The sequence below is a fragment of the Pyxidicoccus sp. M15 genome (assembly GCF_056858435.1).
This window is the reverse complement of sequence record NZ_CM166495.1, coordinates 915,693-971,641: the sequence shown is the minus strand read 5'-3', so window position 1 is coordinate 971,641 and position 55,949 is coordinate 915,693. Positions and strand designations below refer to the sequence as shown.

At 71.3% G+C, this 55,949-nt stretch carries 50 protein-coding genes (2 of these 50 cut by a window edge); 20 read left to right on the top strand and 30 right to left on the bottom strand.

Going from position 1 to position 55,949, the window contains the following annotated elements; genetic code table 11:
- On the top strand, positions 1–446 hold the 3' portion of the coding sequence (locus ACX9TP_RS03895; protein ID WP_482978352.1) for an Imm49 family immunity protein. The gene continues 271 nt to the left of window position 1, outside the view; only the last 446 of its 717 coding nucleotides appear in the window; its start codon lies beyond the left edge, outside the window; its stop codon occupies positions 444–446.
- Between the two features lie 10 nt (positions 447–456).
- On the opposite strand, the gene ACX9TP_RS03890 is transcribed toward ACX9TP_RS03895, so the two are convergent.
- From ACX9TP_RS03890 to ACX9TP_RS03870, 5 genes are read right to left on the bottom strand one after another with little or no spacing between them, the layout of a single operon-like run.
- Positions 457–2,694, bottom strand: coding sequence for a SpoIID/LytB domain-containing protein (locus ACX9TP_RS03890; protein WP_482978351.1), 2,238 nt, complete (start codon positions 2,692–2,694; stop codon positions 457–459).
- A 3-nt stretch (positions 2,695–2,697) separates the two neighbouring features.
- Complete coding sequence (locus tag ACX9TP_RS03885) at positions 2,698–7,416, bottom strand: alpha-2-macroglobulin family protein (RefSeq protein WP_482978350.1); 4,719 nt, start codon at positions 7,414–7,416, stop codon at positions 2,698–2,700.
- A complete protein-coding gene (locus tag ACX9TP_RS03880; protein ID WP_482978349.1) occupies positions 7,413–9,020 on the bottom strand; it encodes a hypothetical protein in 1,608 nt (535 codons plus the stop codon). The genes ACX9TP_RS03885 and ACX9TP_RS03880 overlap by 4 nt, the downstream gene beginning before the upstream one ends.
- Positions 9,017–9,604, bottom strand: a complete 588-nt coding sequence (locus ACX9TP_RS03875) for a DUF1175 family protein (RefSeq protein ID WP_482978348.1) — start codon at positions 9,602–9,604, stop codon at positions 9,017–9,019. Before ACX9TP_RS03875 ends, ACX9TP_RS03880 begins: the two co-directional genes overlap by 4 nt.
- A 21-nt stretch (positions 9,605–9,625) precedes the next feature.
- The gene (locus ACX9TP_RS03870) at positions 9,626–10,540 is read right to left on the bottom strand and encodes a DUF2135 domain-containing protein (protein WP_482978347.1); all 915 of its coding nucleotides are present in this window, start codon (positions 10,538–10,540) and stop codon (positions 9,626–9,628) included.
- A 449-nt stretch (positions 10,541–10,989) separates the two neighbouring features.
- Between ACX9TP_RS03870 and ACX9TP_RS03865 the strand changes: the two genes are divergently transcribed.
- Positions 10,990–11,532: a cupin domain-containing protein gene (locus ACX9TP_RS03865; RefSeq protein WP_482978346.1), complete on the top strand. Its 543-nt coding sequence runs from the start codon at positions 10,990–10,992 to the stop codon at positions 11,530–11,532.
- Between the two features lie 72 nt (positions 11,533–11,604).
- On the opposite strand, the gene infC is transcribed toward ACX9TP_RS03865, so the two are convergent.
- From infC to ACX9TP_RS03850, 3 genes are all read right to left on the bottom strand, one after another.
- Positions 11,605–12,381, bottom strand: coding sequence for a translation initiation factor IF-3 (gene infC / locus ACX9TP_RS03860; RefSeq protein WP_482982363.1), 777 nt, complete (start codon positions 12,379–12,381; stop codon positions 11,605–11,607).
- Between the two features lie 578 nt (positions 12,382–12,959).
- The gene (locus ACX9TP_RS03855) at positions 12,960–13,880 is read right to left on the bottom strand and encodes a ribonuclease Z (RefSeq protein ID WP_482978345.1); all 921 of its coding nucleotides are present in this window, start codon (positions 13,878–13,880) and stop codon (positions 12,960–12,962) included.
- 75 nt (positions 13,881–13,955) lie between these two features.
- Positions 13,956–14,786, bottom strand: coding sequence for a phytanoyl-CoA dioxygenase family protein (locus tag ACX9TP_RS03850; protein WP_482978344.1), 831 nt, complete (start codon positions 14,784–14,786; stop codon positions 13,956–13,958).
- A 246-nt stretch (positions 14,787–15,032) separates the two neighbouring features.
- On the opposite strand from ACX9TP_RS03850, the gene ACX9TP_RS03845 reads away from it, so the two are divergent.
- The 3 genes from ACX9TP_RS03845 to ACX9TP_RS03835 all read left to right on the top strand — a co-directional run bounded on the left by ACX9TP_RS03845 (position 15,033) and on the right by ACX9TP_RS03835 (position 18,297).
- Entirely contained in the window at positions 15,033–16,586 is a 1,554-nt protein-coding gene (locus ACX9TP_RS03845) for a serine/threonine-protein kinase (RefSeq protein ID WP_482978343.1), read from the top strand.
- A gap of 79 nt (positions 16,587–16,665) precedes the next feature.
- The gene (locus ACX9TP_RS03840) at positions 16,666–17,268 is read left to right on the top strand and encodes a DUF938 domain-containing protein (RefSeq protein WP_482978342.1); all 603 of its coding nucleotides are present in this window, start codon (positions 16,666–16,668) and stop codon (positions 17,266–17,268) included.
- A 180-nt stretch (positions 17,269–17,448) separates the two neighbouring features.
- Positions 17,449–18,297 carry a TonB family protein gene (locus tag ACX9TP_RS03835; protein ID WP_482978341.1) on the top strand — a complete coding sequence of 283 codons (849 nt, stop codon included), beginning with the start codon at positions 17,449–17,451 and terminating at the stop codon, positions 18,295–18,297.
- A gap of 39 nt (positions 18,298–18,336) precedes the next feature.
- Here the strand turns inward: ACX9TP_RS03835 and ACX9TP_RS03830 are convergent, their stop codons facing one another.
- Both ACX9TP_RS03830 and ACX9TP_RS03825 read right to left on the bottom strand, forming a co-directional pair.
- Positions 18,337–19,842 carry a DUF4153 domain-containing protein gene (locus ACX9TP_RS03830; RefSeq protein WP_482978340.1) on the bottom strand — a complete coding sequence of 502 codons (1,506 nt, stop codon included), beginning with the start codon at positions 19,840–19,842 and terminating at the stop codon, positions 18,337–18,339.
- A 435-nt stretch (positions 19,843–20,277) separates the two neighbouring features.
- Positions 20,278–20,685 carry an arsenate reductase ArsC gene (locus ACX9TP_RS03825; protein WP_482978339.1) on the bottom strand — a complete coding sequence of 136 codons (408 nt, stop codon included), beginning with the start codon at positions 20,683–20,685 and terminating at the stop codon, positions 20,278–20,280.
- A gap of 295 nt (positions 20,686–20,980) precedes the next feature.
- Here ACX9TP_RS03825 and ACX9TP_RS03820 point away from each other — a divergent pair, with 295 nt between their 5' ends.
- Positions 20,981–21,955, top strand: a complete 975-nt coding sequence (locus ACX9TP_RS03820; protein WP_482978338.1) for a TerC/Alx family metal homeostasis membrane protein — start codon at positions 20,981–20,983, stop codon at positions 21,953–21,955.
- A 22-nt stretch (positions 21,956–21,977) separates the two neighbouring features.
- Here ACX9TP_RS03820 and ACX9TP_RS03815 read toward each other — a convergent pair whose 3' ends face one another.
- The 6 genes from ACX9TP_RS03815 to ACX9TP_RS03790 form a co-directional block, all read right to left on the bottom strand.
- On the bottom strand, positions 21,978–22,826 hold the full coding sequence (locus ACX9TP_RS03815; RefSeq protein WP_482978337.1) for a hypothetical protein: 849 nt from the start codon (positions 22,824–22,826) through the stop codon (positions 21,978–21,980).
- Between the two features lie 114 nt (positions 22,827–22,940).
- Positions 22,941–25,214 carry a PAS domain-containing protein gene (locus ACX9TP_RS03810; RefSeq protein WP_482978336.1) on the bottom strand — a complete coding sequence of 758 codons (2,274 nt, stop codon included), beginning with the start codon at positions 25,212–25,214 and terminating at the stop codon, positions 22,941–22,943.
- A 210-nt stretch (positions 25,215–25,424) separates the two neighbouring features.
- Positions 25,425–25,919, bottom strand: a complete 495-nt coding sequence (locus ACX9TP_RS03805) for a thermonuclease family protein (protein WP_482978335.1) — start codon at positions 25,917–25,919, stop codon at positions 25,425–25,427.
- Complete coding sequence (locus ACX9TP_RS03800; protein ID WP_482978334.1) at positions 25,907–27,769, bottom strand: lamin tail domain-containing protein; 1,863 nt, start codon at positions 27,767–27,769, stop codon at positions 25,907–25,909. The genes ACX9TP_RS03805 and ACX9TP_RS03800 overlap by 13 nt, the downstream gene beginning before the upstream one ends.
- Before the next feature lie 30 nt (positions 27,770–27,799).
- Complete coding sequence (locus ACX9TP_RS03795) at positions 27,800–29,875, bottom strand: hypothetical protein (protein WP_482978333.1); 2,076 nt, start codon at positions 29,873–29,875, stop codon at positions 27,800–27,802.
- 102 nt (positions 29,876–29,977) lie between these two features.
- Entirely contained in the window at positions 29,978–30,169 is a 192-nt protein-coding gene (locus ACX9TP_RS03790) for a hypothetical protein (protein ID WP_482978332.1), read from the bottom strand.
- A gap of 199 nt (positions 30,170–30,368) precedes the next feature.
- On the opposite strand from ACX9TP_RS03790, the gene ACX9TP_RS03785 reads away from it, so the two are divergent.
- Positions 30,369–31,142: an alpha/beta hydrolase gene (locus ACX9TP_RS03785; protein ID WP_482978331.1), complete on the top strand. Its 774-nt coding sequence runs from the start codon at positions 30,369–30,371 to the stop codon at positions 31,140–31,142.
- Between the two features lie 10 nt (positions 31,143–31,152).
- The gene (locus ACX9TP_RS03780) at positions 31,153–31,731 is read left to right on the top strand and encodes a DUF2378 family protein (RefSeq protein WP_482978330.1); all 579 of its coding nucleotides are present in this window, start codon (positions 31,153–31,155) and stop codon (positions 31,729–31,731) included.
- A gap of 3 nt (positions 31,732–31,734) precedes the next feature.
- Here the strand turns inward: ACX9TP_RS03780 and ACX9TP_RS03775 are convergent, their stop codons facing one another.
- Positions 31,735–32,901, bottom strand: coding sequence for an ATP-grasp domain-containing protein (locus tag ACX9TP_RS03775; RefSeq protein ID WP_482978329.1), 1,167 nt, complete (start codon positions 32,899–32,901; stop codon positions 31,735–31,737).
- Between the two features lie 165 nt (positions 32,902–33,066).
- Between ACX9TP_RS03775 and ACX9TP_RS03770 the strand changes: the two genes are divergently transcribed.
- A complete protein-coding gene (locus ACX9TP_RS03770; RefSeq protein WP_482978328.1) occupies positions 33,067–35,052 on the top strand; it encodes an N-acetylmuramidase domain-containing protein in 1,986 nt (661 codons plus the stop codon).
- A 65-nt stretch (positions 35,053–35,117) separates the two neighbouring features.
- On the opposite strand, the gene ACX9TP_RS03765 is transcribed toward ACX9TP_RS03770, so the two are convergent.
- On the bottom strand, positions 35,118–35,630 hold the full coding sequence (locus ACX9TP_RS03765) for a hypothetical protein (protein WP_482978327.1): 513 nt from the start codon (positions 35,628–35,630) through the stop codon (positions 35,118–35,120).
- Between the two features lie 395 nt (positions 35,631–36,025).
- Here ACX9TP_RS03765 and ACX9TP_RS03760 point away from each other — a divergent pair, with 395 nt between their 5' ends.
- Both ACX9TP_RS03760 and ACX9TP_RS03755 read left to right on the top strand, forming a co-directional pair.
- Positions 36,026–37,750 (top strand): DUF6311 domain-containing protein, encoded by a 1,725-nt coding sequence (locus tag ACX9TP_RS03760; protein WP_482978326.1) that lies wholly within the window; start codon positions 36,026–36,028, stop codon positions 37,748–37,750.
- On the top strand, positions 37,747–38,148 hold the full coding sequence (locus ACX9TP_RS03755; protein WP_482978325.1) for a PEGA domain-containing protein: 402 nt from the start codon (positions 37,747–37,749) through the stop codon (positions 38,146–38,148). Before ACX9TP_RS03760 ends, ACX9TP_RS03755 begins: the two co-directional genes overlap by 4 nt.
- On the opposite strand, the gene ACX9TP_RS03750 is transcribed toward ACX9TP_RS03755, so the two are convergent.
- The gene (locus tag ACX9TP_RS03750; RefSeq protein WP_482978324.1) at positions 38,149–40,020 is read right to left on the bottom strand and encodes a caspase family protein; all 1,872 of its coding nucleotides are present in this window, start codon (positions 40,018–40,020) and stop codon (positions 38,149–38,151) included.
- A 72-nt stretch (positions 40,021–40,092) separates the two neighbouring features.
- Between ACX9TP_RS03750 and ACX9TP_RS03745 the strand changes: the two genes are divergently transcribed.
- Positions 40,093–40,968 carry a GNAT family N-acetyltransferase gene (locus ACX9TP_RS03745; RefSeq protein ID WP_482978323.1) on the top strand — a complete coding sequence of 292 codons (876 nt, stop codon included), beginning with the start codon at positions 40,093–40,095 and terminating at the stop codon, positions 40,966–40,968.
- A gap of 91 nt (positions 40,969–41,059) precedes the next feature.
- Complete coding sequence (locus ACX9TP_RS03740; protein WP_482978322.1) at positions 41,060–41,200, top strand: hypothetical protein; 141 nt, start codon at positions 41,060–41,062, stop codon at positions 41,198–41,200.
- A 249-nt stretch (positions 41,201–41,449) separates the two neighbouring features.
- Here ACX9TP_RS03740 and htpX read toward each other — a convergent pair whose 3' ends face one another.
- A complete protein-coding gene (htpX, locus tag ACX9TP_RS03735; protein ID WP_482978321.1) occupies positions 41,450–42,397 on the bottom strand; it encodes a protease HtpX in 948 nt (315 codons plus the stop codon).
- Between the two features lie 208 nt (positions 42,398–42,605).
- Positions 42,606–43,595, bottom strand: coding sequence for a threonine ammonia-lyase (locus ACX9TP_RS03730; protein ID WP_482978320.1), 990 nt, complete (start codon positions 43,593–43,595; stop codon positions 42,606–42,608).
- A gap of 126 nt (positions 43,596–43,721) precedes the next feature.
- Here ACX9TP_RS03730 and ACX9TP_RS03725 point away from each other — a divergent pair, with 126 nt between their 5' ends.
- Positions 43,722–44,615, top strand: a complete 894-nt coding sequence (locus tag ACX9TP_RS03725; protein ID WP_482978319.1) for a LysR family transcriptional regulator — start codon at positions 43,722–43,724, stop codon at positions 44,613–44,615.
- A 15-nt stretch (positions 44,616–44,630) separates the two neighbouring features.
- The gene (locus tag ACX9TP_RS03720; RefSeq protein ID WP_482978318.1) at positions 44,631–45,077 is read left to right on the top strand and encodes a hypothetical protein; all 447 of its coding nucleotides are present in this window, start codon (positions 44,631–44,633) and stop codon (positions 45,075–45,077) included.
- A 3-nt stretch (positions 45,078–45,080) separates the two neighbouring features.
- Here the strand turns inward: ACX9TP_RS03720 and ACX9TP_RS03715 are convergent, their stop codons facing one another.
- Both ACX9TP_RS03715 and ACX9TP_RS03710 read right to left on the bottom strand, forming a co-directional pair.
- Positions 45,081–46,271 carry an acyltransferase family protein gene (locus ACX9TP_RS03715; RefSeq protein WP_482978317.1) on the bottom strand — a complete coding sequence of 397 codons (1,191 nt, stop codon included), beginning with the start codon at positions 46,269–46,271 and terminating at the stop codon, positions 45,081–45,083.
- A gap of 101 nt (positions 46,272–46,372) precedes the next feature.
- Positions 46,373–47,101 carry a hypothetical protein gene (locus ACX9TP_RS03710; RefSeq protein WP_482978316.1) on the bottom strand — a complete coding sequence of 243 codons (729 nt, stop codon included), beginning with the start codon at positions 47,099–47,101 and terminating at the stop codon, positions 46,373–46,375.
- Here ACX9TP_RS03710 and ACX9TP_RS03705 point away from each other — a divergent pair.
- Positions 47,100–47,543: an SRPBCC family protein gene (locus tag ACX9TP_RS03705; RefSeq protein WP_482978315.1), complete on the top strand. Its 444-nt coding sequence runs from the start codon at positions 47,100–47,102 to the stop codon at positions 47,541–47,543. The two genes, ACX9TP_RS03710 and ACX9TP_RS03705, sit on opposite strands and share 2 nt — an antisense overlap.
- A 9-nt stretch (positions 47,544–47,552) precedes the next feature.
- Here the strand turns inward: ACX9TP_RS03705 and ACX9TP_RS03700 are convergent, their stop codons facing one another.
- A complete protein-coding gene (locus ACX9TP_RS03700) occupies positions 47,553–49,250 on the bottom strand; it encodes a serine hydrolase (RefSeq protein ID WP_482978314.1) in 1,698 nt (565 codons plus the stop codon).
- A gap of 123 nt (positions 49,251–49,373) precedes the next feature.
- On the opposite strand from ACX9TP_RS03700, the gene ACX9TP_RS03695 reads away from it, so the two are divergent.
- Together ACX9TP_RS03695 and ACX9TP_RS03690 are read left to right on the top strand one after the other, a co-directional pair.
- On the top strand, positions 49,374–49,670 hold the full coding sequence (locus ACX9TP_RS03695; RefSeq protein WP_482978313.1) for a cupin domain-containing protein: 297 nt from the start codon (positions 49,374–49,376) through the stop codon (positions 49,668–49,670).
- Between the two features lie 80 nt (positions 49,671–49,750).
- Positions 49,751–50,314 carry a hypothetical protein gene (locus tag ACX9TP_RS03690; protein ID WP_482978312.1) on the top strand — a complete coding sequence of 188 codons (564 nt, stop codon included), beginning with the start codon at positions 49,751–49,753 and terminating at the stop codon, positions 50,312–50,314.
- A 10-nt stretch (positions 50,315–50,324) separates the two neighbouring features.
- Here ACX9TP_RS03690 and ACX9TP_RS03685 read toward each other — a convergent pair whose 3' ends face one another.
- The gene (locus ACX9TP_RS03685; protein ID WP_482978311.1) at positions 50,325–50,954 is read right to left on the bottom strand and encodes a hypothetical protein; all 630 of its coding nucleotides are present in this window, start codon (positions 50,952–50,954) and stop codon (positions 50,325–50,327) included.
- A 98-nt stretch (positions 50,955–51,052) separates the two neighbouring features.
- On the opposite strand from ACX9TP_RS03685, the gene ACX9TP_RS03680 reads away from it, so the two are divergent.
- Positions 51,053–51,796 carry a class I SAM-dependent methyltransferase gene (locus tag ACX9TP_RS03680; RefSeq protein ID WP_482978310.1) on the top strand — a complete coding sequence of 248 codons (744 nt, stop codon included), beginning with the start codon at positions 51,053–51,055 and terminating at the stop codon, positions 51,794–51,796.
- A 307-nt stretch (positions 51,797–52,103) separates the two neighbouring features.
- Positions 52,104–52,322 (top strand): hypothetical protein, encoded by a 219-nt coding sequence (locus tag ACX9TP_RS03675; RefSeq protein ID WP_482978309.1) that lies wholly within the window; start codon positions 52,104–52,106, stop codon positions 52,320–52,322.
- Between the two features lie 10 nt (positions 52,323–52,332).
- On the opposite strand, the gene ACX9TP_RS03670 is transcribed toward ACX9TP_RS03675, so the two are convergent.
- The 5 genes from ACX9TP_RS03670 to ettA form a co-directional block, all read right to left on the bottom strand.
- Positions 52,333–53,019 (bottom strand): uracil-DNA glycosylase family protein, encoded by a 687-nt coding sequence (locus ACX9TP_RS03670; RefSeq protein WP_482978308.1) that lies wholly within the window; start codon positions 53,017–53,019, stop codon positions 52,333–52,335.
- Between the two features lie 7 nt (positions 53,020–53,026).
- Positions 53,027–53,722, bottom strand: a complete 696-nt coding sequence (locus ACX9TP_RS03665; protein WP_482978307.1) for a hypothetical protein — start codon at positions 53,720–53,722, stop codon at positions 53,027–53,029.
- Between the two features lie 126 nt (positions 53,723–53,848).
- Entirely contained in the window at positions 53,849–54,610 is a 762-nt protein-coding gene (locus ACX9TP_RS03660; protein ID WP_482978306.1) for a hypothetical protein, read from the bottom strand.
- Complete coding sequence (locus tag ACX9TP_RS03655; RefSeq protein WP_482978305.1) at positions 54,603–55,796, bottom strand: AAA family ATPase; 1,194 nt, start codon at positions 55,794–55,796, stop codon at positions 54,603–54,605. Before ACX9TP_RS03655 ends, ACX9TP_RS03660 begins: the two co-directional genes overlap by 8 nt.
- A 66-nt stretch (positions 55,797–55,862) precedes the next feature.
- Positions 55,863–55,949, bottom strand: partial view of an energy-dependent translational throttle protein EttA gene (ettA, locus tag ACX9TP_RS03650; protein WP_482978304.1) — the end only. 1,593 nt of this gene lie beyond the right edge of the window; only the last 87 of its 1,680 coding nucleotides appear in the window; the start codon falls outside the window, past its right edge — the gene reads right to left on this strand; it ends in the stop codon at positions 55,863–55,865.

The following is a 55,949-nucleotide window of genomic DNA, read 5'->3' as shown; positions in this document are numbered from 1 at the left end:
CCGAGCCCCTGGCCCGCGACATCGCCGAGGCGTCTGCTCCCGACTGGCTGGCGCGCAAGGAATTCGAGGACGACTTCTATTATGGCCGGCTCTTGTGCCGGTTCGTCGCTGGGGAGACCTCGACCGGGCTCGCCACGGAAGACCTGATGGCCAGGCTCATTCGCAGCACGGGAGATGAGACAGCACCGCGTGTGCGCGTGTGCCAGGCACTGCTGGCACGCGACTCCGACACATTCCTGAACGCACTTCTGGAGCTACTGGAGCGACATGGCGCCTGGTACCGCGCCAGGGAAGGCACGTTGCAGGCGCGCGAGCCCGGCTTCGAGCTGGAGCGCTCCATCTGCATGGAAGGCCTTGCCTTGCTCCGCCTCGCTTCACTGCACGGCCTGTCCATCGACAGGGAAGCCGAGTACCCGTTTCTTCCCAGCATCGCCCGGGCGGGCTGAGGTCCCCTGCTCAGCTTCCGCTGTCGTCCTTCGGCACCGGACGCTCACGACCGTAGGCTTCCTGGAGAATCGCGTCGCTGCCCAGGCGGCTCTCCTTCGCGGCCTCCACGTCCAGGCCCTCGCCGTGGCCCCGCCCGCGCCCCTCGAAGATGATGCCCGCGCCGTCGAACGAGGCGATGCGCGGACACGACGGCAGCTTCAGCCCCGAGCGGAGCAAGTCACACGGCAGCGAGCCCGCGGACTCGAACGTCGAGTCGCCCTCCGTCTTCGTGAGGATGAACAACGCGCGGCCCTTCTCGAAGCGCAGCGACACCAGCGAGCGGCCCACCAGCCCCTCCACGTCCGCGCGCGGGCGCACCTCCTTCCACGGCTCCTGCCCGCCCTGCGAGAAGAGCAGCCACTCGTCCCACTTCAGCGGCGGCAGCCCCAGCGCCTTCGCATCGTCGCGCTGCACGCGCACGGTGCCGCGAAAAGCCTGGCAGTGCGTGGTGTCGCAGACGGGACGGCCCGCGTGCCGGCTGTGCCGCTCGTTGTGCGCAATCACCCGCGCCAGCGCCACGCGCGCCTCGCCCTTCAGCGTCACGTCCTCCGCCGCCACCACGCCCGCCGTGTACTGCAGGCGCGTGGTGCGGAAGATGAACTCGGAGCCGCGACGGGCCTTCAGCGCGCTCGGTGACGTGGGCACGCCCGGAGGCGGCCGGTACGGCGGCGGCGTCGACCACGTGAAGACACCCGCATAGTCCCGCCCCTGTGCGGGGCTGTTGGGGAACCGCACGCGCCACGGCATGCCCAGACACACCGCCGCCCCACGCGCGGTGAGCCCCTCCAGCCGCGTCCACTCGGGCGGCGCGACGCGCGGCGTTCCGGACTCCAGCGCGAAGCCCGCGCCCGGGCACTGCGCCTCCACGTCCCTCGCGGGCACCAGCCCCAGCACCTGCACGCGCGCGGCCTCCAGCCCGGCCTGCCGGCGCGCGCGGAAGAGGACCTCGGGAATTTCCTGCGCGAAGTGACGCGGCATCTTCCCCGGCCGCACCGCCACCACCACCAGGTCCGCGTCCACGGCGGCAATCCAGCCGAACTGCGGCCGGCTCGCGGCGTCGCGCACCGTGCCCGTCTTCGTGGCCACACCCACCAGCGCCTTCGACGCGGGCAATTCCGACAGCGTGCCGCGCGCGGCGTTGTCCGTCAGCAGCGCCAGCACGTCCGGCCGCGCCTCCGCCAGCAGCCGGTACGCCTGCGCCATGCCCCACGGCGACAGCGACAGCGTGGAGCGCAGGCCAATCGCATCCGCCATGTCCGCGGGCGTCCCCGTCAGCCCCACCGCGCCCAGCACCGGGCCCCATGCGCCGAAGGCCTTGGGCGCCGTGCCCTTCGCCTCCCAGTCCATGAAGTACCCGTTGCACGAGCGCAGCAGCGCGATGCTCCCATCCACCTTCGCGGGCAGGTTCGGCCCGCACGCCCACTCCTGCACGCCCACGCGCGGCGCCAGCACCGGGCGCTCCGCCGCTGCCGCGTAGAGGAAGGGCTTCAGCGTGGAGCCATATGGCAGCGCGCGCCGCACATCGCCCTCCGACAGCAGCACCTCGCCCGAGTGCCGGCTCACCACCACCGTGGCGGGCCCTGCCGCGCGCACCTCCACCTCCGCCAATTCGTCGATGGACAGCGGCACCACCCACCGCGCCCCGTCCTGGCACTGGCGCAACCGCCGGGACAGCGCACCCGGGAAGCCCACCGTCTCACTCAAGAGCCGCGCGAGCGCGCGGCGAGCGCGCGGCGTGTCCACCGCCGGCGCCGAGGCCAGCTCCGACGCCGCGCGCGACAGCGACTGGTACGGTGCATCCCTCCACGCGGCCAGCTCACCGCTCACCGCGACGGCGAAGGCCTCGTGGAACAGCCGGTCCTCGCTGGACTGGGGACAGGCCCACCAGAGGAACTGGTGCGCCAATTCGTGCCGCAGCGCCACGCGCAGCCGCTCGTCGAGCACGCCCGGCATGTTCTGCCGCAACTCCACGCGACCCGGCCGACCCTGCGCGTTGCGCTCGGGGGCCAGGGCCGTGCCGCGCTCCAGGAGGACGGTGCCCGGCGCCTTCGCCGGAGCCCTGCCCGCCTCCGCCACGTAGCGGGCCTCCAGCGCCTTCCAGGAGGACTCCGCCTCGCGGCGCAGCTCCGCCTCGGGCGTCACGTCACCGCGGGTGACGAAGGTGGGGGTGGCCGCGAGCAGCGCGGCCACCGTGGCGGCCCACACCATGGGCTACAGGTCGCCCGTGCCCTTCTTCGAGGGCACCACCTTCAGCGAGTCCGCGCCCGTCCGCCCGTGGATGCTGGCGGCGTACATGTCCTCGATGCTCGCGGGCGGCGCGGAGAAGGTGCCGGGGAACTGCGCACGCATCACGTAGCCCACCGTGCGCGGGCTGTTGCTCCACCACGCCGGCTCCTCGAAGAAGAAGGTGGCGCGCTCCGGGTTCAGCACGCGGCGGCGGAGCGCCTCGGGCACCAGGGGCAGCGAGTGAGGCGGCCCACGGAAGGCCTTGTCCTCCTGCAAGGGGACGAAGCCCGCGGGCACCGCGTCCTCCACCACGTAGTAGGCCGACCGCACGCGGTTCTCGCCGCGCGCGTCCATCGTCAGCTCCACGTAGACCTCTTCACCCTGGGACACGGTGTCGCCGGGGGCGAGCTTCACCTTCCCGCCCTCGCGCAGCACGTAGTAGCCGCGCTGGATGGACATGCCCTCCGCCTTCGGCTGCACCGCCGGCAGCGGGGTGAGCGTGGTGGCCTGAAGGGTGGCCACGCCGTCGAAGCCGCCCACGTCCACCGAGCGCGTGCCCGGCGCCAGCACCGCCACCAGGCCCATGCCGCGCGGGGAGAACTTCACGTCCTTCGCGCCCTTCACCGACGGCGGCTGCATGCCCCGGAAGGCCTTGGCGTCGCGCTCCAGCAGCCACAGCGAGTGCAGCAGCGCGGTGCTCCGGTCGAAGGTGGACAGGCCCGGCTCGGACAGCATCTCCAGGATGCGGCGCCGGGTGCGGGTGATGTCCAGCGTGCCGAACGACGCGGCGTGCGCGGCGATGGCCGTCATGCCCACGCGCCGCAGCGGGAAGCGGAAGAACGCCTCGTTCATCTCCATCTCCTGGCCCGGCTTGTACGCGGCCAGCGTGGCGAAGCCCTGCGCGCTCTTCGACACCAGCGAGTTGATGCGCGCCTGGAGCGCGGGCTCCTTCATGATGCCCGCCTTCTCCGCGGCCAGCACCGCCAGCGCCAGCGGGTACAGGTTTCCACCCTCCGCGCCCTCCACCAGCGCGCGCACGCGAGCGGCCTGCTTCGGGCCCTCCAGCCGCGCCAGCACGTAGGCGCGGGTGGCGTCGTACTCGGGCGGCAGCCCCTCCTGCGCCTCCAGCCAGCGCGAGCTGTCGATGATGCGCGAGTCGTTGCGGTCCACCAGCCCCGCCTCCGCCGCGTAGGCCAGGCCGTCCAGGGCGATGAGCGTCAGCGGCAGGCTCGGCGTGTCGTAGCCGCCGAACCAGGTGAAGCCGCCGCCCTTCACGGAGAGGTTGAGGATGCGCGCCGTGCCCTGCACCGAGCGGCTGCGCGCCTCGGCCAGCAGCGCCTGCGTGTCCGTGTCCAGCTTCGCCAGCGCGCCCGCCTGCTGGAGCACCTGGTACACCGCCACGTTCGGCACGGTGGTGGACACCAGCTGCTCCAGGCAGCCGTACGGGTACGTGAGCAGCTCGCGCACGTTGGAGAGCGCCGCGTCGACGATGGACGGCTGGAGCACCAATTCCACGCTCGCCAGCGTCGCCTCCTTCGCCGCGGGCACCTCCAGCGCGCCGCCGCCCCAGGCGCTCACCTTCACGGTGTCCTCCACCGCGGCCGGCTCCACCTGGAAGAGCTTGCGGTCCTTGAGCGGGTCCTTGCCGCCCGTCACGTCCACCGCGAGCTGCGCGGCGCCCGTGCTGGTGGCCTTCAGCGTCACCGGCACCACCTGCTCGCCACCCTTGGCCAGCTCCACCTTGTGCTGCGACTGGTCCGCCTTCAGCGAGCCCAGCGACGCCAGCTTCACGTCCAGGAGCTGGCTGCCCTGCGACTTCTCACCCGCGGACAGGCGCACGGAGGCGAGCGCCTCGTCACCCTCGCGCATGAACTGCGGCAGCGCGGCGTAGAGGTTGAGGCCGCCACGCGTGGCGAACTCGGAGGTGCCCTCGCCGAAGCGGCCGGACGTGTCCGCCGCCACCGCCGTCACCACCCACAGCGTCTGGTTGGAGGGCAGCGTGAAGCGCACCGTCGCGCGGCCGTCGCGGTCCGTCACCACGCCCGGGTCCCAGTGCGCGGTGTCCTTCTCCAGGTCCTTCGCGTTGCGGGTGGGCGGCTTGATCGACGCGAAGGCATGGTCCGGCAGCCCCGCCATCTTCCGCGCCAGCTCCTCGCCGTAGCCGTAGCCCTGGAACTCCGACGAGAAGAAGTTGGACACGTTGTTGCGCGCCGGCGGGTAGAAGAAGTCCAGCACCTTGGGGCGGAACTCGCTCTGGATGGCGTAGACGGCCTTGTCCACCACGCCCACGGACACCTGCGCCACCACGCCGCGGCCCTCGTGGTCCACCACGCGCACGTCCAGCGTCTGCTCCGTCAGCGGCGGGGTCTCCGCGCGGCGGGGCTGCACCTCCACCGTGAGGGTGCGCTCGCGCGGGACGATGCGGAACGCCACCGTGCGCTCCTCCCAGCGGCCCGTGGCCGTGGGGTACGCCACGGACGCGTACACCGCGCTGCCGAAGCGCTTCTCCACGCTGAAGCTGTGCACCAGCGTGCGGCCCGTCAGCTCCACCACCTGCGTGGCATAGAGGCTGGCACCCGTCAGCGTCACCCACACCGGGCCCGCGTCACGGCCACCGGGGCCCCAGCCGTCCGGCATCAGCGCCACCAGCCGCGCGGTGTTGCCCGGCTCCAGCGAGCCGGACAGCGACGCCAGCGTGAGGTTGGGCACCTGCGCCACCGGCTCGTCCGCCGCGCCGATGACGAGCAGCGACTCCTCGCCCTCCCACGTCTCGCCCTTCTTGTCCTTCACCACCACGCGCGCCAGCACCGCGCCCACGTCCGACGTGGGCACCTTCTCGCGGTGCGTGCCGTCCGCCGCCGTGGTGAACGAGCGCTTGCCCAGGCTCTTCTCCGCGCCGTCCGCCTTGCGCGAGACGAATTCCACCTCGCCCTGCGTGACGCCGTAGGGCTTGCCGGACAGCGTGGTGGCGCGCACCGCCAGCGTCGCCTCGCCGCCCTTGGCCACCACCGGGTCCGAGTAGCGCGCCACACCCATCACCTCCACCTTCGACAGGAAGAAGGCGGTGGTGGAGTTGGCGAAGGTCTCCTGGTCGTCCCGCGCGCGGATGGTCAGCGAGTACCGGTACGGAATCCGCTCCTCGCCCGCCGCCAGCGCCGGCACGGCCACCTCGATGTCCGCCTCGCCGTTCTCGTCGAACGCGCTCGCGCTGGACCACGGATCCTCGGTGGCGTCACGCGCGGCCACGGAGGAGTAGAGCCGCTCGGGGACGCTCAGCTTGCCTTCCGTGCTGGAGGACGAGCCGTACGTCACCGCGCTGCCCCCGCCGCCCTTGCCGGCGTCATCCACCCACGCGGGCGCGTCCAGCAGGCTGCGGTAGAGGAACACCTCGTACTTCGCGCCGTTGGGCGTGCCACCCGCGTAGCGGCGCGCGCGCACCTTCACGCGCAGCGTCTGCCCGGGCACCACCGTCTCCGACTCCGGCTCCGCCTCCAGGTAGAACGTGGGCTTCACGTAGTCCTGCACGCGCGCCTCGCCCTGGTGCGGCTGGCCGTCGACCTCCGCCTCCACGCGCAGCACGCCGGTGCCCAGGTCCTCCGGGACCTTGAGGGTGCCGTGGAAGGCGCCGAACTCGTCCACCGGAGCGCGCGTGGTGATGGCGCGGCCTTCCTGGGAGACGAGCTTCACCGACACCTCGCGCTTCTTCGGGGTGAAGAGGCGCGCGAGGAACGTGTCCGGCTGGCGCACGAGGCCGCGGTACTTCACCTCGTTGCCCGGCTTGTAGATGGGCCGGTCGCTGTAGATGAACACGTCCGGCGCCACCGCCAGCGCGGAGTAGAAGTCCGTGTCCACAATCGCCGTGTCGCCCTGCACGGAGGCCGTGGCGATGATGCGCGGCTCGGACACCTCGAGCGTCACCTCGCCCTTCGCGTCCGTCGTCCCCGCCGGGCCCTTGCCCTTCGGCAGGTACACCTGCACCTGCGCGCCCGAGCGCGGCTTCTGGTCCCTGCCGGCCACGCGCACCAGCACCTGTCCATCCGTCTGCTTGAGCTGCACCGTCAGGTCACTGACGACGAGCACCACCTGCCCCTCCACCTTGCCCTGCACGAGCTGGAGGACGTAGGTGCCGGCCGGCAGCGGCGCGAGCACCACGCGGCGCTCCTGGAAGCCGCTGCTGTCGCCCGACGTGTTGAAGCCGGGGACGTTGAAGTCGCGGTCCGCGCCGCCCAGGTCCAGGTTCAGCCACTGGCTGCGCGCCACGGTGAAGCCCGGGGGCACGCCGACGAGCTTCTTCGGCCCCTCGGCCACCTTGGCCAGCGGCTCGCCCGAGCCCGGCACGTCCGGCGGCTTGGGCAGCACGTCACCGACTTCCGCGCGGAAGGCCGGGTTGAGCGTGTCGAGCAGCCACATGCCCGGCGCGCTCACCGCGTTGAGGCCACGGCTGAGCGCGCGGCCCGGGTTGTTCAGCGTGGGCGGCGTCTGGTACGCGCGGCGCAAGTCGCCCTGCGCGCGGATGAAGGCGTCCACGTTGTCCGGCTTGAGGACGCGCAGCTCCACGGGGCCCTTGTCCTCGAAGGCCACGTCCACGGCGACGGGCTCCTGGCTGCCATAGGAGCGCGGGACGGTGATGTAGAGCGGCTTGGCCGCGGCCACGCCGGACAGCACCAGCGTGGTCAGCGCCACGAAACGAGCAAGGGACTTCATGACCCGAAACCTCCAGGAACCAGCGAATCGCCCTGCACGGTGCCGCGCAGGCCCAGGAACGGCAGCGACTCCAGGTCGCGCCGCGCCGCTTCGATTTCAGGGGGCGCCGCCTTCGGCATCGGCGCGTTGCGCCCCACGCGGGACTCGGACAGGAAGCCGTCCATGGTGAGGCCGCTGAGCAGCCGTCCCGTATTCACACCGAAGGCCACCGACGTCGGCGCGCGGAAGCCCGCCACCACCGGGCCCGCCGCGTTGAGCAGGTTGGGCGTCTTGCCCTCGCAGGCCTTCTTCAGCCGCTCCAGCTCCGCGTCGTTGGACGCGAGCACCACGTGGTTGCAGGCCGTGCCGGAGACGAGCTTGTTGTAGCCGCCGGAGAACAGCCCCTCCAGCGCGTCCTTGTCCTCGGGGCGGCCCCACAGCAGGGCCATCTCCAGGGGCAGCGAAGAATCGCCGCGCGGCGTCCACACCAGCGCCACCTGACGCGTGCGCGTGGCACCCTTGCCGCCGCCTTCCTGCCAGAACGCCTTCAGCGTCTCGGGCTCCAGCGACTCCGGCAGCTTGAGGTGGAGCGCGAGCAGCACCGGCGTTTCCTCGGGCACGAGCTTGAGCAGGTCATCGGACAGGGGCGCCGCATCCAGGCGCGCGGGGCCGTCCATGAGCTGGCCGGCGATGCCGCGGCCCACCAGCTTGTTGCCCTCCACGCCGAACTGGAGCCGCGCGTCCGGGGCGAGGCCCACCACGCTGGTGAGCAGCTGCACCTCGCGGCCGTACGCGTCCGGGTCGAAGCCCAGCTCCACGTCCACGGTGTCCTCGGCCTCCAGCGCCGGCAGCGCCGTGCACAGGCCCTGGAGCACCGCCACCGGGTGACGGGCCAGCACCATGCGGTCCGCCGAGCGCGCCGCCCACAGCGTCTGCTCCGCCACCAGCCAGCGCTTCATCTCGTACGTGCCGGCGGTGCCGCCCGGGCAGCTCGCGGCGTTCATTCCGCCGCGGTTGGCCACCTGGTCCAGCGCATCGAACGCGGACGTGGTGGCGCCGCCCGGGTTGGGGAGGACGAAGGCCGGCGTGCTCGCGCGCGCGTCACCGGCGAACCACACCACGCGGAACGGCGCATCCAGGAGCTGGTTGGCGACGAGGTCCAGCACCGCGCCCTTGAACTCGCCCTTCAGGTCCTCGCCGGTGGAGCCGAAGAACGCGGCCCAACCGCCCACGAAGCCCTGACCCAGCGGCTTGCCGAGCTGCTCCTTCAGCCACGCGTTGCCCGCCAGGGCCTGGCGCACCTTGCCGGGGTGGTGCACGTCCACCCAGACGGCGGCGGGCGCGGCGGTGCCGGGCACCTCCATGGTGGTCGTCTCGGCGTCGGGCATGCCCTCCACCTCGGCGCCCGCGCTGGGAGGCCCCTGGCGCTCACCGGTGACGAGAGGGGCCCCACCGCCCGAGCCACCACCGGACCTGCCACGGCGGCCCAGCAGGAAGCCACCCGCGACGGCGCCTCCGACGAGGACGGTGAGCAGGCCAATCAGCAGGGCCTTGGGCGGGCCCTGCCGGGGAGGCGGGGCCGCCGGAGGAGGCGTGCCCGGAGGCGGGCTCGACGGAGACGTCATGGCATCCACTCCTTGAAGCGGAAGAAGCCGAGGAAGCCGGCGTTGTTCGGCACCGGGCGCCACTCCAGCGGCGCCTCGGTGGCAAGGTTCTGGAGGAGGCCGGTGCGCACCGCGGCGCCCTTCTCCCCCGGGTGGTAGACGACGCGAGCCGGCGCGTGGGCCCGGTCCTCCGGGCGCACCACCAGCATCAGGTGGAAGACGGTGCCGGAGTCGTGCTCCTGGCGGAAGGCGAGCACGTCGCCGGTGCGCACCGCGTCTCGCGCGGCGTCATCACGGCCCAGCGGCGTGAAGCTCCGTTGCAGCAGCGTCTCCGCGTCCGCGAAGTCGACGGGCTGGCCGCGCTCGTTGCGCCACAGCGGCGTAGCGAGGCGCTCCGGGGCCACGTTCTTGTACGCGGCGCGGAAGGTGAAGCGGATGAGGCCCGCGCAGTCGCGCTGGTCCGGGTGCCACGCGCTGTCCTGCCTGGCAACCTGCGCGAGCGCCACGCGCGCGACGTGCCGCCGCAGCAGCACGTCGCGCGTCTCGGGCGCGGGCGCCGCCGACGCGGACGCCTGGAGCAGCAGGAGCAGGGACAGGGCGAGCATGGGGGTGTGGGCGCGGGGACGTCAGTAGCCGCCTTCGCCCTCGCCGCCTCCGCCGTCGCCGCTGGCCTGGAGCTCCTTGAGTGCCTCGGCGAGGTTGGTGGGCCAGGCCGCGTGCTTGGGCTTGGGGTCCTGCGCGGGCACGTACACCTCGGCCTGCCCGTCGCCGAGCACGTTCACCCAGGCCAGCACGCGCGTGGTGCCGGGCGTGGCGAGGGGAATGCGCACCATGCGGCGGATTTCGTTGGGCGTGCCCTCGAAGAGCGCGAGGTTGAGGGTGGCCACGGTGTGGGCCTTGTCACCGCTGGGCCAGTAGTTGGTGGCCACCAGGTACACGCCCTTGGGCGGCGCGCGGTGGATGTAGAGGTACGGGCCGTAGGCGGGCTGGTCGAAGTCGCCGCCCTGCTCGTTGAGGAAGAAGGTGCCGCCGGAGGGGCTGGCGGTGTCGGCCCAGTAGACGTGGGCCATCTCCGTCACCTTGAGCTGGTCACCGGCCTCGCTGGAGTCGGTGGGCTCGTAGATGTGCAGGTCGGTGTAGACGCCGTCGGTGTCGCTGGTGAGGACGACCTTGAAGGGGACGGGCGGAATCTGCGCGTAGCTGGTGGCCTGCGTGCGCGCGGTGCCGGCCTGGTTGGTGGCCATCACCGTGACGATGTTCTTCCCGCTCGCGGCGGGGAACTTGCGGCTGAAGCGGCCGCCGTAGGTGCGCATGAGGTAGCGGTCGCCGTTGATCGAGACCACCACGGGGTCGATGGTGGTGTCGCTGATGGTGCCCTCGACGAGCATCATCCGGTCCACCGTCCACCCGCCCGAAGGCGCGGTGAGGCGGACCGTGGGCAGCGTCTTGCCCTTGCCGATGGGCACGCCCTGCTGGCGCGGGTTGGGGGCAGCGGCAGGCGCGGCCTGCGACAGGAGCACGGCCAGGATGACGGGAAGCATCGCGCGTCCTTGTGAGAAGGGACTCCGCCGGAGCGTGTAGGCGGGCGGACAGACTGCGGCAGCACGGGCCTCCATTTCAAGTCGCCTGCCAGTCGTCCCCCTGAAGTCCCTGAGAGGGGCCGCGTGGTTGGGACCCCCACGAAGCGCGGGTGGAGGGACACGCGGGGAGCGCCGGCCCGTGGCCCTTCAGCCACGCCGGGAGTCGGGGCCGACTCCCGGACCGCACTCTCACGGAGGGACGGACGGCCATGACTCAGGGATTGGATCACGTTCAGCTCGCCATGCCCCGGGGCCCCACGGAAGCTGCGCCCTCCCGTCACACGGGTGCGGTCAGCCGTTCCTCTCCGCGCCCCCTGCCTCCCGGGACGGCCGGTACGGTGCTGCCCGGGCCCGCTGCCTGCGCTCCGCCTCCCGAGGCCCGAATCTTCACGGTGACAGGAGCCCCAGCCATGCCCACCACCTACTGCCTCACCCGCTCCGAGTTCGTCACCGTCCGCGAGCACTCGCACGACGCGCTCGTGGTGGAGGTCGAGTACTCGCCCCAGGGCTCGCCGCCGCCACCCCACTTCCACCCGGCGCAGTACGAGCGGTTCGAGGTCATCGTCGGCGCCCTGCGCGCCGTGGTGGACGGGAAGGTGCACACGCTGCACGCCGGGGACGTGCTCGACATTCCCCAGGGCGCGGTGCACCAGCTGTGGAACCCCGGCGACACGCCCACGCACGCCACCTGGAGCACGCGGCCCGCCGGGCGCACCCGCGATTGGTTCGCCGCGCTGGACTCCCTCCAGCGGTGGGGCCGCACGGGAAGCAAGGGCACTCCCGGTCCGCTCGCCCTCGCCGTGCTGCTCACGGCCTACCGCGACACCCTCCGGCTCGCACTGCGGCCCCGGTTCCTGGTGAGCGCGGCGCTCGGGGTGCTCGCGGCGGTGGGGCGCCTGCGAGGTCACCGCCTTCCCACTCCGCCACGCCCGACGCCCGTCCGGGCGGTCTGAAGAGCGCGGCGGCCCATTGCGCGAATTCGCCACACGCGGTGGACCGCTCCACCGCGTGCCAGCGACTGTCCGTTACGGAGTGGCGGGCTGCGTGTCCGCGGGCTTCGCTTCCTGCGGCTGCTCGCCCTGCTTCTCACCGGCGGGAGCCGCCGCGACGGCCGGCTTGCCAGCGGGCTTCTCGCCTGCGGGCCTCTCACCAGCGGGCTTCTCACCAGCGGGCTTCTCGCCAGCGGCCTTCTCACCAGCGGGCTTCTCGCGCTTGGCGGCCACGGCGGCCTGGCGGACCAGCTCGCGGGCCTTCTGGGCGACCTTCGGCGTGGGCGCCAGAATCATGAACATCAGACGCCCTTCCATGCGGGGCGGCTGCTCCACGACGGCCACTTCCTTCAGGTCCTTCGCCACGTCCTCGAGGATGGCCGTGCCCTGCTCGCGGTGCGTGATTTCACGGCCGCGGAACTGGATGACGACCTTCGCCTTGTTCCCGTCCTCGATGAACCGCCGCATGTTGCGGACCTTGAACTCGTAGTCGTGGTCTTCCGTCTTCGGACGGAGCTTCACTTCCTTGAGCAGGACCGTCACCTGGGCGCGCTTCGCCTCGGCGGCCTTCTTCTTCTCCTCGTACTTGAACTTGCCGTAGTCCATGATCTTGCAGACCGGTGGACTGGCCATGGGGCTGATTTCGACGAGGTCGAGCCCCTCGGTACGAGCCATCTCCAGGGCCGCCTCGAGCGGCATGACCCCGAGCTGCCCGCCGTCGGACCCCACGACGCGGACCTCGCGAGCGCGGATACGGCGGTTGGTCCTCTGATCGCGGCTCCCGCCGCGGCTGCTTCTCTGTTCGCGAATGATGTGAAGCTCCTTTGAAATTCGGTTTCAGCCCTGTCGCCTCTAAAGGTGTGACAGGTCACTGCGGTACAACAAGCTGCCGGACAGGGATGTGAGGCAACTCACCCTTCCCGCGTCCAGCGCCCGGCAGGTCGCTTTCCTTATACAGGAGCGCCTCCAGGTGCCCGCTCGCCCGGAAGGAGGGGGTCGCCGCGCCGGACTCTCCCCGACCCGGGACGGTAACGCCAGAGATAACGCAGAACCTGCCCCCCCGCCGTGGAACACCCCCACGGCCGGTGACAGTGCCGGAGCGGCGACGGACGGCACGGAGGTGGAGTGGACAGGGCCCATTTCGAGGCCCGCCATCATGGGCCCCTGAAGCGCGCGGTTCCAGGACCCCCCAGGAAATCCCGCGCGCATTGTCGCGAGCCCGGCGTTCCCACCCCCCCAAGGTCACGCTTCAGGACACGCGGCATGTACTCCCGGCACCCACCCACATCAACCAGTCTCGAATTCCTGGGAAATGAGATTCCTGGCCGAGCCCCGGCGGGGAGCCAGAAGGTGGAGGGCCCGCCCGCCCGCGGTGGGGCGAGCGGGGAGGCTCACGCCGGGCGCGGGCGCTTGGGGACGTCGACGCGGTCGAGGTCCCTGGCGGCGACCACGTCCGCCACCAGGGGCTTCGCCTCCTCGACGAAGGGCGCGGTGTCCTCGTAGCGCTGCGAGAAGTGCGTGAGGACGAGGCGGCGCGCCCGAGCCTCCCGGGCCAGCTCCGCGGCCTGGAGCGCCGTCATGTGGAAGTGGTCGTGCGCCTCCTTGCGCTCGGTGTCCAGGTACGTCGACTCGCAGACCAGCAGGTCCACGCCCCGGGCCAGCCGCGTGGCGCCGTCACAGGGCCGGGTATCCATGACGAAGGCGAAGGCCTGGCCCGCGCGCATCTCGCCCATCTCTTCCACGCGCACCGTGCGGCCGCCCACCTCCACCGAGCCCCGCCGGAGCAGCTCGCCCGTCAGCGGGCCGGAGACGCCGGCCTCCGCGAGCCGTCCCGGGTGGAGCTGCACGCGCGCGTGCTCCTCGAGCCGGAAGCCGTAGGTGTCCACCGCATGCTCCAGCTTCGCGGCGGACAGCTTGAAGCCCTTCGTCTCCGCGAGCACGCCGTCCTCGGAGATGGGGCGCGGGATGATGGTGGCCGCGTCCATGAAGATGGTGGCGTGCCGGAGCCGCTCGAAGAAGGCCTGTCCCGACGCGGGGTAGTAGACCTCCACGGGGTGCTTCGCGCGGTCCAGCGACAGGCGCTGGATGATGCCGGGCAGCCCGAGCGCATGGTCCCCATGGAAGTGGGTGACGCAGATGCGGGTGACCTGGGTGGCGGACAGGCCCGCGAGCGTCATCTGCCGCTGGGTGCCCTCTCCGGGGTCGAACAGGATTCCCTCCTCGTCCCAGCGGAGGAAGTACGCGTTGTGGTTCCGGTGGCGCGTGGGCACCTGGCTGGCGGAACCGAGGACGATAAGCTCGCGGCTGGACATGACTGGGGTTCCCCCGTGCGAAGAATGGCACCCCGACGGGGCCTCGCGCACGGGCCTGACAGCGGGAGGGGACGCTCAGGAGAAGCCGCGCGGAGGCATGGCCGGGGAGCGCTGCAGCCAGTTGTCCTCGGGGTACGTGGCGGCGGCGTCGATGAGGTGCAGCGAGTAGGCGTGGCGGCTCTTCGGCGAGGTGTTGGGGCCGCTGCGGTGGGGCAGCAGTCCGTGGAGCACCACGAGGGTGCCCTTCTCCACCTCCAGCGGCACCATGCCCTCTTCAGGCACGGGCGTGCCGTCGAGCACGCGGAAGGCGGTGCCTCCGCCCTCGGCGCGGACGAAGCGCTTCTTCAGGCCCAGGCGGTGGCCTCCGGGCAGCGCCCACAGGCAGCCGTTCTCCAGCGTCGCGTCCTCCAGGGCGAACCAGAAGCCCAGGCAGGTGAGCGGCTCCGTGTAGAGGAACGTGGAGTCCTGGTGGGAGCCCACCTCGCCGCCGATGTGGGGCTGCTTGAAGATGTACATGGACTGCAGGAGCAACGGCTTTCGCAGTCCCAGCTCGGAGGTCAGCGACGCCAGCGCGGGCGTGCGGGAGAACCGGTCGAAGCGCGGGTCCAGGTCGTGGAGCGCGTGGCCTATCTTGTTGATGGACAGGGACTTGTCCTGTCGCAGCGTGCCGTCCGGGCGGAAGGCGCCTTCTTCGAAGAAGAAGCGGATGCGGTCTCCCGAGGAGAGGAAGTACTCGTCGGACGTGCGGGTCTGCTCGCGGGTGGTGAAGACGGAGACGGTCTCCGGCTGGAAGCCGGCGACAAGCTCCTCCGCGCGAGCCTTCAGCGCGTCACAGTCCGCCGCGGGGACGAACCTCGGGAGCACGAGGTAGCCCTGCTGCTCGAACTGTCCGGCCCGGTCCGTCATCACAGCCTCCCGAGCGCCGGGCAGCCTCCTCCGGCGCGCTCGGGACTATCTCACGGGAGGCCGGGGCACCACCCTCTGGGCGAGCACAAGGCACACGGATGGCGACAGGGTCGGAGGCCCCGGCCAGAGACAGAATCTCACTCACCAGAGAGGCTATCCGGTTGTTGACCCGTGGGGTAGTGTCCTCGCCCGGGCGGAGCGCACCGCTCCCTACCGGCAGGGGCTCTCATGGAGACACGACGGTCAATGCAGGACCTGGCACCCGCCTCCCTCCCACCGGGGACGGAGGTCGGTTCCTGGCACGTGCTGGAGCGGCGGGGCCTGGGCACCTACGGCGCCGTCTACCGCGCCGAGTCCGCGGACGGCGCCGGTCCCTTCGCCCTCAAGCTGGCCACGCATCCGGTGGACCCGCGCTTCGACCGCGAGGCGGAGCTGCTCGCGCGCATCCACCACCCCGGCGTGCCCCGCCTTCATGCGCACGGCCTGTGGCCCCACCCGGCCGGCCCGTTCCCCTTCCTCGTCATGGAGTGGGTGGACGGCCAGCCTCTCTATGACTGGGGCCGGGAGCACCACCCCACGTCGCGGCAGGTGCTGCGGCTGCTCGCGCAGGTGGCCCACGCCCTGGACGCCACGCACGCGGTGAGCGCCGTCCACCGGGACGTGAAGGGCGACAACGTGCTGGTGCGCGTGAGCGACGGGCACGCCATCCTCGCCGACTTCGGCGCCGGCCATTACCGCGGCGCCCCCACGCTCACGGCCCCACCGCTGCCTCCCGGAACGCCGCCGTACCGAAGCCCGGAGGCCGTTCGCTTCCAGTGGGGCTACCGCAGCCACCCCACCGCCCACTACGCCGCCCAGCCCGCGGATGACGTGTTCGCCCTCGGCGTCACCGCGTACCGGCTCGTCACGGGAATCTATCCACCGCCGCCGCGCGGCACTGGCGTGAGCGAAGACGACGGGGAGCGACTGATTCCTCCGCGCCTGCGCAACCCCGCCGTATGCGGGGACCTGGACGCCCTCATCCTCCACATGCTCGCGGACCCTCCCGAGAAGCGCCTTGGAGGTGGCAGCGCGGCGGCTGTCGCGCACGCGCTGGAGGAAGCGATGCGCACGGCCGGCCCCCTGGCCGATGTGCCCCTCTCAGTGCCCGTACCGCATCCGCCCGACGTGAAGAGTGCCACGTACGAGCCGGCATGGGTTCGCACCGGGGAAGGTGCCGCGCAGGACGCCGGCCACGTGCCTTCTCACACCGACACGCCGGTCCTCGAGTACGCCCTCGCACCTCCATCACCCGGTGCGCCCGGTCCCGAACATCCACCCGTCGGCGCGCACGCTCCCGTGTCTTCAGCTCACGGCGCGGACAGGTGGCCCGGGTTCCCGGTGGCCATGGTCGTCGTGTCCCTGCTGTCCGCGGCGGCCGGCTGGTTCCTGCACCCCACCCATGAGGCCTCCCCCGTGGCCGAGACGTCTCCACACGAGGAGACCCGAGACGGAGGCACCGTGGCCGTGGGTGACGCCGCCATGCTCTCACCGGTGACCATCCTCGCGCCGGTGCCCTCCTTCCGACTGCCGCCCGGCCTGAGCCTCCCCATGCCGGAGCGTCCCTTCCCCGGCCAGCGCAAGCCGCCCTGCAACCGCAAGGGCGAGGTCGAGCTGCGCGGCGGCTGCTGGTACGAGCTGGCCCGCGTGAAGTCCCCCTGCGACGAAGACGCCTATGACTACAAGGGGGCCTGCTACCTGCCCTCCTTCCCCGTCCAGCGCGCCCCCACCTCGGCCCCCGCCACGCGCACGCCTCCCTGAGGCACGGACGTCCTCCGTCCCACGGAAGCCCCACCTCCGCCCTCGCGCGCGCCCTGGGGACTGTGGGAGACCCACGGGCATGAAGCGTCATGCCCAGGCCACGGAACGCAACCGGGAGCCCCTGCTCGCCGTCCTTCGCGAGGTGCTGCCCGCCTCCGGCACGGTGCTGGAAATCGCCAGCGGCACCGGCCAGCACGCCGTCTTCTTCGCGCGCGCCTTCCCCGGCCTCGTCTGGCAGCCCACCGACACGGAGCCCGAGTCACTGGAGAGCATCTCCGCGTGGCGCGCCGAGGCGTCCCTGCCCAACGTGCTGCCGCCGCTCCCGCTCGACGCGAGCAGCGACACGTGGCCGGTGGCCTCCGCGGACGTCATCCTCAACGTGAACATGATTCACATCTCCCCGTGGGCCTCGTGCCAGGGGCTGATGCGCGGCGCGGGCCGGGTGCTCGCCCCGGGCGGGTGCCTCGTCATGTATGGCCCCTACTTCGTCGAGGGCCGCGAGACGGCGTCCAGCAACCTCGCCTTCGACGCCTCCCTGCGCGAGCGGAACGCGGCCTGGGGCGTGCGCCAGCTCGGCGCCGTCACCGCCGAGGCCGCGAGCCACGGCCTGGAGCGCGAGCGCGTGGTGGACATGCCCAGCAACAACCTCACGCTCGTCTTCCGCAAGCGCCCGAGCCCCTGAGCAACCAGCCCCCCAGGGTACACCCGCCCCGGCAATGAAGCTTCGATGACATCCGCCGGGAAAGAATGCGGACCGGAGCACATGCACCGAGGTGCGCCCCCCTTTACGGGACGGTAGGCCGCCACTAACACCAGGGGGTGGCCGCCGTGGCTCCACGAGGCGGACAGGGGGAGGCATCCAATGCCGGATTCAGGCGCGAAGGCCGGCAGCCGCGACGGCGCCCTGTTCGCCTCCGTCGTCCACGCCCGCGTGCGTCAGGCCCGGGAGCGTCGGCGCGCGCTCTGGCTCCTGCCGCTCGCCCTCGGCTTCCACGCCCTGGTCCTCGTGGGCCTCACCACCGTCTGGCACGGAGACCCCGGAGCCCCTGGCCGCGCCACCGACGGCGCCGGGGACCTGGTGCTCCGGCTCGTCTCGGCGCCACCTCCACCGCCCGCCGCCACGACGTCCACCGTCGCCCGGAAGACGGTGGCGCGCCGGCCCCGCTCCTTCCCGAAGCCCACCCTTCCCACGCCCGGGCCCACGCCTGTCCAGTCACCGACACCTCCCGCCGAGGAAGCCCTGCCTCCGACTCCGGACACCGCCGAGCGGGGCGGCACCGACGTCGCGGCCGCGGCCCCCGGGGGCCTGTCCGGCGGAATCGCGGGGGGCGTGGTGGGCGGACTCGTGCAAGGCGTGCTGGGCGCGAGCAACCCGGGACTCGTCCTCTCACCGCCGCCGCGCCCCACCGAGCAGCAGCTCACCACGTGGCGTGAGCAGTACTTCGAGACGATGTTCCGAGACCGCTTCGAGAACGTGCGCTACCCGCACCAGGCCGCCATGGCCGGCATCCAGGGCAAGCTGGTGGTGCGCATCTCCGTGGGCGCGCGGGGACAGATTCTCGACCTGGGAGTGCTCGGCTACTGCCCGCACTTCGTCCTCTGCAACGCCGCGATGCAGGCCGTGCGCGACGCCGCGCCCTTCCCGCCGCCACCGCCGGAGCTCGGCGGGCGCGTCACCGTGGAGCTGCCCTTCAACTACCACCTGCGCTGAGCGGGCCGGCCACGCTGGAGCTCCGCGGGGAGGTCCCCGTCACTGCGGGAGCCCGAGCGCACCCGCCGCCTGGAGCGCCCGGCGTGCCCGTGCGTGCGAGAGGTTCCACTCGGGCCACGAGCCCTCGTCCGGCAGTCGCTCCGCGTACTGGCGCAGCAGCTCCGCCTGCCACCCGGGCGCCGCGGCCGTGTCACGCACCAACTCGGGCACCGCGTCCGAGGAGAGGCCGGAGAGGTAGCTCACGTCCGGGCCGCTCGAGTCGGTGGCGCGGGCGAGGTTGAGGCGGACGATGAGCGCGTCCGGGTTGACGGCGTTCACCGCCAGCACCGCGCCCAGCGCCGTGACGAAGGCGCCGATGGCGAAGCGCTCGGGCCGCCACCACAGCGTCACCGCGCGCCACGTCAGCACGGCGCCCAGCGCGTACATGAACACGTGCGTGAAGAGGCGCAGGCGCGTGTAGCCGAAGGCGTCCTCGTAGAGCGTCATGCGCTTCACCGCCGAGGCGACGATGACCACCGTGAGCGCCACCATCAGCGAGGCCGCCACGCGGAAGGCCGTTTGTGCCAGCGGCGACTCGCGGCGCGTCCACCGCGCCAGGGCCATGACGAGCCCCAGCGTCATCATCGACACGAGCAGCAGCTCGAAGAAGCCGCGGCGCGCGTACTCGGCATACGTGTAGCCCTCGGCCGGCGACGAGGCGCCGCCGATGAACAGGTACGCCACCTGGAAGCCCGCGAAGACGAGGAAGAGCGCGTCCACCGCGAGGATGAGCGTGAGCGCCTCGGTGAGGCCCAGCCGCGGCTTCGCCGGCGCGGCCTCCACCTCGCCCTGCTCCTGTCCCCTGCGCCGCCGCAGCGCGTGGCCGAGCGCCGCCGCCGCCACACACGCGGAGAACCCCGCCCCGAGCGTCCGGCCAAGGGTGCTGCCGAACAGCGTCCACACGTCGACGTCGAAGAGCCGGTTCATGGCCCCGGCGAAGGCGGCGTCGGCGGACTGCAGGAGGACACAGAAGACGAGCAGCACCGGCAGGGCGATGAGCACGCCGCGCGCGAAGGGCAGCAGGCGCGGCGCGTGCTCGCGCGCGGCCCGCAGGTCCACCGAGTCCCGGACGAGCGCGGGCGGGTACAGCAGGCCACGGAACGTGGAGGACAGCGCCACCAGCGGATAGCCCAGCAGGCCCAGCCGCTGCACCCGGCCCGCCGCCCAGAAGTGCGTGAGCAGGAGCAGCAGCGCGGCGGAGGTCAGCAGGTTCAACGCCAGCAGCCACGAGCTGGCGCGCACCGCGACGAAGCCGGAGATGACGAGCAGCGGCGCCGCGAGCCACGCGTTGGGCCGGGCCCGCTGCCAGCCCTCGCGCCCGCCGAGCAGCACGAGCGTCCCCAGCAGTGCCGTCACCACCAGCGGGAAGGACACGCCCCACTGGGGCCGGTCCAGCAGCACCTCCGCGAGGACGCCCAGGCCCAGCGCCGCCGCCAGCGTGGCGCGAGGCGCACGGACGTGGGGCAGCAGCGGCGTGGCGGCGGCCGCCTGCTGGTACGACGCCACGGCCCCGCTGTCGTCAGGCGAGGCGTGCCTGGAGGGCATGGGCTGGGGCGATGGCGTCCTCGTGGGAACAGACGAAGTCCTGGGAGGCAGGGGCCGGGGCGAGGCGGCGCCCGTGGACGACTCTCCCGGAGGCAGGGACTCCGACGATGACGCCAGGAACGGCGAGGAGGCGGGTGCGCCGAGAGGCGAGGTCTCGCGCGAAGACGCCAGGGACGGCGTGGAGGGCAGTGCCCCGAGGGGCGTGGAATCAGGCGGAACGGACGTGCTCATGACGGCGCACCTCGGACTGGGAAACGGCTCGAGACGCTCCCAGGATGCGCATGTCCCCGACGGGAAGGGCCCCGCCCGGGGTGAGCGGTCGCGGCCGGACGCCGGACGGTCCGTCCCCTTCCCTGGCTGGCGCGCCTGCTGTCGCGGGCCAGCCGTCGGCGTCCACTACCCGGCTTTCATCCAGCCCTCGCGCTCCAGCAGGTCCGCCACGCGGGCGGCCACCTCGTCGCGGATGCGCTCCACCTGCTGCGCCGAGCGGCCCTTCGGGTCCTCCAGGGGCCAGTCCTCGCGCTTCAGTCCCGGCACATTGGGGCACGCCTCGCCACAGCCCAGGGTGATGAGCCAGTGCGCGTCCTGCGCCAGCGAGTCCGTCAGCAGGCGAGGCTTCGCGTCTGACAGGTCGATGCCAATCTCGCGCATCGTCTCCAGCACTTCCGGGTGCAGGCGCTCCGCGGGCCGGGTTCCCGCGGACACGGCGCGTGCCTTGTCCGGGTCCGCCATCACGTTGAAGAACGCCGTCGCCATCTGCGAGCGACCGGCGTTGTGCACACAGGCGAAGATGACCTTGTTCATCGACTACCCCCTCCACTTCCTACGCTTCGGCGCGCCCCTCCCCCCGCGCGCCATGGCTGGTTCATGCCGCCCCCCACGGGCGACGTACGGCGTGAGGCTGTCACACTTGAAGCACGGATGCTCGTGAAGAGAGCCGGAGAGCCCCTGCCCGCCCGCTCGTGTCTGCCTTTACGCAGTCCGTCATGGATGCTCGCCTGTCCCGGGGGCGGGGTGGCGATGCCCCTACCGTTCCCCACCTGTGAGTCGAAGCGCTGGAGGCTGGCCGCCCGGAGGGATGCATAGGTTGGACGGAGCCATGCAGCACATTCCCACATGGATATGGGCGGTCTTCTGGGCGGTGGTGCTCGTGCTCATCGCCGTGGACCTGATTGCCCATCGCGGGCGCCACGGCGAGTCCCACCGGGCCGCCATCATCTGGAGCTGTGTGTGGATTTCCGCGGGGCTGCTCTTCAACCTGCTCGTCTGGCGCGTCTTCGGCGCGCACGCCGCGCAGGAGTACCTCGCGGCGTACTTCATCGAGAAGAGCCTCAGTCTCGACAACGTCTTCGTCTTCCTCGTCATCTTCCGCAGCCTGGGCATCCCCGCGCGCGCCCAGCACAACGTGCTCTTCCTGGGCATCTTCGGCGCGCTCGTCTTCCGCGCCCTCTTCATCTTCCTGGGCGCGGCGGCGCTGGAGCGCTGGAGCTGGGTGGCCTACGTCTTCGGCGGCATCCTGCTCATCACCGCCTGGCGCGTGTTCCGCGAGGACCCGGCCCAGCAGCAGGAGAACAAGGCCGTGCAGTGGCTCGCGCACCGGCTGCCGGTGACGCAGGACGTGCATGAGAAGAGGTTCTTCGTGCGGCTCGCGGACGGCCGGCGCGTGGCCACGCCGCTGCTGCTGGCGCTCCTGGGCCTGGAGCTGACGGACATCCTCTTCGCCGTGGACTCGGTGCCCGCCGCCTTCGCGGTGACGCAGGACACCTTCATCCTCTACAGCTCCAACGCCTTCGCCATCCTCGGCCTGCGGGCGCTGTACCTGCTCCTGTCCGGCGCCGTGGGGCAGCTGCGCTACCTGCACTACGGGCTGGCCGGCGTGCTGGCCTTCGCGGGGCTGAAGATGGTGCTGGAGCCGTGGCTCCACGTCACGCCGCTGTTGTCCGTGGGCATCATCGTCGCACTCATCGGCGCGTCGGTGTGGGCCAGCCTGCGCGCCCGGCGGCGCGAGACGCGAGGCCCGAAGCAGGAGCGGGAGCCGCGCGAGCCCAGGCACCCCACCGAGGTGGAGGCCTGAGCCGGGCGCGCCCGCGACGCGGCTAGTCCTCGTCCTGCGCGCTCGCGCCGGGCAGCTCGTCCGTGCCGGAGCCGCCCAGCAGGAAGGTGTCGAAGGCGGAGCTGGCCATCGCCTGCACCTGCGTCTCGTACGTCTTCAGCAGCGCCACGTTGGCGGCCGCCACCTTCCGGCCCTCCTCGGACAGGTTGTCCAGGCCCGGGTTCGCCGCACCGCTCTCCATGGCCTCGATGGCGGCGCGCAGGTGCGTCTGCGCCTCCTCGGTCTGGGTGCGCTCCTCCTCGGAGAGCGAGTCACCCTCCAGCTTCTTGTCCAGCTCGGCCAGCTGCTTCTCCATCGTCTCGCGGCCCTGCTTCATCGCCCCCTGGGCCTGCGCCATGCCGTCCGCCATCAGCGAGGTGTAGACGGTGGAGGTGATGGTCTGGAACTCGGCGGGCGACATGCCGTGCTTCTTCAGGCCCTCGAGGTAGGCGGCGCGCACGTCCACCGTCATGGACATCATCAGGTTGGCGGCGTCCACGGCCGCGCTGAAGTCGGGGTTCTTCTTGTTGTCCTCGCCGCCGTGCTCCTTCTCGAAGGCGTCGGCCTTCTGCTCCATCGCCTTGAACGCCGGCAGCGCCGCCTCGCGCACGGCGAAGTAGGTCTGCAGCCGCTTCGCGTCGAGCGCGAGCACCTCGCCCTCCGCAGGCACCTGGAAGCCGAAGTTCTGGTTGAGCTTCGCCAGCTCCTCTTCCTGGGCCGCCAGCTTCTGTCCGGCCTCCAGGGTGCCGCCAAACGTGTTCTTCGCCCAGAGGCCGCCGGCCACCAGCAGGCCCACACCCACCAGGATGATGAGACCGCACCCGACGCCCACGCCGATGAGGACCTTCTTCATGAACCCCTCCACAGGAAATGCACCGCGTTGCCCCCGTGCTAACCGGGCAGGCCCTCGGGGAGCAAGGGCCCCCCTCGCGGTGGCGCGGGCGGCCCGGCTGTCGCGGCACGGGCGCTAGGCGCTCGCGTGCGGGGCGTCCGGAGCGGGGACTTCCCGCCCGAGCAGGCGCGGCAGGCGCACCAGGAAGGTGGTGCCCTCGTGCGGCGTGGAGTGGACGCGGAGCCCGCCGCCGTGCGCGTCCACGATGTGCTTCACGATGAACAGGCCCAGCCCCAGGCCGCGGCTGTCGCGGGCCTCCTTGCGCTCGGCGCGCTTCATCGGCTCGAACAGGCGCGAGCGCAGCTCCGGAGGAATGGGCGGCCCCAGGTTGTGGACCGCCAGCGCCACCGCCCTGTGCGTGCCGTGCGTGCGCACCCGCACCGGCCCCTGCTCCAGGCTGTGGTGGATGGCGTTGTTCACCAGGTTGGTGATGACCTGCGCCAGCCGGTCCGGGTCCCACAGGCCGCGGCCGTCGCCATCACACTCGATGACCAGCCGTCGCTCCGGGTTGGCGAGCTGCACCTCGTCCACCACCTGCCGTGTCAGCTCGTGCAAATCCAGCGGGCGGGGCTGCATGGGGATGCCGCCGCCCAGCCGCGCCTGGGTGAAGTCCAGCACGTCGCGCAGCATGCGCGTGGCGCGCTCGGCGCTGGAGAGGATGCGGCCGATGACCTTGCGCTGCCGCTCGTCCAGTTCCTCCCGCCGCAGCAGCGTGGTGGTGGCCATGGTGATGGCGGAGATGGGGTTGCGCAAGTCATGGCTGACGATGCCGATGAGCAACTGCTCGAACTCCGCCCGGCGCTTCGCCTCCTGCTCCGCGGCCCGCCGCTCGGTGATGTCCTGCATGGCCCCCACCATGCGCACCGCGCGGCCCGCGTCGCGAATCACCTGGCCCCGGTCCGAGATGACGGCCCACGTCCCGTCCCCGCGCAGGAAGCGGTACTCATCCCCCCAGTGGAGGTGGCCATCGTCGATGCTGGCGTGCACATCCCGGAGCACCCGCTCACGGTCCTCGGGGTGGATGCGCCGCGTCCACTCGTCGATGTCCAGCGACTGGTGGGACGGCAGGCGGAACTGCCGGGCGGCCAGCTCGCTCCACTCGATGTGGCCGGTCGCCAGCTCCCAGTCATAGATGACGTCGCTGGTGGCGAGGGTGGCCAGCCGGTAGCGCATCTCCGACTGGCGGAGCACCTCCTGCGCGCGGTGCCGCTCGGAGATGTCGAGCGACACGCCCGCCACGCTCACCACCTTGCCGTCGGGCCCCTGCACGGGAGAGATGCGCGTCACGAACCAGGAGCCGCCCAGCTCCAGCTCCATGGCGAAGCACTCGCCAGCCTGGGCGCGGCGGGAGGCTTCGATGAGGTCCGGCCGGTCCGCGTACACCTCGTACAGGGAGCGGCCCACGAGCTGGCTGCCATCCATCCCCGCGGCCCGCAGCCCCTCGCCCTCGCAGAGGGTGATGATGCCCTTCGCATCCGAGGACCAGACGATGATGGGCAGCTGGGTGATGATGCGGCCCAGGTGCTCTCGGGCCTCGTCGCGCTCGCGCCCGGCGCGCCGCACCTCGGTGACGTCCGTGGAGATGCCGCAGATGGCCGTCACGCCGCCGGCTTCGTCCGGCAGCGGGAACTTGACCGACTGGAAGGTGTGCGGCCCGTCCTGCTGGAGATGTTGCTCGTCGGTGACGATGGTTTTCCGGCTGGCGAGCACCTGCCGGTCGCTGAGCTCGCAGACCTCCGCCAGGTCGGGCGGCAACATCTCCTGGTCCGTGTGGCCCACCACGTCGTCGCGGGACTTCCCGATGTTCTGCGCGAAGGTGCGGTTGATGAAGAGATAGCGGCCCCGCGTGTCCTTGGCGTAGATGGCGGCCGGTGCGTGGTCGAGGATGCCGAGCAGCGTCGACTCGGTGGCCCGCCGTTCCTGCGCCTGCGCGCGGCCATACTGCGCCACCGCCTCCGCCAGCCCCACGTCGAGCGCCTGGCTGAGCATGCGCAGCCCGGCCAGCTCCGGCATCCAGCCCGCCTGCGCCAGCTCCTCGAGGATGGCGTCGCGCAGGAGGCCGTACTCACGCACCAGCGTGCCGACATCCACGCCCGCCTGGTAGCGCTCGCGGCCGAGCCGCCCACCCAGGGCCCGGGCCCTCTCCAGGTCCAACGCCACGTGTGCCCCGCGCAGCAGGTCCACCAGCGAGTCCACCAGGCCGGGCGGGCCGCGCGCCCAGGCCACACGGGGCGGCGCCTCCTCCCCGAGCACCTCGCCCACCCGCGCCTCCCAGCGCTGGAGGATGTCCTGCCGCCGCGCCTCCAGCAGGTCCGGGAGCCGGCATGGCGGTGAGGCGCAGGGGTTCATGCAAGCGCCTCCCCTTCGGGAACCCCGAATGAGGACACGCCCATGGCCTCTCGTGAGGAGGTGGGCTTCCAGGATGGATGAGCGGGAGACATGGGCTCCCCCATTGGATACGTCCGCCCGTGCACGGAGGCTGCCCGTCCTCACATCAAGCCCGAGTGATGCCCCGCCCGGGAGGCGGCCACGGGTGCGCCCCCCGTGCCGGGCAGACGCTCACCGCTGACAGGGCACCGGCGAGCAGGCACCCCACACCCCTCGCCGCGCGCGCCGGGCCTCCGCCTCCAGCGACTGGAACTCCGCGCGCCGCGTGCTTCCCGCGGGCGGCACGTGCAGCACGCAGGCATGGCCCCGCTCCACCAGGAGCGAGTTCACCTCGCGCCCGTCCACGGACACGTACGCGAGGAGCCGGCCGAAGCGGTCCGTGCACGCCTCGCCGTAGGCCAGCGTCACCCGCCGCCCCTCCACGAGGCCGCGGTTGAAGGCGTGGGCCTCCGCGCCGAAGCAGTCCCTCGTGCCCCCGGTGCTCTCGGGAGTGTCGGCGAGCAGGTAGCGGATGCGCTCACCGCCCTCCAGCAGGAGCGTGTCCCCGTCGATGACCTCCGCCACGCGCGCCGTGGTGGGGCCACAGGGAGAAGCCGTCTCCCCTCCACCACAGCACGGGAGAATGGTGGCGAGCACGGCGAGCGTCCACGCTCTCATGGCGCGCATGGCCGGTTCTCCACGCCCGGAGTCCCCCGGTCTCCGAGGCCATATCGCGCCCCGGCGGGCGCGGGACAGAAGCTCCCCGCCAGGTCGTTCCGGGTGGCGTCACTCCGCGACGGGTCCACCTGCGAGGACACGCCCGGCACGGCCGCCGTCGTCCAGGTCACCGCGTCCAGGAGCCGCCCCTCCATGGAGAGCCGCAGCACGCGACTGCCCGCGGTGTTCGCCAGGTTGAAGGAGAACGTGCCGAGCACCGCTGGCAGGCCGCCGTTGACGGATACATCCTCGCTGCGCGCCAGCACGGCGCGGGCGCCCGCCTTGAGGGACAGGCACAGCGTCGCGGTGAGCACCGTGCCGCTCCCGCTCTCGTTGGAGAGGGTGACGCCGTTGAGGTCCACGTCCCGCAGGGCGAGGACTTCGACCCACTCGCCCGTGGCATCCGCCACCGCGCTCGGGTCCGCCATGAGCTCGGTGAGGACCAGGGAGCCGGCATCCGGAACCCTCGGTGCGCGCACCCTCCCCGTCGTCCGGTCGATGCACCCGTTCGCGGGGGCTCCCGCGTCGACGGAGCCCGCATCCGGAGCGCCCGCGTCGGGTCTGCCTCCATCCGGAGCTCCCGCGTCGGGCCTGCCTCCGTCCGGTGCGCCCGCATCCGGGACACCGCCATCCCCACCACCACCGCACACCCGATTCGCACGGCCAGGGGTCCCCAGGTTGCCGCGTGTCCCGTAGACCTCCGTGGCCCGACACCACGCCGCCTGTGAGTCATTGCGCTTCGCATCCGCCAGGAGGGCGGACACCTGCGTGGCCACGCCCTCCTCGGCAACCCCATACACGGCGGCATCGACGAGCACGTCTCCCGCCCGCACCATCACCACCCCACCCGCGTTGCGCAGGTCCACGCCGAACGTGGCCGCGGGCGGAGGCAATCCACCGTTGAGCACCGCATCCTCGCGGCGTGCCAGCACCGCAAGCGCGCCCGCCGCGAGCGACACGCACGCCCGTCCCTCCACCCTCGTCCCCGTCGAGTCCGAGCCCACCGTCAGCCCATTCAGGTCCACGGGCGCGGTGGCCAGCACCTCCACCCACTCGCCCAGCGTGTCGTCGCCGCGTGGATTGGCCATCACCTCGGTGATGACCAGGTCTCCTGGACGCGGCCACTCCACGGGCCGCGCGGTGGAAGCCCCCACCGGGACACAGGACGCCGTGACGCCCGCGTCTCCTGTCGCGGGGCTCGACGGCCCGGCCGAAGCACACGGGGCATTCGCGGCTCCCGGGCTCCCCCGTCCCGAAACGCCGTCCTCCGCGCCGCTCCCGTCACACCACCGCTCCGGGTCATCATTGCCGGCCGAGTCGGGCACGAGCCGGCCGTCATAGACGCGGGCCACGCCGCTCTTCGAGGGCGCGGTGAGCGGCACCTCGTCGACCACCCGTGCTCCACACCGCACGCCCAGCTTCCCGCCCGTGTTGCCCAGCGCTCCGAGCGCCTCGCCGTACGCGTGGTCCACGTGCGCGGGCAGCGGGCCCTCGCGCACGTCCCCCAGCACGAGGTAGCTCCCCGCGGCCATCGGCACGGCGCCGGTGAAGAGATAGGCCCGCTCCTGCGAGCCATCCCCACGGGCCGCGTAGAGCGTCAGCCCATCGAGGTCCACGGTGGCGCGCGTGGGGTTGTGCAGCTCGACGTACTCCTGGCCGGTGTCCGTCCCCACCGGGTCATTGAGGTACTCGGTGAAGACGAGGTCCCCGGGCAACAGTCCGGCGCACGCCGCGTCCACCTCCTCGCCGGGAGGCGCCCCTCCACAGGCCCATGCGCCGAACAGCACCACTCCTCCGAGAAGCCTTCCCCATCCCCGCATGTCCGCAACCCTCACGTTCGACGTCCTCCGTTAGAACCGCGTTTCCAGCTCCAGGTGGAAGAGGTGGCGCGGCGGGTCCGGCGGCACGCGGGCCACGCTCGCGTCCTTCAGGTCCAGCACCCACGCGTACCGGGCCCGGGCCGTCACCGCGCCGAAGGCGGCCCAGCTCGCGTCCACGGCCGTGCGCAGCTCCTGCCGCAGCCGACTGCGCTCGGAGAGGTCCTCGTCCTTCCACACCACGCGCCCGCCCAGCTTCAGGGACTCCACGGGCGCGAGCCGCACGTCGAGGACGGCCTGTCCGTCATGCCGGGGGCCCCTGGCCTCGGGCGCCTCCACGCGCGCGTGGCCATACTGCACCGCCACCGTCACCCCCTCCGAGACCTCGGACCGCACCCGCGCCGTGACGCCGTACCGTCCCCGCGAGCAGGAGCCCGCTCCGTCCTGCGCGGAGTCCGTCACCGCGTCCCCGGAGCAGGCGCCGACCTCCGAGTCGCGCAGCTCCACCTGGAGCGACGGCTGGAGCTCCGGCCACCTGAGCCAGTCCCCCCGGGCGGAGGCGCGCAGGTGCAGCGTGCCCGCCGTTCCCGGCGTCGCGCCGTCGGCCGGCAGCGTCCATGCATCCACCTGCCCTCGCACCCTCCAGGCGCCCTCCTCCCGCTGGAGGTAGCGCACGCGGGCGCCCACTTCGTTGCGCACGCGCAGGCCCTCCAGCGCATCCGGACCGGATGGCGCGCCGCTGTAGGGATTGGCGAAGTCGCGCCCGTAGTAGCGCAGCGTCACCTCCAGCTCGCGCCGCTCACCGGAGACCACGGTGCGCTGGAGCGCGGCGAAGCCGCCGCCTCCCTCGGGAGCGACGTCGAAGCTGCGCGCGCCCTCGAAGAAGAGGTCCACCGCGCCACGGCCCCAGGCCGCATCCAGCCCCACCGCGCCGAAGCCGCCGCCCGCCGGGTAGCGGGCTGCCGGCTGGAAGTCGAGCCGGGCTCCCTCCAGCGACCACATCGGCCGGGCGGCCCAGCCGGTCACCCCGACGTGGGCACGCGGGGACAGGGACAGGGTCGCGTTGCCTCCCCCCGCCCACTCGTGGAAGACGCCCGGCAGCGTGCGCGCGGTGAGCCTCTCCACGTGGGAGCCCGACAGCGGCACCAGCACGTCCGGAGCCCGGCAGGTGCCTCGCGAGCCCTCGCACACCGAGCGGTCCAGCACCGCGCTCCGCTGGAGCGAGCGAAGCTGGTACGAGCCGAAGCCGGTGAGCGACAGCTCCGCGCCCGTCCCCACCGGGCCGCGCACGGTGCCCGCCAGCCCCCGGAAGCCCTCATCCCAGGCGAAGTCGGGAGTGACGTCGGACAGGCGCTCCCCGGGCTCGCACCCGGTGCCACCCACGAGGCACTCCCGCTCCAGCGCACCGGGCGGACGCACGCCATCGTCGGGGAGGAAGCCCTCCGGCGAGGGCAACGACGTCGTGTCCAGCGTGAGGCGCTGCCCGAAGCCCAGCCGGTACGTGCCCGCCAGCACGGAGGCGCGCTCCCCCGTCCACTGCGCGTAGAGCTTCGGCAGCAGCACCGCCGTACCGGGTGCCTCGACGACGAGCGCGCGTCGGCCTTCATCCCGCCGGAGTGCGCCCAGGCGACGGCGCGCGAGGGAGAGCAGCACGCCCGCGCGCAGTCCCGCGAGCCCTCCGGCGCGAACCTGCAAAGCGGCGGGCGGCAGCACCGCGTCCGACGCGGCGAAGGCCATCAGCAGCCGCGCATCACCGGCAAGGCGGCCGGGCTCACGCCGCACGAGGAACGACGCGAGCCTCCGCTCCTCCTCCTCCGTGAGGCCCCCGGTAGCGTCACGCGCACCGCGCACCCGCAGCAGCGCATCCACCTCCGCGTACGTCAGCCCGGGCAGTCCGTAGAGCGTCGCCCGCGTCGCGAGCCTCGGGTCCACCCCGGCCCGCCGCAGCGCCAGCAGCGCCGCGAGCGTCTCGCCGGAGATGACTCCCTCTTCCGCCAGCGCGAGCAGGTCCAGCTCACCCGCCGCCTCCGGCTCCACCTCATACGGCGCCGCCTGCACCGGAAGGCACAGCCAGCACCCCAGCAATCCCAGTGAGAGCACGCGACGCACGCCATGCCCTCTCTGCACATCCAGGACCACTGTTCCCTACAGGAACCCCAATCCCTCACACCGTCCGTGTCACGGACGCGGCGTCCACAGGCGAGACACGCCTCACGCCCGTGGGGCCCGGGGGTCCACCCGCAGCAATTCCTCTGCGACGGACTCCGCCGCCGCCGCGCGGGCCTGCGCGGCGGCATGGCGCAGCCGTGCTTCCTCCGAGCCGTCCAGCGCCGCCAGGGCATGGCGCAGGTCGGCTTCGGTGGTCAGCAGCAGTGCCGCGAGGTGCATCCGGTCCAGTTCCATCCGCGTCCAATCCAATAACAACCACCCTGACATGCGGGCCCGACACCCGTTCGAACCCGGCCCTGTGCAGACCCGGGGCCAGCCTCCCAGGCCACCAGCCAGGCATCCGCAATTCCCTCACAACCCGTGCACCGGGAAACGGCCCGGTACGGAGGGCGGAAGGTGTCGCCCCATCCATGTATGCTGTCGCTCCGCACCAATGGGATACGTCCACATCGTCCGAGACCTCCCCTCCCCCCAGGAGGGCTTCGCCCGCACCGTGCGCGTCTACACGCCTGACGCCTACGACGCGCTGCCGCACCACCGCTTCCCCGTGCTCTACATGCACGACGGACAGAACGTCTTCGCCCACCCGGAGTCGGCCCGCTTCGAGACGTGGTGCGCCAACCTCGCGCTGGAGCAGGGCGTGGACGAGGGTCGCCTGGAGCCGTGGATCATCGTCGCGGTGGACTCGGGCGCGGGGCGCCTCCAGGAGTACTCCCCCTGGGACGAGCCGCGCGGCAACGTGAAGGCGCGCGGCGAGGCCTACGGCCGCTTCCTGGTGGAGCACCTCAAGCCGCTGGTGGACCGCACCTACCGCACGCGCCCCGAGCCCGAGTGGACGGGCGCCATGGGCTCGTCGCTGGGCGGGCTCATCTCGCTGTACCTCGGCTGCCGCTACCCGGACGTCTTCGGCCGCATCGGCGCGCTGTCGCCCACCGTCATGTGGAGCCAGGGCCGCCTGTTCGAGGAGTGGTCCGCCCACCGCCGCAGCTGGACGCGCGTCTACCTGGACGCCGGCGAGCAGGAGTTCATCCACACCGACGGCGTGCCCCTCAACTACGGCGAGGCCACGCGCGCCTTCTACGAGCACCTCCAGCGCGCGGGCTACGCGGCCCACGAATTGTCCCTGGTGCTGGAGCCCGGGGGCGAGCACCACGAACGCGACTGGCAGCGCCGCCTGCCGCAAGCAATGCAGTGGCTGCTGGGGTGAGGCGCCTCGCTTGAAGCTCCGCAAGCCCATCCCGCTGGAGCAGCGGCTCGTCTATGTGCAGGTGGTGGAGGGGCTGCTCCAGCACGGGCTCCAGGGCAAGGTGTCCCCCCGGCTGAAGCAGCGGCTGCGGCAGGTGGGCGTGGACCTGGACCGGCCCCTGCTGCCCGCCTACCCGGTGCCGCTGTGGATGCACTGCCTCTCCGTCATCATCGAGGAGGCGTACCCGGGCATGCCCCGCGAGGAGGCCTTCCGGGCGCTGGCCGAGACGCACGTGCAGGGCTACGGGCGCACCGTCATCGGTCGCGCGGTGTACGGCGTCATGCGGCTGCTCGGCCCGCGCCGGCTGGTGCAGCGGCTGCCGCAGACGCTGCACGCCACGGACAACTACACCGAGGCGGAGCTCGTCGAGCGCGGCCCCACCACCTACGAGATGAAGATGAACTCCGCGCTGGACCAGCCCGGCTACGTCGAGGGCCTCTTCGAGGCCATGCTCCGCGTGGGCGGCGCCGAGTCCCCGAAGGTGACGCGCATCCACATGGACCCGGAGGCACCGAGCAGCACGTACCAGATTACCTGGAGGGAGCGCTGACGCTCACTCCCGGGCCTGGATGAAGCGCACCGCCTCGTGCATGGCGTCCACGTCCAGGTGCCGGGTGAGGTACATCTCCTCGCCCATGAGGCTGTGGTAGACGGACGGCAGGTGCTCCTGGTGCTGCAGCAGCGCCGAGCCCAGCTTCTCCACGATCTGCTTGTGGTTGTGCTTGTAGCGGCGGCTCTTGCGGCGCGCGCTGTGGCAGACGTTGTAGCGCGGCGTGTAGCGGAAGTCCGCCACCGGGTCCCCCGTCACCACGCGCGCCCAGAGCCGGTACACGTCGATGTCGCACGTGTAGTTCATCATGTCGGTGATGAAGCCGCCGGGCGGGCGCAGGTTCACCTCCAGCACGATGAACTTCCCATCCGGCAGCTTGAAGAACTCCAGGTGGAACCAGCGCTCGCGCAGGCCGCACGCGGCCACCACCTCGCGGCCCAGCACGTCCAGGCCGGGGGGAACCTCCTGGAGGCTCCAGAAGGAGATGTCGCGCTTCTCCAGCACCGTCTCCATGCCGCCGTCGCTGTACTGGTGGCTGAGGCTGAAGACGATGGCGCCGTGCCGGTCCACGATGCCGTCGTAGGTGACGATGGTGCCGCGCACGAAGGGCTGGGCCACGTAGGACGTGGGCAGCGGGTGGGCCAGGGCGGCATCCACCTCCTTGTCGCTGGCGACCTTGAAGGTGTGGGCCGCGCCCACGCCCACGTCGGGCTTGAGGACGAGCGGGTAGCCCACCTTCTCGGCGAAGGCCTTCACCTGGCCGGCGTCACGCACGCGGATGAGCTCCGGGTGGGGCACGCCGGCGGCGTGGAACACCTCGGCCATGCCGGACTTGGAGCGCAGCCGGTGGATGTCCGCGGGCTGCAGGCCGGGGACGTGGAAGTCCTCGCGCAGGCGGGCCTCCACCTCCAGCCAGGACTCGTTGAGCGAGTCGATGCGGTGGATGCGCCCGTGCTTCCAGGTGAGGTAGCCGGCGGCGCGCAGCAGCGAGTCCTCGTCATGGAGGTTGGGGACGAGGAAGTACTCGCGCAAGGACTCGCGCAGCTCGGAGCGCAGCGAGTCGAAGGGGGCGTCGCCGATGCCCAGCACCGTGACGCCGCGCTCGCGCAGGGCCGTGACGAAGTGGAAGAACTGGGGCGGGAAGTGGGGGGAGATGAAGACGAAGTTCATGGCTCCTCGGGGCGGGTCCCGACGAGGGTGACCATAGCGGCGCCCCGGGGCGAGTCCTACTTCCTTGCCACCCCTCCAGGAGGGTGTACGACATTTCACTCCCGGCATGAGGGGGGCACGGGCATGGCTCCCAGGGGGGCAGGCGAGCCCACCGGGGAGGGGGGGATGGCCCCCACGAAGCCCGGGCGCCTACGCTCGGGCGCACACCCAGCCACGAGGTCCGTCACGAACCGCTTCACGGGAGCCGCGACTCCACTCACTGTCCAGGGCATCGACGCGTGTGCCAGCCGGCTGTCCGTCCACCCCGCGGAGCTGTGGACGGTGCTGCAGGTGGAGACGCGCGGCTGCGGCTACTTCGCGGACCGCCGGCCCGTCATCCTCTTCGAGCGCCACATCTTCAGCCGCCGGACGAAGGGCCGCTTCGACGCGCAGGCGCCTGACCTCAGCAACCCGAAGGCCGGGGGCTACGCGGGCGGCGTGGCGGAGTACGAGCGGCTCGAGCGGGCGCTCGCGCTGGACGCGTCCGCCGCGCTGATGAGCGCGTCCTGGGGCCTGGGACAGGTGATGGGCTTCCACGCCACGGACCTGGGCTACGGCTCCGTCGAGCAGTTCGTGGACCGGATGATGGCGTCCGAGGACGAGCAGCTCGGCGCGCTCGCCGCCTTCATCGAGAAGAACGGGCTGGTGAAGCCGCTGAAGAACCACGACTGGGCCAGCTTCGCGAAGGGCTACAACGGCCCGGCCTACGAGAAGAACCAGTACGACAAGAAGCTGGCGTCGGCGTACCTGCGGCTGTCCACCCAGGCCTCGCCGGACGTGGTCGTGCGGGAGGGACAGCTGCGGCTCATGTTCCTCGGCTTCGAGCCCGGCACCCCGGACGGAGCGCTGGGCTCGCACACGAAGGCGGCGCTGAAGAAGTTCCAGGCACAGCAGCAGCTCCCCATCACCGCCATGTTCGACGCGGCCACGCTGGACGCGCTGCGGGCGCAGCAGGCCTTCCTCCCCCGGAGCGACACGGGCACCGAGGCGCTGGCGAAGCAGGCCAGCGCGCCCCTCGCAGTGAGTGCGCCGGCTCCCGCCCCCGCGCCCGCGGCCGCACCCGCCATCGCGGTGAGCCTGCCCACCGCCGCGGCCTCACCCGCCCCGGCCCCCGCGCCCGCCGCGTCCGCACCGGCCGTCGCCGTCACCCCCGCGCTCACGGCCGTGTCCGCACCGGCCCTCGCCGCCAGCCCGCCCACGTCGGAGTCCGCGCTCGCCGTCGCTTCCACCGGCACGGAGCTCCAGCCCGCGCGCAACACCGTCGTCACCGCGCCCGCCTGGACGCTCGCGCCACGCGCCAGCCCCGGCACCGCGGCCACGCTCGAGCCCCTCACCGTCATCCCCTCGGATGCACCGGAGATGCGGGAAGCCCCGCCGCTCCAGGAGCCCCTGGCCACGCAGCTCCGCCAGCGCCTCTCGCAGCCGATGGAGCCGGACGTCCAGGCCGAGCTCTCGCGAGTCCTCGTGCTGCGCGGCAAGGCCGCTCCGGAGCTGGGCGCGCCCGCCGTGGAGACGCTGGACCTGTGCCTCACGGCCCTGCTGGGCGACAAGCCCAACCTCTCCTTCGCGAAGAGCACGCGCCTGCGCATCGCCTCCGCGCTCGCGGACCGCCTCTACCCGCTGCGCCCGCTGCCCATCCTCCGCTCCAGCTCGCCCTCCATGCAGGTGGTGCTCGGGCTGGGGCTGCTGCTGCTGTGCTGCCACGGCCTCGCCACGCTCGTGCACCAGTTCCTCACCACCGAGGCGACGACGTTCCTCGGCCTCCACGCCCGCACGCTGTTGCTCGTCGGGCTGTGCGGCGCCTTCGGTGGTGTGGTGAGCATCCTCATGCGGCTCGGGGACTTCGAGAAGATGCGGGGCGCCAGCCGCGTCTCCATGCTGATGCAGGGCTTCTTCAAGCCGCTGGTCGGCATGTACTGCGCCATCTTCGGCTTCGCGCTGATGAAGTCCGGCGTGCTGCCCCTCCAGCCGGCGACGCCGGAGGCGGCCCTCTACCTCAACATGTCCGTGTGCTTCCTGCTCGGCTTCAGCGAGCGGCTCGCGCAGGACCTGTTCATCCGCGCGGGCGAGGGGCTCGTCACCCAGGGCGCGAACCGCTCCCCCACCTCCTGAGCCCACGGGGCGGGCCCCTGCCATGCGGCGCAAGGGGCCCGGGACTCAGGGGCGGAGTCAGTGCCCTACTTCCGGCACTTCCGGCACTCCTTCCCAAAGGGCGTGCTCAGGCTGTCGCCATCTTCATAGCGGCAATCGTTCGCGGACTTCGCGCCGATGCGGACGTCCTTCGGGATGTAGTCCTGGAAGATGATGCACACCTGGGCTCTCTGGTCGGGGCCCTGCACTTCGAAGCGGTAGTCCGCACCCAACTCCTGGCACGGCCCGCCGTTGGACTTGAGCCGGTCCGTCACCTCCTCGAAGCCTCGCGACTCCGTGATGAGGAACACGCGGAGGTCCTCGACGGGACAATCACCGAAGTCGAGGAAGATGTGGGTGATGTTCTTGTCGCGCTCGATGGGGTCGAAGCAGATCTTCTTCCCACATTGGTCGTAGTCACCGGAGTCCTCCTCCGCCTGGGTGAGGTAGCGCTCGACCGGGCTCGGAGCGGCGTCGTCCACCGCCGCCTCACCTCCACAGCCCACGCCCACCACGCCCGCCATCACCGCCGCCACAAGGCCCGCTTTCCACTGGCGCATCGAAGACCTCTCTTCCCTGCCCGAAGGCAGCACCCGGGAGCGTCCATCGCTCCCCGGGCGGCGCATCGAGCAACCCATGTGCCGCCCGCGAGGATGTCGGGGCGTGAAAGGCCCACCGGACCGCAGAGGCATGTCCCACCGACCGCGAGACGGGGTCAGCGCCGCATGCACGTCCGTCGCAGGGCAGGCCTTGGGACGTCGCGTTCCGCCCGGTTCCCTTCGTGAGGACCCCGGGGGATGTCGTTGAGGGAAAAACTCTCTCCGGGGTCGCCGAGACTCGGAGGAGCGCGGACGACACTTGCGAGGGGGCAGGCGCCGCGTGCTATCTCGCCCGGGCATCCCGAGGGCTCCCGGTGGCCGTGCACCGTGCGCGGGATGCCCTGGAGCCGTGAGCGTTGGAATCCCCCGCCGTCATCGAGAAGGTCTCCCCGGGCCCCTGGGAGCGCTGGGGGCCGTGGCCAGGCGCGGTGCTCGGCATCCTCTGGTATCTGCTGCTGGGCGGCGCAGGGACGCTCGACCCGACGAACCTCGACTGGGTGGGCGGAGGCGACCACGCGCAGCACGTCCTCGGCTGGCTCCACTTCCGTGACGCCCCCTGGGGCTTCCCGCTGAGCACGCCTTCCCTCGTGTACCCGCTGTCCACGTCGGTGGGCTACACGGACTCGAACCCGTGGGTGTCGCTCGCGCTGAAGCCCTTCTCGCGCTGGCTGCCCCGGGACTTCCAGTTCATCGGCCCCTGGTTCGCGCTGTGCTTCGCGCTCCAGGGGTGGATGGGTGTGAAGCTCATGCAGTGCCTCACGCCCGGAGCGGGGCGGCACCTGCTGGGGGCCTCGCTGTTCATCATGTCGCCCGTGCTGCTCTCCCGGAGCGGCCACGACACGCTCTGCGCGCACTGGATGCTCCTGGGCCTGCTGTGGCTCCACCTGCGTCCGCGCGCGGACACCCGGGCGGCGTGGAGGGACGTGGGCGGAGCGCTCGCGCTCAACGTGCTCGCGGCGGGCGTCCACCCGTACCTGGTGGTGATGGTCTTCACCCTCACGGTGGCGCTGCTCTACACGCTGGTGACGCGGGAGCGGCTCCTCTCCTGGCGCGCCGGTGGCATGGCGCTCGCGGGCGTGCTCGGCGCGGTGGGCGTCCTCTTCGTCCTCTTCGGCTACGTGGGCGGGGGCGCGGGGCTGGCGGCGGACCTGAGCTTCGGCCACTTCAGCGCGGACATGCTCACGCTCTTCAACCCCCAGGGTATGTCGAAGCTGCTGCCGGACCTGCCCATGCGGCCCGGGCAGTACGAGGGCTTCGGCTACCTCGGCACGGGAGGGCTCGTGCTCGCGCTCGTGCTGCTCTTGCAGCCCTCGCGCTGGTGGCCACGCGCGAAGGAGGAGCTGCGGGCCCGGAGGCCGCTGGTGCTCGCGGTGCTCGCCCTGACGCTGCTGGCCTTCTCCACCGTGGTGTCGGTGGCGGGCCGGAAGGTGCTCTCGCTGCGGGGCGTGACGCAGGCGCTGCTGCCGGTGCTGGCACCCTTCCGCGCGTCGGGGCGGTTCATCTGGGTGCTCGACTACGCGCTGCTGACGGGCCTCCTCGGGCTCGCCACGTGGCGCTGGAGGCAGCGCCCCCGCGTCCTCACGGGCCTGCTGCTGGGCGCCGTGCTCCTCCAGTTCCTGGACACGACGGACCTGTGGTGGCGGGGCCGCTTCCAGGGCGAGCCCTGGCCGAGACTGACGGCACCGGAGTGGGAGCAGGTGGACCCGACCTACCGGCACATCGTCCTGTTCCCCCCGGCAATCCAGAACTGGAGCGAGCCGTGCGCCGCGCAGTCCTTCCCGGAGAACGCCTACGTGCGCTTCGGGGACCTCGCGTACCGCAAGGGGATGACGACGAACAGCGCCTACGTGGCGCGCTTCGACGCGGCGAGGCTGAAGGCCCTCTGCGAGGCCCTGCGCGCCGACGTCCGCGACGGCCGCTTCGCCCCGGACACGCTCTACGTGGTGGACGCCAAGGAGGTGTCCGCGTTCCAGCGCCCGGAGGCGGGGCTCACGTGCGGCGTGCTGGACGGGTACACCGTCTGCGTGGCGGCGAAGGAGGGCCGCTTCCGCGAGGCCCTCATGAACAAGGGGGGCCCATGAGTCGCTCCACCTCGCGCCGCGCGTGCGCGCTCTTCACGGCCGCGCTCCTGACGGGATGCGCGAGCACCACCACCATCCGCAGCACCCCGTCGGGCGCCACCGTCTACGTCGACAACCAGCGCGTGGGCACCACGCCGTGCAAGTACTCCGACCGGCGCCCGTCGTTCTCCCGGGTGAGTGTCCGCCTGGAGAAGGAGGGCTACCAGCCCCTCACCTCGGTGATGCGCCGCGACGGGAGCGTCGAAATCCCCGCCCTCCTCTTCGGCGGTCTGCTCTTCCCGCTCATCTGGGTGGCGGGCTATCCCGGGCAGCACAGCTACGTGCTCCAGCCCGTGACGGACCTGGAGGACCTGGACTGGGACCGGCCGCCCGGGCCCGACACGGACGACCTCTACTGACTAGAAGAGCCAGCCCGCGCCGATGATGGGCAGCAATTGCAGGCGGGGGCCGCCGTCCTTCGGGTAGATGGCGAGCCCCAGCCCCGCGTCGATGAAGAAGCCGCCCTCGGCCACGTACTGGAGGCCGGCGTCCAGGTGCAGGTTGAGGTTGAAGATGTCCTCGGCGGGGATGTCGCCGGGCCGCTTCGGGTTGGTGGTGATGGTGTGGCCGCCCACGCCGATGCTCGCGTTGTCGCTCCCGAGCCCGGGCACGCCCACGTGGACGCCCGCGCCCAGGAAGGGGCTGAAGCGCGAGTTCACCAGCGTCCACCGCGTGCCCGCGTCGATGCCGCCGAAGCCGATGTCCAGCGCGACGTAGGGGAACAAGTCCCTGCGCGCCACGTAGGTGGCCGCGATGACCATCACCCCGCGCGAGCTGAAGAGGTCCAACCCCACGCCCCAGATGCGGCCCAGCCGGGGGTTGCGCTGGAACTCCAGCAGCGCCTCCGCGCGCTGCGTCTCCTCGCGCGCCTGCGTGGCCTCCTCTTCCTGGAGCTGTTGATACCGGCGCAGGAAGTCCGGGTCCTCCGGCAGCGTGGGGTCCGCGGCGATGGCCGCGCGCAGGGCCCGGTGCTCGCGGCCCTTGTCGCCCGTGCGCTCGTAGGCCTCGGCCAGGCGCACCAGCCCGCGCGCCCGCCCGCGCAGCGAGGCCGCGTCGTCCGGCACCTCCTTCAGCACCTGGTCGAAGAGCCGCAGCGCCGCGCGCGCCTCGCCGGCCGCCAGCAGTCGCAGCGCCTCGTCGCGGCGCCAGTCGCGCAGTTCCGCCGGGTCGCCGGTGTCGTCCGGGCGGCCCTTGAGCAGGCCCGAGGACAGCGGCCGGGGCTCGAAGGCCAGTCCACTCACCGCCACGCGCGCACCCGCCTCCAGCTTCACGGCGGCCGACTCCACCGACTCCGCGCCCACGCGCTTGACGTGGTAGTCGCCCGGCGCGAGCGCCAGCAGCAGCTCCCGCTCCGGACGGGTGCGGCCCTCGGCGGCCAGCCGCCGCTCGCCGCGGTCCACCACCACGTAGCGCTCGCCCTCCGCGCGCGGCAGCACCAGCGTGGCCGAGGCGCGCTCCAGCCACGTCAGCACCACCTCGCCCTGCCCCTTCAGCTCGTAGCGGAAGGCGGGCCGCTGCGGCACCGGAGTGGCCACGGTGTCCGCCTCCGTGCGCTGGAAGGCGTGCTGGTACGCCTCGGAGAGCGATACCCTGCCGTCCTCGTTGGCATCCGCCGCGCCGCGCAGGCCGGAGACCAGGTGGTGGGTGAAGACGGAGCCCGCCAGGGCGCGCCGCTCCTGGGACAGCTCGTCCGCGCCGCTGGAGGTGAGCAACGCGAGCCCGTTCACCTCCAGCTCGTCCACTACCTGGGACTCGAAGGTGGCCACGGGCTTGCCGCCCTTGGTGTCGACGATGGAGCCGCTGCGGCACGCATCCACCACGCCCAGCCGCACGCGGCCCGGAGAGTCGCGCAGCATCGCGTACAGCTCCTCGTGGGACAGCGGCTCGCCACGCAGGTGCAGGTGCCGTGCGTCCGCGTGGCCCGAGTAATAGACGAAGAGCAGCGTGTCCCCGCGCCCGGCGCGCAGCCAGCCGCTCATCTTGCGCAGCAGCGCGCGCACCTCGGTGGTATCCGGGTCTCTCAGCAGGTGGACACGGTCGGCGGAGAAGCCGCCCAGCTCCACCAGCACGTCGCGCACGTGCTCCGCGTCGGACTCCGCGTGGCGCAGCGGCTTGTCGTTGGCCCAGCCCACATTGGCGCCGATGACGACCGCGTAGCGCTCCTCCGCGAGCGCCGACGCAGGCACAGCCAGCAGCGCGGCGGCGAGCAAGGCCCAGGTGATGCGTGACATCCGTGTTCCCCCTGCCATGCGGTTTCAATATCACGCCGGGCTCACGGGCTGCTGGCACGGTAGAGTCCGCGCATGGGCCCTGCTCCCGTCCCCACGGTCATTGAAATCGGTCCCCGCGACGCCGCGCTCCAGGCCGCGTTCTGCGACTACGTGCCCCAGGTCTTCCGCCGCGCCGACTTCCGGCACTGGCGCGAGTGGGGAGAGTGGGACGACGACTACCGCGCCTACGCCCTCTTCGAGGACGGCCGCGTGGTGGCCAATACCTCGGTGATGCGGATGCGGCTGCGCATGGACGGGCGCGAAGTCCCCGCCTTCCAGCTCGGCGCGGTGGGCTGCATTCCCTCGCACCGCGGAAGGGGCCTGTCGCGCGTGGTGATGGACGCGGCGCTGGCGGCCTGCGGCGACGCTCCGGTGCTGCTGTTCGCCAACCCCCGGGTGCTCGAGTTCTACCCGCGCTTCGGCTTCCAGCCGTGGCCGCAGACGCTCTTCGCCGCCGGGCACGAAGCCGCGCCGGAAGGCCCGCCCGCCCCCACGCTGGATTTGGAGGATGCGCAGGTCCGGTCCCGCTTCGCCGCGCTCTCCCGCGAGGGCATTCCCTCCACGGAGCGCTTCGGCGCGCGCGGCTACGCGACGATTGCGAGCTGGCACGTGGCGAACGGCTTCGCCCGGCCCCTGCGGCAGCTGGGCCCCGACACGTGGGTGTCCGCGAGCGTCGAGGGCGACACGCTGCACCTGGACGACGTCTTCACCCGCGAGCCCTTCGACTTGCGCGCCAGCCTCCCGCGCCTGATTGACCGCCCCATCCGGAGCATCCGCTTCGGCTTCACCCCGGAGCGCTGGTGGCCGGGCGCGGTGGAGGCCGGCGAGGACACCGAGGCCGACCTGTTCGTGCGCAGGCTGCTCCCGTCACGCGAGCCCCACCGCTTCCCCGTGCTGGCGCACACCTGACGCCGCTCCCCTGCTCCCACACCAGGGAGCCGGGCGTCAGGCGCGAGCCCGGAGACTTGCCGCGCACCTTCACGGGACGGAGAACACACCCATGGACCCAGGCACGTTCGCCCGAGAGCGCGAGGACATGGCCCGGCACACCATCCCCCAGCTCATCGACCTGCTGGAGAGCGAGGACCTGCGCACGCGCTTCCTCGCGGAGATGGTGCTGAGGGACGCGACGTCCACGTGACTCCACTTCCAGCCCGCGGGTCCGCGGGAGGAACGGGAGCGCGCGGTGCGGGAGTGGCGCGACTGGTGGGCCGAGCACCGCCGCACCTTCAAGCGGCGTTGGGGGCGCTCGGCCGGAGCCGGCGACGGTGACGCACATCCGGACTCCGGGTAGCCGCCCCGCTCCAGGGCGGCCACCCGATGGCACGTCGCTACGGCCCGCTCACTCGCGAGCCCGGTCCGACGACCTGGACACAGCTGCGAGCCAGCATCAGACCACACCCTCCGTGGCGAGACGGGCCCCGCGGCGCCAGCTCCCATCCACGAGCCGCTGGATGCGCTGCTCAAGCGGCGGGTGGGTGGAGAACAGGGCCATCATGCCGCCCCCGCGGATGCCGAAGGCGCGCATGTTGGACGGCAGCAGGGCGGACTCGTCCTGCAGCTGGCGCAGCCGGTTGAGGGCGCGAGCCATGGCGCCCGCGTCCACCAGCGTGGCGCCGCCGTCGTCCGCGCGGAACTCCCGCCGCCGGCTGAACCAGGCGACGATGATGCTGGCGCCGATGCCGAGCAGCAGCTGCATCACCAGGCTGGTGATGAAGTACGCGGGCCCGGTGCCGCCGTGCTCCTCCCCGTCCTCGGAGCGGTTGAGGAACCGGTCCACGACGAAGCCCACCACGCGGCTCACGAAGATGACGAAGGTGTTGAGCACCCCCTGCAACAGGGTGAGCGTCACCATGTCGCCGTTGGCGACGTGGGCCACCTCGTGGCCGAGCACCGCCTCCACCTCGTCGCGCCGCATGCCGTGGAGCAGGCCGGTGGACACGGCGACCAGCGCGTTGTCCCGCCGCGCGCCCGTGGCGAAGGCGTTCATGTCCGGGCTGTCGTAGATGGCCACCTCGGGCGTGCCGATGCCAGCGTCACGCGCCAGGCGGTGGACGGTGTGCACCAGCCACTGCTCGGCCTCGGTGCGAGGCGAGTCGATGACGTGTGCGCCGGTGCTCCACTTCGCCATCGTCTTGGAGAGCAGCAGCGAGATGATGGAGCCGCCAAAGCCCATCACCGCCGACATGATGAGCAACGCGGTCAGGTTGAGCCCCGAGCCCTGACGGGCCAGGAAGCTGTCCACGCCGAGCAGCCGCCCGACGATGGCCAGCATCGCCACCACCGCGAGGTTGGTCAGGATGAACAGCGCGATGCGACCGACGAAACTTCTCTTCATGGCCCTCTCTCCGAAAGAACGCGTTGACCTCAACATTCAGCGGCGCGGAGCGAATGCAAGTCGGCGCGACCGGGAAGTGTCGTGGCGCACCAGGAACAGCGCCGGGCCAGGCGCCTTCCAGAGATTGTTCCTTCGTCGAGGTGAGGTTTTCCCTATGGCTGGAGGAGATGTGGCTGGTTAGACGTCAGGGAGAAGACACCGGGGCCGCTCACGGGGACGTCGCCGTAAGTCGCTCACCGAGCAGCTGGGCATACCGGTGTCGGCTGATGTTGCGGCCGGTGATGACGACGGCGACGTGGCGGAAGCCCTCGGGCGGGTGGCGCAGCAGGGCGGCCACGGTGGCGGCGCCGGAGGGCTCGACGACGAGCTGGTGTTCCTCCAGCAGCCACGCCATCGCGTCCTGGATGTCCGCCTCCGACACGAGCAGCACCCGGTCCACGTACTCGCGGGCCAGGGGCAGCGTGAGGGTGTCGGGCTCGGGCTGCGCGCCCAGGCCGTCGGCGATGCTCGGCCGGGACTCCACGGGGACGGGCCGGCCATGGCGCATCCACTCGGCGAGCACCGGGCTCACCTCCGGCTGCACGCCCCACAGCTGCATGCGCGGGTTGCGCGCCTTCATCGCCACGCCCATGCCGCTGATGAGGCCACCCCCGCCAATGCCCACCACCGCGAGGTCCACGTCCGGCAGGTCCTCGAGCACCTCCAGCCCCACGGTGCCGCCACCGGCGATGATGTCCGGGTCGTTGTAGGCGGAGACGAAGAGGCGCTGGTGCTCGCGAGCGTGAGCGCGGGCCGCGTCGCGCGCGGCGGGTACGGAGTCGTGGAAGTGGAGTCGCGCCCCGTCGCGGCGCATCACCTCCACCTTGCGAGCGTCCGCGGTGTGCGGAAGGAACAGCTCCACGGGGACGCCGAGCCGCCGTCCCGCATGAGCGAGGCCAATGCCATGCCCTCCGGCGGTGGAGGCCACCACGCCCCGCGCCCGCGTCGACGCGTCCACGGACAGCAGCTTGTTGAAGGAGATGCGCGGCTTGAAGCTGCCCGTCACCTGGAGGCACTCCAGCTTGAGGAAGACGCGGCCGCCGGTCCGCGCGGAGAGCGCGGCGGAGGGCTCCAGCGGCGTGTGGCGGATGAACGGGGCGATGCGCTCGCGCGCCTGGAGGATGGACTGGGGCGTGACGGCCCGGAGCTCGGAGGACACGTGGACTCCTGTCTGCGGCGCGACGACGGGGCCATGAGGCCACGCGCGCGGCCCCAGGGATGTGCCAGCCGGGGTGCCCACGCGGAAGGGGCAGGAGCGCGGGGGCAGACATGCGAGAATGCAGGCGTGGACTGGAATGACCTGCGCTACCTGCTGGCCGTGCATGAGGGCGGCTCGCTCGCATCGGCGGCTCGCAAGCTGCGCGTGGACGCGGCGACGGTGGGTCGGCGGCTCGCGGCGCTGGAGCGCGCCGTGGGCGTGCGCCTCCTGGAGAAGGCGCCTGGCGGCATGCGGCTGACAGCCGCGGGCGAGCAGGCGGTGGACGCCGCCCGGCACATCGACGACACGGCCACCACGCTGGAGCGCCAGCTCGCCGGAGCCGACGTCCAGGTGTCCGGCAGCGTGCGCGTCACCGCGCCGGAAACAGTGGTGAGCCACATCCTCGCGCCCCACCTGCCCGACTGGCGCGAGCGCCACCCCGCGCTGCGCCTGGAATTGCTGGCGGCCACGCAGGTGCTCAACCTCTCGCGCCGCGAAGCGGACCTCGCCGTGCGGCTGTTCCGCCCGCAGGAGCCCACGCTCACCGTGCGCAAGCTCGGAGACCTCTCCTTCGCGCTGTATGGCTCGAAGGCCTACGTGCGCAAGCACGGGCGTCCGAAGCTGGAGGCCCTGCGCGAGCACGTGCTGCTCGGCTACGACGACTCCTTGTCGCAGACGCCGGAGCAGCAGTGGCTGGAGCGCGCGGGAAACGGGGCCCTGTTCGCCCTGCGCAGCAACAGCCGCTATGTGCTCCTGGAGGCGGCGCGCAAGGGACTCGGGCTCACGGTGCTGCCCTGCTACCTCGCGGACGCGGTGCCGGACCTCGTGCGGCTGTCCCCGGTGGATGCCCTGCCCACGCGAGAGGCGTGGCTCGTCGTACACCCGGACCTCCAGCACGCCGCTCGCGTGCGGGCGGCCATCGACCTGCTGGTGGAGGCATTCCAGCGGGAAGCGCCCCGGCTGCGCGGGGAGCGTCCGTGAGGACCTGGAGCGCCCATGCCGTATGAGCGGCTCAAGAAGGGCGACCTGCTGATCATGTCCCGCGTGCCAGGCTTCGAGGACGAGCTCCACCGCGTCCGCCTCCAGCTCGCCGCGTCGGGCCGGGCGTTGTACACGCACTCGTGGCTCGTCCCTGGCGGAGGGCCGGTTTCCGAGCAGACGAAGCACGTCTTCAATGCCTCGGTCCTGCGAAGGATTTCGAGCCTCCTCCAGGGGCTTCCGCCCCAGGGCCCTCCGCACAGAGTCATCGACGACTTCGCCTCGTGGGAGCTCGAGATTTGGAGCGGAGAGGAGGTTCGCACCATCCGCATCCATGAGATCTACCTCGAGGAGCGCAGGCGCCAGCACTTCGAGAGCCACTTCGGCGCGGAGACCTATCCCGCCATCCAGCGCATCCGCGCCCTCTGGGCCCTGCTGAACTTCCCCTTCAAGCGGGCGTGGTGAGCACTACGTCCGCGCGGCGCCCACGTCGAGCGACGCCGCCGACGCCGGGCGTGCGGGCGCGGCCAACCGGCTGCGCAGCCAGCGGCGCGCGGGCTCCTCCACGCGGCGGAAGACGACGAGCGAGATGGCCACGCACAGCAGCGCGTAGCCGGTGAAGAAGACCGGGCCCCGAGACCACCAGCCCAGCCGCAGGTACACGTCCACGGCGTGAAGCCAGCTGTTGATGGGCGAGTGCAGCAGGTACAGCGCATAGCTGGCCTCGCCCAGCGCCACCATGCCGGGCCGGGCCAGCGCCCGGGCGAGCGGGGCCGTCCCGCCCGCCAGTCCCCAGATGAGGCACGCGAAGCCGGGCAGCAGCGCCAGGTCCTTGAAGTACAGCGCGGGCCGTCCCCACGTCAGCCCCATCAGCATCAGGCTCGCGGCCACCCCCAGCGCCACCATGGCGAGGTCGAAGCGCCCGGAGGGCCGGGCATCCCGCTGGCGCAGGCAGTACAGCCGCCCCAGGAACACACCGCAGAGGAACTGGGGCAGGCGCAGGAGCGGGTTGTACGCCCCCACCGTCTTCCAGTCCTCGATGCTGATGGCGCTGCCGGGCATCGCGACGACGTGCAGGCCGTACAGCAGCCAGCCGCCCATGAGCAGCACGCCCGCGAGCGCCGACACTCCCAGAGCCACCCGCAGCCTGCCGGGGCTCATGCGCAGCACGGGCAGCGCCGCGAAGGGGAACACCAGGTAGAAGAACGCCTCCACGGACAGCGACCAGCCGGGACAGTTCCACTCGCACGCCGCGCCCGGGAGCCACGCCTGGAACAGCCCGCCCACCGCCGTACCGACGCCGGCGATGGTGAGCAGCGACTCGCCCGTGACGCCCTGCTGCTGGAGCACCCTGCCCACGAAGACGGGCGCGGCGACCACCAGGCCGAGCAGGTACACCGGATAGACGCGGGCGAAGCGGGCCGCCCAGAAGGCGCGCCGGGGCACCGAGGCATCCGGCTCGGCGCCCAGGTAGCTGTAGGCGAGGATGAACCCGGAGAGGACGAAGAACAGCGTCACGCTGTTGGGGCCACTGTCCAGCGTGTTGGCCAGCCACGCCGGCATGCCGTCCCGGTCCAGGTAGTGGAACAGCACCACGTGGAAGGCCGCGAGGAAGCGCAGGCCGGTGAGCGCGGGCAGCGGTCTGAGAGCGGTCCTCATGGATGCAGGCGCGGCAGCATGCATGAGCGCTCCGGGTGCGGCAACGCCTGCCCGCCCTCCCCCGCCGCCTGGCTGGCTGCCTCGCGGCGGGGGAGCCGTCGCTACGGGTAGCCCTGCCGCTTCACGAACGTCACCGCGCCCGAGGCGCTGATGCGCACGTACGGCCAGCCAGAGCTGAGGGCGAAGCGGTCGCAGGACTGGAGGCGCGTTTCGTTCTGGTAGAAGTGGGACATGAGGTTGACGATGAACTGGCCCTGCGAGCCCGGGGCATAGGCCGTGTAGTCCGCGATGCGGATGACGACGTCGTTCGGGTACTCGGTGTAGATGTACGCCCCCGGGTCGAGGGAGTTGATGACGTCATCAGCGAGCGAGACCCAGTTTCCCGGCGAGGACTCCATCCACATCTTCTGCTCGGCGTTGGTGCCGAACCGGATGGCGGACACCTTCCAGCACGAGCCCGACCCGGACACGCTGTCTGAGATGGTGAATATCTCGTACGGAACCGGAGCGCCGCCGGTCGGCGGGATGAAGCTCGGGTAGATGGGCGTGCCGGACGGACTGCGCGAGTTCAGGTCGACGGTGTAGTGCGGGGAGAACGGGCCATACACGCCGCCCGCCTGGGCGATGGACGCGGCGGCGAACAGGACCAGGGAGGAGAACTTCCAGAAGGTCTTCACGGTGGGCTCCTTGAGAAGGGGAGGCCCTCGATTCTGCACCCTCGGTCCCACGAAGCGATGGAGGCCCCGGACGTCCGGGAGGACGACCACGCCCACGCCGGACGCGCGCTCCGGGGCGGCGAGGAAGGCGGCGAAGTGATTGACTGGGGCCATGGTCCGGCTGGAGACAGAGACGCGGCTCGACGCGACGCCCGCCCAGGTGTGGCAGGTCCTCATCGACTTCGCCCGCTATCCCGAGTGGAACCCACTCCTGCTCGAAGCCCGGGGCGAAGCGAAGCCGGGCGGGCGCGTCGCGATGAAGGTGACCGCACCGGACGGCTCGGGAAAGCGGTACGGCTTCAAGGCCACCCTCGTGCGCTGCGAGCCCGACCAGGCGCTCGAATGGAGGGGCGGCGTGCCCGGAGTGCTGGCCGGCCTCCACTACTTCCGCCTGACTCCCGACGGCACGGGGACGCGGCTGGTCCACGGCGAGGACTTCTCCGGCTTCATCGTCACGCTCATGGGGCGCAAGCGCATCGAGGGCTTCCGGCCCGCCTACGAGGGCCTCAACCGCGCGCTCGCGGAGCGCCTGCGTGCCCTCTCCGCGTCACCGTGACGTGAACGCTTACTTCCGGTCCGCCGCCGTGGGTGCGGGAGTGGCCGGTACCCGAGCGAAGCGCAGGTCGCGCACGCGCCCGAGCCCCAGGCTCAACCCATCCACCCGCCCCGCGCCGTCCCGGGTGAAGCGCACGAAGGCCAACTCCGGCGCGAGGAACGCATCCTCGTACCTGGGCACCAGCGCATGGACGGCATCCGGCCGCCGACGCAGCACGAGCGACTCCTTCTCCACCGTCACCGTATAGGTGGCCTCCGCCTCGTCGCTCACATAGGTGCCCGCGTACTCCGCGAGCCGCGCCGCATCCGGCTGCGCCCGGGCCACCGGCACGAAGGGAATGCCGTCCCCATCCGCCGTGAGCAGCCGCAGGCCCGTGGGCCGCCCGTCCTTCCCCAGGTCGAAGGCGAGCTGCGTGGGTCCGTCCCCGACACGGAAGCGCGTGTTGGACACCGGTGTCAGCGCCCCCACGCCCTCCAGCGCCAGGTGCCCCTCCCGCATGCTCAACTCGAAGGCCTCGCCCGTGCGCGTGCTGCGGTAGAGCCCCACCCTGACGGCGAGCCGCTCCGCCGGGAGCGTCACCTTCGGCGACTCGGCAAGCGGAGCCGTCTGCCCGGCGAGGAGCAGGTCGGCGACCTCGTGCGCGAGCTTCCCCGGAGCGGCCTCCGCGAGGTTGCACAGCAGGGCCACGGACACGCCCTGGCGCGGATAGCGCGCGAGGAAGGCACGGTAGCCCGCCGTCGCGCCACCGTGGCTCACCTCGGGAAGCCCCTTGTACGTCGTCATGACGAGCCCCGCCGCGTACTCGATGCGCCGGCCGCTGGTGAGCCGCCCCTGGCGCTGAAGCTCCTGGAGGAACCCCGGCCCGCCCACCTTCGCGCGCACGAGGCCATCGTCCCAGCGCAGCAGGTCTCCCACCGTGGTGAGCAGCCCGCCGTTGCCATGCACGTTCTCGAACGGCATCTCCGAGTGGAACCGCTCCCCCTGCGTCGAGTACGCCGTGGCCCGCCCCTTCACCACGCGGGTGAAGTCGTCGCGCCACTGCGTGTGCGTCATGCCGAGCGGGATGAACAGCCGCTGCCTCGTGAAGTCCGCGAAGGACTGCCCGCTGACCCGCTCGACGATGATGGCGAGCAGGTTGTAGCCGGTGTTGCAGTAGAGGAACTCGGTGCCGGGCGTGAAGTTGAGCGACTTCTGCCGGCTCACCACGTCCAGCACGTGCGCGTGGGTGTGGATGCGGGTGCCCCGGGGCCAGCCCCCCGCCTCCACCACGGTGCCCCAGTCGCGCAGGCCGCTCGTGTGGTTCATCAACTGCCGCAGGGTGATGGGGGCGCCATGGTCCGGCAGCTCCGGGACGTAGCGGCGCACGGAGTCCTCGAGCGAGAGCTTCCCCTCCCGCGCGAGCAGCAGCACCGCCGCGGCGGTGAACTGCTTGGACACGGAGCCCGCCTCGAACACCGTGCCGGGCGTGTTCGGAAGGTCGTGCTCCAGGTTCGCCTGCCCATAGGCCCGCTCGAGCACCGGCGTGCCATTCCGGCTCACCGCCACCGCGCAGCCCGGAGAGCCCGGTGCGGTGAAGCGCGAGAACACCGCGTCCACCCGCGCCGCGAGCCCGGCGTCGGGCGCGGGAGGCGTGACGCCCTCCGCTCCGGCGAGCGCCGGCAGGAGTGAAACGACGAAGAGCAGGGCACGCGTCAGGCGGAGGGTCATCAGGGCCCGGAAGCCTACCGTGACGATGAGCAAGACACAGCCACTGCGCGACGGCGCCGGCACAGTTCCCCAGAATCGCAGGGAGGCCTTCCTCGGGTGCGTGGCACTGGCTATAGCCAGGACATGCCCTTGCTGAACCTCGTCTCGGAATCCGCCGCGCTGCCCCAGGCGTGGCGCTCGCGCGTGTTGGGGAAGGTGGGCGCGGCGAACGTGAAGGTGCTGCGCATGGATGCACTGCCGCTCGAAGAGGAGTCGCATCCGTACGACGAAGCCCTGCTGGTGCTGGAGGGAGTCATGGAGCTGTCGGTGTCCGGCGTTCCCACCACCGTGCGCGCGGGGGAGCTGTATCTCGTGGAGGCGCGGACGCCGCACACCGTGCGGGAGGGCAGCCAGGGGACGCTGGTCATCATCGACCTGTAGCCGGGCGCGGTATCCTCCCGCGCATGGCGTTCCGTGGCCTTCCCATTCTGCTCGACCGGCGTGTTCCCTTCGTTTCGGCCGTGGTCGATGTCATCGAGGGACGTGCCGACATCTCGGCCGCGATTGAAGTGCTCACTGCGGCGGAGCAGCGGTGCGGTGTCGCCTTCTGGCGTGACCTGGCGGGCCGCGACTCACAGCTGGCGGCGGGCACCTTCCTTCCCGTGAGCAGTGAGGCCCCTCCGACGCTGCGGGAGACGCTGGACCTGGTCCGCCGGTGGGAGGACTTCGAGAAGGTCTTCCGGAGCGTGAACGAAGACCCGAGGGCGGACGCCCTGGACGCAGCCGTCGCCCGGCTTCTCAGCGAGACGCACCTGGTGCTGTCCGGGATGGACTTCACCAATGACACCTTCGTGCGCTCCAGCGATGGAATCGTGGCGGCGTGGACCCAGCGCGCCTGGGGCGGCTTCCTCGCGCGCTGGGCGAACGACAGCGGTTGGGGCCCTGTCTTCGACGAGCAGGGGAACCGCCATGCCTGGGACTACGTGGACTTCTATTACATGAACGCGGAACTCCTGGAGCTGTACCCCCGGTGGCGCGAGGTCCTCATGGACGTGCTCCACCAGAAGACGCTGCGGGCCCGCTGAGCACGCGACTTCACTGCGCTTTGTCAGCCCGACTCTTCATTCGCGTGTCCGTGGCAATCCAGTTCACTTCCCAGGTCTTGCCCCCATCGGCGGAGAAGGCCTGTTCGAATCGGCAGGAATCCGGCGTGATGTCCGAGATGACGAAGCGAACGAAGATGGCGCGGCCATTCAAGGTTTCCTGGGCGTAGAACTCTCCGCGTCCATTCTCGAAGCCACCAATCGTGGGCAGGGTCAGCGTGCCGCTGGCGCTGTTGGAGAAGTTGAGGCTCCACTGGCGGGACTCGGGGTTGTACAGGCGCAGCGACAGCCCTTCGATGTGCCCCGCCGGACCGGTGACATCAAGCTCCACCAGATTGGCGCGCCCGTTCCAGACCTTCCGAACCACCGTGGTGCCCTCGTACTCGACCCAGTCATTGGAACCGGTCAGGGGACGGAGGCGGCGCTTCAGCTGGGTCTTCCAGGTCCCCAGCTCCCAGTCGAAGTCACGTTGACCATCTCGCAGCGCGGCCTGTGGAGGCTGCTTCTTCGCCGCATTGGAACCCTCCTGTGCGCTCGCTTGAAGGGGCTTCACAGTGATGAGCAGGATGGACAGCAGGAGAGACGTTCGAAAGAGCCTGGGCGTAATCATCAGGGGCGCCATGGTCGATGCGACCTGGCACCGTCGCAATAGCCACTTCCCATGGAGCTGGCATGACCACCCTGGGGCTGGCAGACACGAGTTCAGGAGACACGTTGACGATGACGACCTGGCAGAGCCGAGCCCTGAGAGAGACCCGCACCTTCGTCGAGCCATTGCTCGCGGGACGCCGCCGCGTACTCGACGTGGGCTGTGGAAAGGGAGAGCTGGCCGCGGTGCTCGCGAGCGCGGGCCACGAGGTGACGGCCATCGACGTGAAGCTGCCCCCGGAACGCGCCGCCGCGCCGGGCGTGACATGGCACGCGACAGGGCTGCTCGACTTCGACGCGGCCCCCTTCGACGCCATCCTCTTCGTGACGTCACTGCACCACATCACTCCGCTCGCCAAAGCCATCGAGCACGCACGCAGACTGCTCGTCCCGGGAGGACTGCTCATCGCCGAGGAGTTCTCCGTCGAAGCGCCCGATGCCGCCACGGCGCGCTGGTATTTCGAGACGCAGGAGCTGCTCGCGGCCGCCGACCGCTACCCGTCCCCGCGCATCCACGGCGCTCCGTCCACGGAGCCCGTGTCACGCTGGCGTGAAGAGCACGCGCATGACGGGGAGGTGCTCACGGAGGGCTGGCGGATGAAGGAGGAGCTCGGCCGGAGACTGGAGCTCCTCGGAGCCCGCGAGGGCCCGTATCTCTACCGCTACATCAGCACGGGCACCGCCGCGCACTGCGGCGCGGGGACACCGCTCGCGGACGCCATCACCGACCACGTCTTCCGTGCGGAGCAGCGTGGCATCGAGGTCGGCACGTTGAAGCCGGTGGGACTGCGCCTGTGGGCCCGGCGCTCCGCATGAGGCACATGTGAGTAAGCCGGGCCGCGTGACGAGCAACCACAGGGTGCGCCACAGCCGGCCGTCCAGGTGGAGGCGCTCCTGCAGCAACTGCTTCGTGTACGGCGTGAAGCGCTACGCGTCGCGCGTGAAGCGCTTCGCTCCGCACTGCGCACAGTAGGGACCGGTCAACACGGCGCCACAGTCGGCACAGGGCGCCTCGGGAGCGGCCGGAACGGCGGCCTCCGGCTCGGACGGCGGCGACGGCTGTGCGACGGACATGCCCGGGAGTCTACAGGCTGCCCGGCCGCGAGGTACGCTGGGGCCGGCAATGCCCCAGGACCCTCGTGACCATCTCCCCGACGTGCGCGACGGGCTCACCCGCGTGGAGCGAATCATCCTCCACACGCTGCACCAACTGCAGGAGCAGCGCGGCGGCCGCAACGTCCCCACGGCGATGCTCTACGGGTACGTCGTCGAGCACGTGAACCTCCGCCCCGACGAGTTCCAGGCCATCCTCGCGCGCCTCGTCGGCCGCGGGAGCTTGTGACAGCTCCAGGCTAGCGACGGGACGTTTCCGAGTGCCGCCGCACGAACTGGAGGAACTCGCCAAGGTGGCTCTTGTAGAAGTGGAGCCGGAGTCCAGGCTGGTGTGGCAATGGATAGACGATGCGCTCCACCTGTGAGTGCTCGACCGGAATGGCGGACATCACTCCCTGAGGCTCCTCGTATCCCCAGTAGGTCCGCACGAAGGGGGAACCTCCGTCACGCACGAGGGCGCTCAACACCGGCTGACCAAGGCTCACCACGGTTGCATCAGCGAATCGGGCGAGCTCCCTCCGGAGGATGGGAAGAGTCAGGTCCGCGCCTTCCTTAAGGACGTTCTGGCCATTCGCCTTGGCGATGACCGTGGGAGGCCTTCGGAAGAAGTGCTTGCAGACGTTGGTGGCGTAGACGTTCTCCAGCCCCAGCCCCAGAGCCTTGGCAATCTGCTCGATGTACCGGCGCAATGAACCGGGCTTGTCGAGGTTCAACACGGTTTGGATGCGCGCTCTATGAGCGTCGTTCTTGATGGTGGGGTCCTGTCCGAGGACGACCAGACGGATTTCCCCGCCCCCCACGAACGGAAGAGGAATGGGCAGGCGCGTGTCGATGTGGGGCTGGAGCGTGTTGCGCAGGGCCAGCTCGTCACGAGCCGCCTCCGCGACGCGCTGGATGTCCTGGATGAATGGGTGAAGCTCGTTCACGGTCCCCTCATGAACCCGTACCGGAGCCGATCCGTGGAGGTGCGGGACGTTCGGTCCCGTTCAGGACATGGAAGGATGGTTGCCAGGATTGACCTCTTCGCAGCCATGGCACATCCACCAGCAACCAAGGCGCCGTGTCTCGCGTCTGGTACCGCAAGAGGGCGACATCCGCGAGCAAGTGGTCGCACTGCTCGCTGGTGTTGGAGCCGAAAACCAGGACCTTGGTGCGCGCGCGAACGGCTGCGAGTTTGACAGCCTCTTCGAGAACATTCACCCGCGTATGCCTCACGTCTCCGAACCGCCCCCACTCGGACTCCAGGCCCAGCAACACCTCCCGTTCCCCCAGGAGGCATTCATCCCAGTAGGGGTCCGTGTAGTACCGGCCAGAGTAGTCGGGGTAGGTCGAGTGGGTGAGGTCCAGAAGGAACTCGGCACGGGAGGTACGCATCGGGATGTCGCGCAGGCATGCGAAGAAAGGACGCCAATCCTTCCGAACATCCCGTGCACGTGCATCCACGAGCACTGGCTGGCCGGAGAACGTACCTGCGGCGCAGGCGAACCAGTCGAGGACCAGCTCGGTCCACACTTCCGTGGGCGGTTCCAGGCTTCGGTCGTAACCGCGCACCATGGCATCGACCAACTGCGCACCTGCGGTGGTCAGTTCCGCTGAGTCGTAGCGCACGAACTTGAAGTGGCCGGGCATCGAACCTCCAGTGGGGACCACACAGAGGTAGCCGAGGGCCTCTAGCTGCCGGAATCCCCCCACAGAGTTATGTATCCGGGACAACTGGAGGCTCGTACCCCGGTGAGGGTTCTACGCCACCCTTCGCTACCCTTCCCGTCCAGCGCCCTTCAGGATGGGAACGAGCCGCTCGCGAACTTCCGACAGGAATGCGGCGAGACCGTTCTCCTGTCCACGCTGCTTCAGCACCTCGAGCGGTGTTTCTTCGAAGCACTGCCGCTCACGGTCCCAGTCGTCCGAAATCAGGTCACGGAGAGCACGCTTGATGTCGGTCTTCGCCCCGTGCTCGCGTGCATCCAGCGCATGGGACTTGCGGACGGGGTCCACGGAGAGGCGCTCCGTGAGGTCGTGAAGCCGGGCTGCCTCATCGGCATTTCCAGGCTCGAAGCCCGCGAGCACCCACGCTTCTCGCTTGGGCTCCGCCAGGGCAATGACCACCTTGAAAGGCCAGGGAGAGGTATTTCGTGCCTGCTCCAACCCCTCGCGACGCATCGGGTCCCCGTCACTGTCTCGAACCAGCACGACAGCATCCGGCTGCCGGTCGAGCGAGGCGAAGAGCAGCAGCGCCTGCCGCGCGATGAATGCATCCGGCCGACCGGCCTCACCACCGAAGCGCCCGAAGATGCTCTTGAGCCTGCGGCGTCCCAGTTCCCCGCGTACCTTCTGCCAGCGTACGAACCGTTCTTCTGGAACAGGATTGACGCCCGACCATGTGTAGAGGGTGTCGCACACTTCAGGAGCGAGCCAGTCGACTTCAGCGGCCAGGACCCGGTCTGCGATGCCACACGCAGTGAGCTGGTCCGCCCGCGCTTCGCAGACGACCCCGAACTCATAGGCGGGCTCACTCATTCGCGGCAGCCCCACCCGGCTTCAGCTTTCCAATCCAGTCCTCCCCCACGGTGCTCCAGAACTCCCCCGGAGCCATCAGGTCCTTCCACTTCTCGAACTCGGGGTGGGAGGTGAGCTTCTCGCAGCGGGCGAACCCGTTCTCCGCCAGGAAGGTCATCCGGACCTCCTTCGGGTCGAGGTAGTTCAGGATGAAGGGCGAGTGACTGGTGGCGACAATCTGCAGCCCGGGGTCACGCTTCTGGATGGCGCGCAGGGCGTCGATGAGCCGGGCCTGGGCCTCGGGGTGGAGCGACAGCTCGATGTCATCCAAGAGCACGAGCCGGGGCTTCGTAGGCCCCATCAGCGCGGTGAGCAGCCCGAGCACCATCAGGGTGCCTTCCCCGGCTGCCCCCGGTGCAACTCCCTTGGCCCCGCGCATGTCGAAGACGACCTGGTTCCCCCAGAGCGTGCGCTTCTCGGGAACCTCGTGGCGCTGGTCATCCAGGGCGATGGTCCGGATGGAGGTCTGCTCGACCGTGGCCCGTTCGATACGGACGCGGCGCACGGCGGGAACCACCTGCTTCAGCGCCAGCTCGATTTCGTTGAACACCTCGTCCTGACTCAGCTTGAGGTAGGCGAGCACGGACGCAAGCCCGCCGCCATCCGCGCGGAGAGAGGGAATCGGGTCGTCACTGTACGAAGCCTCCGCCAGCCGTCCGGGGACGAAGCGAAGGATGGTCGTTGCACTGAGACCGGCACGAAGCTCCGCCAGGGTTCCCCGGTCCACGTTTCCGCGGATGCCGGGGACTACGCCAGGAGGGCTCGGTTGACTCGGGTCCAGTTCCCCAGCCGAGAACTTCTGGCCCGTCACATCTCCCGCCAGCGCGAAGGGCAACCAGGTGGCACCGGCCTGCTGGACCGGTTCATGGGCACTGAATGCCCACGTCGCGGCGCTCACCCGCCCCCAGCGACCGGCGACCGTCACGGAAACCTTGCCATGGACCCCGTGAGACTGCACCAGCGGCCCGCGCCAGATGCCCTTGTCGCCCGTCAGCAGCTCCGTGGCCGCGGTCGTGAGCAGGCTCAGTCCCTCCAGCAACGTCGTCTTTCCCGACGCATTCGGCCCCACGAAGACCGTGAGGGGCTCCAGCTCCAGGTCGAGCGAGCGGTACGCCTTGAAGTTGCTGAACAGGACCCTCTTGATCACGACAGCCCCTCCAGACGTCGCGCACTCCGCCCCTCCCCCGCTCGGGAGAGGGGCCACCCCAGCATGTCAGTTCTTCGTAATCGGCCGGTACCGGATGCGGTGCGGCTCCAGGGCCTCGGGGCCGAGGCGCTTCTTCTTGTCCGCCTCGTAGTC

Coding starts and splice junctions, on each gene's coding strand:
- ACX9TP_RS03890 (WP_482978351.1), bottom strand. CDS start 2,694: ATGGTGTGGGCCGCCACGGTGGCCGCGCTGCTCGCGGCCACCCCCACC.
- ACX9TP_RS03885 (WP_482978350.1), bottom strand. CDS start 7,416: ATGAAGTCCCTTGCTCGTTTCGTGGCGCTGACCACGCTGGTGCTGTCC.
- ACX9TP_RS03880 (WP_482978349.1), bottom strand. CDS start 9,020: ATGACGTCTCCGTCGAGCCCGCCTCCGGGCACGCCTCCTCCGGCGGCC.
- ACX9TP_RS03875 (WP_482978348.1), bottom strand. CDS start 9,604: ATGCTCGCCCTGTCCCTGCTCCTGCTGCTCCAGGCGTCCGCGTCGGCG.
- ACX9TP_RS03870 (WP_482978347.1), bottom strand. CDS start 10,540: ATGCTTCCCGTCATCCTGGCCGTGCTCCTGTCGCAGGCCGCGCCTGCC.
- ACX9TP_RS03865 (WP_482978346.1), top strand. CDS start 10,990: ATGCCCACCACCTACTGCCTCACCCGCTCCGAGTTCGTCACCGTCCGC.
- ACX9TP_RS03855 (WP_482978345.1), bottom strand. CDS start 13,880: ATGTCCAGCCGCGAGCTTATCGTCCTCGGTTCCGCCAGCCAGGTGCCC.
- ACX9TP_RS03850 (WP_482978344.1), bottom strand. CDS start 14,786: ATGACGGACCGGGCCGGACAGTTCGAGCAGCAGGGCTACCTCGTGCTC.
- ACX9TP_RS03845 (WP_482978343.1), top strand. CDS start 15,033: ATGCAGGACCTGGCACCCGCCTCCCTCCCACCGGGGACGGAGGTCGGT.
- ACX9TP_RS03840 (WP_482978342.1), top strand. CDS start 16,666: ATGAAGCGTCATGCCCAGGCCACGGAACGCAACCGGGAGCCCCTGCTC.
- ACX9TP_RS03835 (WP_482978341.1), top strand. CDS start 17,449: ATGCCGGATTCAGGCGCGAAGGCCGGCAGCCGCGACGGCGCCCTGTTC.
- ACX9TP_RS03825 (WP_482978339.1), bottom strand. CDS start 20,685: ATGAACAAGGTCATCTTCGCCTGTGTGCACAACGCCGGTCGCTCGCAG.
- ACX9TP_RS03820 (WP_482978338.1), top strand. CDS start 20,981: ATGCAGCACATTCCCACATGGATATGGGCGGTCTTCTGGGCGGTGGTG.
- ACX9TP_RS03815 (WP_482978337.1), bottom strand. CDS start 22,826: ATGAAGAAGGTCCTCATCGGCGTGGGCGTCGGGTGCGGTCTCATCATC.
- ACX9TP_RS03810 (WP_482978336.1), bottom strand. CDS start 25,214: ATGAACCCCTGCGCCTCACCGCCATGCCGGCTCCCGGACCTGCTGGAG.
- ACX9TP_RS03805 (WP_482978335.1), bottom strand. CDS start 25,919: ATGCGCGCCATGAGAGCGTGGACGCTCGCCGTGCTCGCCACCATTCTC.
- ACX9TP_RS03800 (WP_482978334.1), bottom strand. CDS start 27,769: ATGCGGGGATGGGGAAGGCTTCTCGGAGGAGTGGTGCTGTTCGGCGCA.
- ACX9TP_RS03790 (WP_482978332.1), bottom strand. CDS start 30,169: ATGGAACTGGACCGGATGCACCTCGCGGCACTGCTGCTGACCACCGAA.
- ACX9TP_RS03785 (WP_482978331.1), top strand. CDS start 30,369: ATGGGATACGTCCACATCGTCCGAGACCTCCCCTCCCCCCAGGAGGGC.
- ACX9TP_RS03775 (WP_482978329.1), bottom strand. CDS start 32,901: ATGAACTTCGTCTTCATCTCCCCCCACTTCCCGCCCCAGTTCTTCCAC.
- ACX9TP_RS03770 (WP_482978328.1), top strand. CDS start 33,067: ATGGCCCCCACGAAGCCCGGGCGCCTACGCTCGGGCGCACACCCAGCC.
- ACX9TP_RS03765 (WP_482978327.1), bottom strand. CDS start 35,630: ATGCGCCAGTGGAAAGCGGGCCTTGTGGCGGCGGTGATGGCGGGCGTG.
- ACX9TP_RS03755 (WP_482978325.1), top strand. CDS start 37,747: ATGAGTCGCTCCACCTCGCGCCGCGCGTGCGCGCTCTTCACGGCCGCG.
- ACX9TP_RS03750 (WP_482978324.1), bottom strand. CDS start 40,020: ATGTCACGCATCACCTGGGCCTTGCTCGCCGCCGCGCTGCTGGCTGTG.
- ACX9TP_RS03745 (WP_482978323.1), top strand. CDS start 40,093: ATGGGCCCTGCTCCCGTCCCCACGGTCATTGAAATCGGTCCCCGCGAC.
- ACX9TP_RS03740 (WP_482978322.1), top strand. CDS start 41,060: ATGGACCCAGGCACGTTCGCCCGAGAGCGCGAGGACATGGCCCGGCAC.
- htpX (WP_482978321.1), bottom strand. CDS start 42,397: ATGAAGAGAAGTTTCGTCGGTCGCATCGCGCTGTTCATCCTGACCAAC.
- ACX9TP_RS03720 (WP_482978318.1), top strand. CDS start 44,631: ATGCCGTATGAGCGGCTCAAGAAGGGCGACCTGCTGATCATGTCCCGC.
- ACX9TP_RS03715 (WP_482978317.1), bottom strand. CDS start 46,271: ATGAGGACCGCTCTCAGACCGCTGCCCGCGCTCACCGGCCTGCGCTTC.
- ACX9TP_RS03705 (WP_482978315.1), top strand. CDS start 47,100: ATGGTCCGGCTGGAGACAGAGACGCGGCTCGACGCGACGCCCGCCCAG.
- ACX9TP_RS03710 (WP_482978316.1), bottom strand. CDS start 47,101: ATGGCCCCAGTCAATCACTTCGCCGCCTTCCTCGCCGCCCCGGAGCGC.
- ACX9TP_RS03700 (WP_482978314.1), bottom strand. CDS start 49,250: ATGACCCTCCGCCTGACGCGTGCCCTGCTCTTCGTCGTTTCACTCCTG.
- ACX9TP_RS03695 (WP_482978313.1), top strand. CDS start 49,374: ATGCCCTTGCTGAACCTCGTCTCGGAATCCGCCGCGCTGCCCCAGGCG.
- ACX9TP_RS03685 (WP_482978311.1), bottom strand. CDS start 50,954: ATGGCGCCCCTGATGATTACGCCCAGGCTCTTTCGAACGTCTCTCCTG.
- ACX9TP_RS03680 (WP_482978310.1), top strand. CDS start 51,053: ATGACGACCTGGCAGAGCCGAGCCCTGAGAGAGACCCGCACCTTCGTC.
- ACX9TP_RS03675 (WP_482978309.1), top strand. CDS start 52,104: ATGCCCCAGGACCCTCGTGACCATCTCCCCGACGTGCGCGACGGGCTC.
- ACX9TP_RS03665 (WP_482978307.1), bottom strand. CDS start 53,722: ATGCCCGGCCACTTCAAGTTCGTGCGCTACGACTCAGCGGAACTGACC.
- ACX9TP_RS03660 (WP_482978306.1), bottom strand. CDS start 54,610: ATGAGTGAGCCCGCCTATGAGTTCGGGGTCGTCTGCGAAGCGCGGGCG.